At 59.5% G+C, this 56,751-nt stretch carries 51 protein-coding genes and 1 pseudogene (1 of these 52 running past the window's edge); 22 read left to right on the top strand and 30 right to left on the bottom strand.

Annotation, left to right across the window (positions count from 1 at the left end; genetic code table 11):
* Positions 1–174: 174 nt before the first annotated feature.
* The 3 genes from AAE029_RS11895 (at position 175) to AAE029_RS11885 (ending at position 2,881) form a co-directional block, all read left to right on the top strand.
* Positions 175–1,068: a LysR family transcriptional regulator gene (locus tag AAE029_RS11895; RefSeq protein ID WP_371073047.1), complete on the top strand. Its 894-nt coding sequence runs from the start codon at positions 175–177 to the stop codon at positions 1,066–1,068.
* A gap of 92 nt (positions 1,069–1,160) precedes the next feature.
* On the top strand, positions 1,161–1,802 hold the full coding sequence (locus AAE029_RS11890; protein WP_371073046.1) for a DUF1007 family protein: 642 nt from the start codon (positions 1,161–1,163) through the stop codon (positions 1,800–1,802).
* A complete protein-coding gene (locus AAE029_RS11885) occupies positions 1,796–2,881 on the top strand; it encodes a nickel/cobalt transporter (protein WP_371073045.1) in 1,086 nt (361 codons plus the stop codon). Before AAE029_RS11890 ends, AAE029_RS11885 begins: the two co-directional genes overlap by 7 nt.
* Positions 2,882–2,893: 12 nt before the next feature.
* On the opposite strand, the gene AAE029_RS11880 is transcribed toward AAE029_RS11885, so the two are convergent.
* From AAE029_RS11880 to AAE029_RS11865, 4 genes are all read right to left on the bottom strand, one after another.
* Entirely contained in the window at positions 2,894–3,109 is a 216-nt protein-coding gene (locus AAE029_RS11880; RefSeq protein ID WP_371073044.1) for a hypothetical protein, read from the bottom strand.
* Positions 3,106–3,798 carry a GNAT family N-acetyltransferase gene (locus AAE029_RS11875; protein ID WP_371073043.1) on the bottom strand — a complete coding sequence of 231 codons (693 nt, stop codon included), beginning with the start codon at positions 3,796–3,798 and terminating at the stop codon, positions 3,106–3,108. Before AAE029_RS11875 ends, AAE029_RS11880 begins: the two co-directional genes overlap by 4 nt.
* A gap of 77 nt (positions 3,799–3,875) precedes the next feature.
* Positions 3,876–4,580, bottom strand: a complete 705-nt coding sequence (locus AAE029_RS11870) for a tellurite resistance TerB family protein (RefSeq protein ID WP_371073173.1) — start codon at positions 4,578–4,580, stop codon at positions 3,876–3,878.
* 90 nt (positions 4,581–4,670) lie between these two features.
* Positions 4,671–5,309 carry a 2-dehydro-3-deoxy-phosphogluconate aldolase gene (locus tag AAE029_RS11865; protein ID WP_371073042.1) on the bottom strand — a complete coding sequence of 213 codons (639 nt, stop codon included), beginning with the start codon at positions 5,307–5,309 and terminating at the stop codon, positions 4,671–4,673.
* A gap of 156 nt (positions 5,310–5,465) precedes the next feature.
* Between AAE029_RS11865 and AAE029_RS11860 the strand changes: the two genes are divergently transcribed.
* The 3 genes from AAE029_RS11860 to AAE029_RS11850 all read left to right on the top strand — a co-directional run bounded on the left by AAE029_RS11860 (position 5,466) and on the right by AAE029_RS11850 (position 8,013).
* Complete coding sequence (locus AAE029_RS11860) at positions 5,466–5,954, top strand: CYTH domain-containing protein (RefSeq protein ID WP_371073041.1); 489 nt, start codon at positions 5,466–5,468, stop codon at positions 5,952–5,954.
* Entirely contained in the window at positions 5,932–6,840 is a 909-nt protein-coding gene (locus AAE029_RS11855; protein ID WP_371073040.1) for a CHAD domain-containing protein, read from the top strand. The genes AAE029_RS11860 and AAE029_RS11855 overlap by 23 nt, the downstream gene beginning before the upstream one ends.
* 228 nt (positions 6,841–7,068) lie before the next feature.
* Entirely contained in the window at positions 7,069–8,013 is a 945-nt protein-coding gene (locus tag AAE029_RS11850) for a rhodanese-related sulfurtransferase (protein WP_371073039.1), read from the top strand.
* A gap of 260 nt (positions 8,014–8,273) precedes the next feature.
* Here AAE029_RS11850 and AAE029_RS11845 read toward each other — a convergent pair whose 3' ends face one another.
* From AAE029_RS11845 to AAE029_RS11815, 7 genes are all read right to left on the bottom strand, one after another.
* On the bottom strand, positions 8,274–10,487 hold the full coding sequence (locus tag AAE029_RS11845) for an EAL domain-containing protein (protein WP_371073038.1): 2,214 nt from the start codon (positions 10,485–10,487) through the stop codon (positions 8,274–8,276).
* A 207-nt stretch (positions 10,488–10,694) separates the two neighbouring features.
* Positions 10,695–12,068, bottom strand: a complete 1,374-nt coding sequence (locus AAE029_RS11840; RefSeq protein WP_371073037.1) for a GH1 family beta-glucosidase — start codon at positions 12,066–12,068, stop codon at positions 10,695–10,697.
* A 152-nt stretch (positions 12,069–12,220) separates the two neighbouring features.
* Positions 12,221–13,408 (bottom strand): Gfo/Idh/MocA family protein, encoded by a 1,188-nt coding sequence (locus tag AAE029_RS11835; RefSeq protein ID WP_371073036.1) that lies wholly within the window; start codon positions 13,406–13,408, stop codon positions 12,221–12,223.
* A gap of 175 nt (positions 13,409–13,583) precedes the next feature.
* Positions 13,584–14,636 (bottom strand): sugar phosphate isomerase/epimerase family protein, encoded by a 1,053-nt coding sequence (locus AAE029_RS11830; RefSeq protein ID WP_371073035.1) that lies wholly within the window; start codon positions 14,634–14,636, stop codon positions 13,584–13,586.
* A 252-nt stretch (positions 14,637–14,888) separates the two neighbouring features.
* Complete coding sequence (locus tag AAE029_RS11825; RefSeq protein WP_371073034.1) at positions 14,889–15,836, bottom strand: substrate-binding domain-containing protein; 948 nt, start codon at positions 15,834–15,836, stop codon at positions 14,889–14,891.
* Between the two features lie 197 nt (positions 15,837–16,033).
* Complete coding sequence (locus AAE029_RS11820; RefSeq protein WP_371073033.1) at positions 16,034–17,044, bottom strand: ABC transporter permease; 1,011 nt, start codon at positions 17,042–17,044, stop codon at positions 16,034–16,036.
* A gap of 73 nt (positions 17,045–17,117) precedes the next feature.
* A complete protein-coding gene (locus AAE029_RS11815) occupies positions 17,118–18,641 on the bottom strand; it encodes a sugar ABC transporter ATP-binding protein (protein ID WP_371073032.1) in 1,524 nt (507 codons plus the stop codon).
* A 167-nt stretch (positions 18,642–18,808) separates the two neighbouring features.
* On the opposite strand from AAE029_RS11815, the gene AAE029_RS11810 reads away from it, so the two are divergent.
* Entirely contained in the window at positions 18,809–19,840 is a 1,032-nt protein-coding gene (locus AAE029_RS11810) for a LacI family DNA-binding transcriptional regulator (RefSeq protein WP_371073172.1), read from the top strand.
* A 170-nt stretch (positions 19,841–20,010) separates the two neighbouring features.
* Here the strand turns inward: AAE029_RS11810 and xylA are convergent, their stop codons facing one another.
* From xylA to AAE029_RS11795, 3 genes are all read right to left on the bottom strand, one after another.
* Positions 20,011–21,321, bottom strand: coding sequence for a xylose isomerase (gene xylA, locus AAE029_RS11805; protein ID WP_371073031.1), 1,311 nt, complete (start codon positions 21,319–21,321; stop codon positions 20,011–20,013).
* A 132-nt stretch (positions 21,322–21,453) separates the two neighbouring features.
* A complete protein-coding gene (xylB, locus tag AAE029_RS11800) occupies positions 21,454–22,911 on the bottom strand; it encodes a xylulokinase (RefSeq protein ID WP_371073030.1) in 1,458 nt (485 codons plus the stop codon).
* Positions 22,912–22,929: 18 nt separating this feature from the next.
* On the bottom strand, positions 22,930–23,955 hold the full coding sequence (locus tag AAE029_RS11795; RefSeq protein ID WP_371073029.1) for a LacI family DNA-binding transcriptional regulator: 1,026 nt from the start codon (positions 23,953–23,955) through the stop codon (positions 22,930–22,932).
* 220 nt (positions 23,956–24,175) lie between these two features.
* Here AAE029_RS11795 and AAE029_RS11790 point away from each other — a divergent pair, with 220 nt between their 5' ends.
* A complete protein-coding gene (locus AAE029_RS11790) occupies positions 24,176–24,574 on the top strand; it encodes a VOC family protein (RefSeq protein WP_371073028.1) in 399 nt (132 codons plus the stop codon).
* Between the two features lie 59 nt (positions 24,575–24,633).
* Positions 24,634–25,137: an AAA family ATPase gene (locus AAE029_RS11785; RefSeq protein ID WP_371073027.1), complete on the top strand. Its 504-nt coding sequence runs from the start codon at positions 24,634–24,636 to the stop codon at positions 25,135–25,137.
* 83 nt (positions 25,138–25,220) lie between these two features.
* On the opposite strand, the gene AAE029_RS11780 is transcribed toward AAE029_RS11785, so the two are convergent.
* The 3 genes from AAE029_RS11780 to AAE029_RS11770 all read right to left on the bottom strand — a co-directional run bounded on the left by AAE029_RS11780 (position 25,221) and on the right by AAE029_RS11770 (position 30,317).
* Positions 25,221–27,059, bottom strand: coding sequence for an ABC transporter ATP-binding protein (locus AAE029_RS11780; RefSeq protein ID WP_371073026.1), 1,839 nt, complete (start codon positions 27,057–27,059; stop codon positions 25,221–25,223).
* A gap of 424 nt (positions 27,060–27,483) precedes the next feature.
* Positions 27,484–29,073, bottom strand: coding sequence for a DHA2 family efflux MFS transporter permease subunit (locus AAE029_RS11775; protein WP_371073025.1), 1,590 nt, complete (start codon positions 29,071–29,073; stop codon positions 27,484–27,486).
* Between the two features lie 20 nt (positions 29,074–29,093).
* A complete protein-coding gene (locus tag AAE029_RS11770) occupies positions 29,094–30,317 on the bottom strand; it encodes an HlyD family secretion protein (protein ID WP_371073024.1) in 1,224 nt (407 codons plus the stop codon).
* Positions 30,318–30,480: 163 nt separating this feature from the next.
* Here AAE029_RS11770 and AAE029_RS11765 point away from each other — a divergent pair, with 163 nt between their 5' ends.
* From AAE029_RS11765 to lysS, 6 genes are all read left to right on the top strand, one after another.
* Entirely contained in the window at positions 30,481–31,164 is a 684-nt protein-coding gene (locus tag AAE029_RS11765) for a TetR/AcrR family transcriptional regulator (RefSeq protein WP_371073023.1), read from the top strand.
* Positions 31,165–31,296: 132 nt separating this feature from the next.
* A complete protein-coding gene (locus tag AAE029_RS11760; RefSeq protein ID WP_371073022.1) occupies positions 31,297–32,136 on the top strand; it encodes a GyrI-like domain-containing protein in 840 nt (279 codons plus the stop codon).
* A 107-nt stretch (positions 32,137–32,243) separates the two neighbouring features.
* The gene (locus tag AAE029_RS11755; RefSeq protein ID WP_371073021.1) at positions 32,244–33,002 is read left to right on the top strand and encodes a TerC family protein; all 759 of its coding nucleotides are present in this window, start codon (positions 32,244–32,246) and stop codon (positions 33,000–33,002) included.
* 167 nt (positions 33,003–33,169) lie between these two features.
* Positions 33,170–34,939 (top strand): SLC13 family permease, encoded by a 1,770-nt coding sequence (locus tag AAE029_RS11750; RefSeq protein ID WP_371073020.1) that lies wholly within the window; start codon positions 33,170–33,172, stop codon positions 34,937–34,939.
* 188 nt (positions 34,940–35,127) lie between these two features.
* Positions 35,128–36,585, top strand: coding sequence for a glutamate--tRNA ligase (gltX, locus tag AAE029_RS11745; RefSeq protein ID WP_371073019.1), 1,458 nt, complete (start codon positions 35,128–35,130; stop codon positions 36,583–36,585).
* Between the two features lie 14 nt (positions 36,586–36,599).
* Positions 36,600–38,096, top strand: a complete 1,497-nt coding sequence (gene lysS / locus AAE029_RS11740; protein WP_371073018.1) for a lysine--tRNA ligase — start codon at positions 36,600–36,602, stop codon at positions 38,094–38,096.
* 389 nt (positions 38,097–38,485) lie between these two features.
* Here lysS and AAE029_RS11735 read toward each other — a convergent pair.
* Positions 38,486–39,205 (bottom strand): annotated as a pseudogene (locus AAE029_RS11735) (hypothetical protein); the annotation flags it as partial.
* A gap of 491 nt (positions 39,206–39,696) precedes the next feature.
* Here AAE029_RS11735 and AAE029_RS11730 point away from each other — a divergent pair.
* Entirely contained in the window at positions 39,697–40,803 is a 1,107-nt protein-coding gene (locus AAE029_RS11730; protein WP_371073017.1) for a response regulator transcription factor, read from the top strand.
* A gap of 140 nt (positions 40,804–40,943) precedes the next feature.
* A complete protein-coding gene (locus tag AAE029_RS11725) occupies positions 40,944–41,117 on the top strand; it encodes a DUF1328 domain-containing protein (protein ID WP_371073016.1) in 174 nt (57 codons plus the stop codon).
* Between the two features lie 8 nt (positions 41,118–41,125).
* On the opposite strand, the gene AAE029_RS11720 is transcribed toward AAE029_RS11725, so the two are convergent.
* The 3 genes from AAE029_RS11720 to AAE029_RS11710 all read right to left on the bottom strand — a co-directional run bounded on the left by AAE029_RS11720 (position 41,126) and on the right by AAE029_RS11710 (position 43,258).
* Positions 41,126–41,623 carry a DUF1772 domain-containing protein gene (locus tag AAE029_RS11720; RefSeq protein ID WP_371073015.1) on the bottom strand — a complete coding sequence of 166 codons (498 nt, stop codon included), beginning with the start codon at positions 41,621–41,623 and terminating at the stop codon, positions 41,126–41,128.
* Between the two features lie 66 nt (positions 41,624–41,689).
* Entirely contained in the window at positions 41,690–42,367 is a 678-nt protein-coding gene (locus AAE029_RS11715) for a DUF1345 domain-containing protein (RefSeq protein ID WP_371073014.1), read from the bottom strand.
* Between the two features lie 159 nt (positions 42,368–42,526).
* The gene (locus tag AAE029_RS11710; RefSeq protein WP_371073013.1) at positions 42,527–43,258 is read right to left on the bottom strand and encodes an SDR family oxidoreductase; all 732 of its coding nucleotides are present in this window, start codon (positions 43,256–43,258) and stop codon (positions 42,527–42,529) included.
* Between the two features lie 272 nt (positions 43,259–43,530).
* Here AAE029_RS11710 and AAE029_RS11705 point away from each other — a divergent pair, with 272 nt between their 5' ends.
* Positions 43,531–44,367 carry an amidohydrolase gene (locus AAE029_RS11705; RefSeq protein WP_371073012.1) on the top strand — a complete coding sequence of 279 codons (837 nt, stop codon included), beginning with the start codon at positions 43,531–43,533 and terminating at the stop codon, positions 44,365–44,367.
* 53 nt (positions 44,368–44,420) lie between these two features.
* Here the strand turns inward: AAE029_RS11705 and tal are convergent, their stop codons facing one another.
* Complete coding sequence (tal, locus tag AAE029_RS11700; protein ID WP_371073011.1) at positions 44,421–45,386, bottom strand: transaldolase; 966 nt, start codon at positions 45,384–45,386, stop codon at positions 44,421–44,423.
* Positions 45,387–45,821: 435 nt separating this feature from the next.
* Here tal and AAE029_RS11695 point away from each other — a divergent pair, with 435 nt between their 5' ends.
* The gene (locus AAE029_RS11695; RefSeq protein ID WP_371073010.1) at positions 45,822–46,805 is read left to right on the top strand and encodes a sugar-binding transcriptional regulator; all 984 of its coding nucleotides are present in this window, start codon (positions 45,822–45,824) and stop codon (positions 46,803–46,805) included.
* Between the two features lie 25 nt (positions 46,806–46,830).
* On the opposite strand, the gene AAE029_RS11690 is transcribed toward AAE029_RS11695, so the two are convergent.
* Complete coding sequence (locus tag AAE029_RS11690; RefSeq protein ID WP_371073009.1) at positions 46,831–47,703, bottom strand: methylated-DNA--[protein]-cysteine S-methyltransferase; 873 nt, start codon at positions 47,701–47,703, stop codon at positions 46,831–46,833.
* A gap of 66 nt (positions 47,704–47,769) precedes the next feature.
* The gene (locus AAE029_RS11685; RefSeq protein WP_371073171.1) at positions 47,770–48,267 is read right to left on the bottom strand and encodes a DUF2244 domain-containing protein; all 498 of its coding nucleotides are present in this window, start codon (positions 48,265–48,267) and stop codon (positions 47,770–47,772) included.
* Here AAE029_RS11685 and nth point away from each other — a divergent pair.
* Entirely contained in the window at positions 48,266–49,069 is an 804-nt protein-coding gene (nth, locus tag AAE029_RS11680) for an endonuclease III (protein ID WP_371073008.1), read from the top strand. The two genes, AAE029_RS11685 and nth, sit on opposite strands and share 2 nt — an antisense overlap.
* A 1-nt stretch (position 49,070) precedes the next feature.
* Here the strand turns inward: nth and AAE029_RS11675 are convergent, their stop codons facing one another.
* Positions 49,071–49,646 carry a TetR family transcriptional regulator gene (locus tag AAE029_RS11675; protein WP_371073007.1) on the bottom strand — a complete coding sequence of 192 codons (576 nt, stop codon included), beginning with the start codon at positions 49,644–49,646 and terminating at the stop codon, positions 49,071–49,073.
* A gap of 82 nt (positions 49,647–49,728) precedes the next feature.
* On the opposite strand from AAE029_RS11675, the gene AAE029_RS11670 reads away from it, so the two are divergent.
* The gene (locus AAE029_RS11670; RefSeq protein ID WP_371073006.1) at positions 49,729–50,151 is read left to right on the top strand and encodes a VOC family protein; all 423 of its coding nucleotides are present in this window, start codon (positions 49,729–49,731) and stop codon (positions 50,149–50,151) included.
* 138 nt (positions 50,152–50,289) lie between these two features.
* On the opposite strand, the gene AAE029_RS11665 is transcribed toward AAE029_RS11670, so the two are convergent.
* Positions 50,290–51,003 carry a sulfate transporter family protein gene (locus AAE029_RS11665; protein WP_371073005.1) on the bottom strand — a complete coding sequence of 238 codons (714 nt, stop codon included), beginning with the start codon at positions 51,001–51,003 and terminating at the stop codon, positions 50,290–50,292.
* Between the two features lie 242 nt (positions 51,004–51,245).
* Here AAE029_RS11665 and AAE029_RS11660 point away from each other — a divergent pair, with 242 nt between their 5' ends.
* Positions 51,246–52,097, top strand: a complete 852-nt coding sequence (locus AAE029_RS11660; protein WP_371073004.1) for a MurR/RpiR family transcriptional regulator — start codon at positions 51,246–51,248, stop codon at positions 52,095–52,097.
* A 171-nt stretch (positions 52,098–52,268) separates the two neighbouring features.
* On the opposite strand, the gene AAE029_RS11655 is transcribed toward AAE029_RS11660, so the two are convergent.
* The 4 genes from AAE029_RS11655 to AAE029_RS11640 all read right to left on the bottom strand — a co-directional run.
* The gene (locus AAE029_RS11655; RefSeq protein WP_371073003.1) at positions 52,269–53,852 is read right to left on the bottom strand and encodes an FGGY-family carbohydrate kinase; all 1,584 of its coding nucleotides are present in this window, start codon (positions 53,850–53,852) and stop codon (positions 52,269–52,271) included.
* 34 nt (positions 53,853–53,886) lie between these two features.
* The gene (locus AAE029_RS11650) at positions 53,887–54,555 is read right to left on the bottom strand and encodes an HAD family hydrolase (protein ID WP_371073002.1); all 669 of its coding nucleotides are present in this window, start codon (positions 54,553–54,555) and stop codon (positions 53,887–53,889) included.
* 37 nt (positions 54,556–54,592) lie between these two features.
* Positions 54,593–56,074 carry a mannitol dehydrogenase family protein gene (locus AAE029_RS11645; RefSeq protein WP_371073001.1) on the bottom strand — a complete coding sequence of 494 codons (1,482 nt, stop codon included), beginning with the start codon at positions 56,072–56,074 and terminating at the stop codon, positions 54,593–54,595.
* A 99-nt stretch (positions 56,075–56,173) separates the two neighbouring features.
* On the bottom strand, positions 56,174–56,751 hold the 3' portion of the coding sequence (locus tag AAE029_RS11640; protein ID WP_371073000.1) for an ABC transporter ATP-binding protein. The gene runs 421 nt beyond the window's last position; 578 of the gene's 999 nt are visible here — the last part of the coding sequence; its start codon lies off the right edge, out of view; it ends in the stop codon at positions 56,174–56,176.

Below are 56,751 nucleotides of genomic sequence, written 5' to 3'. Positions count from 1 at the left end.
CTCACCAAATCGAGGGTCGGCGGACACCCACAGGCACGTGCGACTTTGGGCAACCGAGGAAATAAGAATATTCGCCTTCATAATCAAGAACTTTTTTGCCCCTGCGCCAAAAAATAAATTGAACAAATAGTTCAATCTGTTCAATGCTCCGCAACACGTTCGGAAGGAACCGCCATGGATACATTGACCCGCATACGCGCCTTCATCGATGTCGTCGAAGCCGAGGGCTTCTCAGCGGCGGCGCGTCGCACCGGTCGCTCCAAGGCGCTTCTATCCAAATATGTCCGCGAGCTGGAAGACGAGCTTGGAGCGCTGCTCCTGAACCGCACGACGCGGCAGTTTTCCATGACCGAGGCCGGACACACCTACTACCGCACGGCTGCCGACATCCTGAAGGAGATCGACAATCTCGCGGACCTCGTGCGCGAGAACAATCGCCAGCTCAAGGGACGGCTGCGCATTTCCGTGCCGCGCACCTTTGTCGATGCCGAGGTCGGGCAGTCGCTGATCGATTTCGCCAAGGAAAATCCCGACGTCGCGCTGGAGATCGCCGCCGACGATCGTTTCGTCGACCTGATCGAAGAGGGCTTCGACGTGGCGATTCGCGTGACCAAGCTCGAGGATTCCGGCCTGATTGCCCGCAAGATCTCCGATTTCCGCGTCCATGTCTGCGCCTCGCCGGACTTCCTCGAGCGCTATCCGGCACTGGACCATCCATCCGATCTTTCGAAGGTGCCCTTCATCATCGACACCAATGCGCGCTCCCAGGCGAGCATTCGCTTCTATAATCCGGACAGCACCTCCTTTTCGGTCGCAATCTCCGGACCTGTCGAGGTCAATAGCCCGCATGCGACCCTGAGGGGCGCAATATCCGGTCTCGGCATTGCAGTGATTCCGGATTTCATTGCCAGGAAGCCGATTGAAAGCGGACAACTGGTGACGCTCTTCAACAATTATCTGCCGACCGATCGCGGCATCTATGCGGTCTATCCGCATCGGCGCTACCTTCCGGCGAAGGTGCGCATCTTCGTCGATTACCTGCACAACTGGTTCCGCAAGAACGGCTGATTCACTTTGCCGCCTTTACGGCGGTCCCAATTCCGTCCCATTCTCTTAAGAGAAATCGGACAGATAGATCAGATTCGCGGTAACCGGGACCCATGAGAAAACCCACTTTCCTGCTGGCCGGGCTGGCGTTGCTTGTGCCCGAATTTGCCCAAGCTCATCCGCATATCTTCGTGGAGGCGCGGCTCGAGGTCGTGGCGGGGCCGGATGGCAACGTTCAGGAATTTCGCAACGTCTGGCGATTTGACGAGGTCTTCTCTTCCTCCGTGGTGATGGATTTCGACAAGAACACGGATCTGAAGCTTGAGCCCGGCGAACTGGCCGATGTCGGCAATACGGTACGCGATTCGCTGGTCGACTACGGCTATTACATGAATCTCGCAGTGAACGGCAAAATTGTCAGTGTCCAGAAACCAGACGTGATCCATGTCGATTACAAGGACGGACAGCTTCTGATGTTTTTCGCGGTCAAGCCGGCAGAAGCGATACCGCTGAAGGGCAGGCTCGATTTCGGAGTCTACGATCCGACGCTCTATACCTCCATCGATTTCCCGACCGATGGCGACCTTGCCATGATCGGCGACGGCTTCAAGGCCTGCAAGCACAAGGTCGTACGACCGGATCCCGATGAGGTCATCGCTGAAAACCGCACCTCGCTGACGGACGCCTTCTTCAACGATCCGACCGGCACCAACATGACCAAGCTGTTCGCCACGAAGCTGGAGCTGACATGCTGAGGCGTCCTTCCTTCAGCATCTTCTGCGCGGCCGCCCTCACGCTGCTCGCCCTCATGAGCGTGGCCCATGCGCAGTCGCCTCTCGGGATAGGATCGGCAGAACCGAGCTTTCAGCCGACCGGCGGCCCGCTTGCTCCTCTCTTTCTCTATGTGAACTATGAACAACAGGCTTTCTACCGCGCTCTGACAGGCGCACTCAGGGCGATGCGCGAGGATCCTTGGCAGCTCTCCTCGCTGATCGGCCTCTCCTTCGCCTATGGCGTCTTCCATGCCGCCGGCCCCGGTCACGGCAAGGCGGTGATTTCCTCCTACATGGTCGCCAACGAGATCGAGCTCAAACGGGGCGCTATCATCTCCTTCATCTCCGCCTTCGTTCAGGGGGTTGCCGCCGTGGCGCTGGTCGGTGGGGCCTGGCTGGTGCTGCGCGGCACCGGCATTACGCTCACGGCAGCGACGAATGCGATGGAGATCGCAAGCTTCGTCATGGTCATCCTCTTCGGCTGCTGGCTGCTTTTTCGCAAGCTGCGCTCGATGCTCCTAACAGAATTGCCGCGCCGTCATGTGCTGGCGACGCCGGCTGGTTCTGTCAGCATGATGCTCGACTGGACGGAAAACGAAACGCGCCGGCAGAGCTCCGCCTTCGCTTTCAACGGCAGGGCTCATGCGGTCGAGGTTGGCCATAGCTTCGTTCCGGGCATGGTCTGCGAAACTTGCGGCAACACGCATATGCCGGATCCCTCGTTGCTCGGCGCCGACAAGTTCAGCATCCGCGAGGCCTGGTCGGCGATCATCGCCGTCGGGCTGCGCCCCTGTTCCGGTGCACTGCTGGTGATGACCTTCTCACTGTTGAACGGCCTTTATCTGGGCGGCATTCTTTCGGTGATCGCCATGTCGCTTGGAACGGCTATCACGGTCACGATTCTCGCAACGCTTGCCGTCACCGCCAAGGGTGCTGCGATGCGCTTTGCCGGCCGGGGATCGACGGTCTCCGTCTGGGTCGGTAATGCTATCGAACTTCTCGGGGCCTTGCTGGTGATCTGTGTCGGCGGATTGCTGCTCGGTGCTGCACTGCAGGGGTGAAGGAGCAGTCAGCTATTTTCCTCTGTGTCGCTGAAAGCGTGCCCTGAGCCAGAATACGGCGAAGAACGTAAGTATCAGGCAAATGCCGACTGCAATGGCGAGCGCCGGCGAGAACTTGCCGATCCACAGCACGATTGTCGGCAGGAAATAGATGGTAAGGCCTGCGCCAAGAAGAATGATGGCGGCGGCGATCGCTTGCGAACGGCTTTCGGATTTCGGGCCGTTCATACCAGCCTTTCCTTTTCAAGATCGGCCCGCAGCTCCTGCAGGCGACGGATCTGCCTGCCTTCGGCATCGAAATTCTCAGGGGAGAGCCAGGCCTCGAACGCTTCTTTCAGCACCGGCCATTCGGCATCGATCATGGAAAACCAGGCCGTGTCACGGTTCTTGTGCTTCGAGATCATATGCTGGCGAAAGACACCTTCGAATGTGAAGCCGTAACGAAGGGCAGTCGTCTTGCTCGCTTCGTTCTTATTGTCGCATTTCCATTCGTAGCGGCGATAACCGAGATCGTCGAAGACGTGTTTGGCCATCAGATAATGCGCTTCGGTGGAGAGAGGCGAGCGCTTCATATCCGCGCCGTGGGCAACACCTCCGACTTCGACGACGCCATTGGCCGGATCGGCCCTCATGTAGTTCGCCATGCCGACGATCTTGCCGGTCCCGTTGTCATGGAAGACATGGGTAATCCAGCCTCCTTTGGCGGCATTTGCCAACCAACGGCCGAAGTCCTCGATCCCGGCGAAATCGTCCTGGCTGAAATAAAGCAGCAACGGATTGATGCCCATGCCGCCGAGCCCCTCCCAGAGCGCTTCGAGGTGTTTGTCCCTCTCATACGGCTCGACAGTGACAAAACGGCCCTTCAACGTGACCGGCTTTGGCGCCGGGCAGCCCTTGAAATTCGACAGATCGCGCATGCATTTCTCCTGATGCAGGAGAAATGGCTTAGGCCAGCCGCCTGCGAAAGGCAACCGGCCAACGCGTCACCGTGACATCAAACCTTGGCGGCCGAAACCGTCGCCTCGATATGGTCGACCAGCGCGTCGGCAAGTCCGAGACGGCCGGCGAGCAGATCGAGATAGCCGCGCTCGGCCCGTGAATCCGGCTCGATTGCAAGCCGGGAAGCCGTGTAAAGCTCAACGCGCTGCTCCTCTGTCCTTGCGGCAGCGACCAAAGCATCGATATCGGTGGGTGAAGCCAGTTCTTTTTCTATAAAAGCTTCTGCCTCGCTGCCAATGCCGGACGCTGTGATCTTGTCCATGATATGAGCGCGTTCCGTGCCGTCGACGTGGCCATCGGCCTTGGCGGCGGCGATCATCGCGCGGACGAGCGCCAGCGCGAAATCATTGCTGGTCGTCTCGGGGCTTGTGCTGAAACCCGAATCCGAAGGCGCAGGCAGGAGAACGGGATTGGAGGATGGCGCATTCGACGGGGATGCGGGCGTCTGGCCGGCCTGATAGTTCTTGTAGGCCTGATAGCCGAGACCGGCGATGGCGGCAAGACCGCCGAGCGTCAGCGCGTTGCCCGCCAGGCCGCGCCCTGTCTTGGTTCCCAACAGGACGGCGGCAATTGCACCGGTGGCCAACGGATTGCTTTTCGCCATCTGCACGGCGTCGCCCGCCCTGTCGCGGACCGAGCCGCCCACGCCCGGCACCTGTGAACCCAGGAACTGATCCAGAAGTTTCCTCGCATCGATCATCATCTTCTCCCTGTTTTGAGATCGGAGAAGAACATAGGAACGCGACAGTGCGAATACAAACCAGGCGGAACTGCGCCGCGGCGGGGACGATCAAGCCTCGAGCGCTGCCGCTTCCGATGCAAGCCTGGTGATTTCGGCCCAATTGCCTGCGGAAACCAGCTCCTTCGGCGCGACCCATGAACCACCGACGCAGATGACGTTCGGCAACGAGAGATAGTCATGGGCGTTCTTCAGCGAAATGCCGCCGGTCGGGCAGAACATCGTGCCGGCGAGCGGCGAGGAAAGTGCTTTCAGATAAGCGGCCCCGCCGGCCAGTTCGGCTGGGAAGAATTTCAATACGCTGTAGCCCTCCTCGCGCAGCGCCATGACCTCGCTTGCGGTGGCTGCACCCGGAAGCAGCGGCACGGACGAGGACTTGGCCGCATCAAGCAGTTCCTGCGTCGTGCCGGGGCTGACGATGAATCTGGAGCCCGCCTCGACGGCGGCATCGAACTGGGCGGCGTTAAGAATCGTACCGGCGCCGACTTCAGCCCCTTCGACCTCCTGTGCCACCGCCCGCACGGCATCGAGAGCCGCGGCGGTGCGCAGCGTGATCTCGATAGCCTTCAGGCCGCCGGCCACGAGCGCTCGGGCAAGGGGCACGGCCGACTTGGCATCGTCCACGATAAGGACGGGCACCACCGGCTGCAGTTTCAGGATGGAAAGAAGCTTTTCGGTTTTCTCGCCCATAATCGGCTCCGCTGAAACGATTGAAATCTGCGCTTCGAATAGCGTTCATCGTCGTACTTGTCGAGACAAAACCAAGCCGCGAAAAACGCGGGTACCCAATCCGTTTGAGTTACGCTAGTCTGGCTAGGACAATCAAAAAAGGTATGTTCGAAGTCCATGGCAAAAGAGATCGAACGAAAATTCCTTGTCAAAAACGACGGTTGGCGCCAATTCGCGACAGGGAAATCGACCCTGCGCCAAGCCTATCTGGCCTCCCTGGATGACCGGTCCGTCCGCATTCGTCTCGTCGACGGGACCAAGGCCAAGCTGACGATCAAGATCGGCAAGAGTGCGATCACCCGGGACGAATTCGAATACGAGATTCCCTACGCGGATGCCGAGGAACTGCTCGCCAGCGCAATGGGAATTGTTATCGAAAAAACACGCTACCATGTTCCCTATAAGGGCTTCCTCTGGGAGGTCGACGTCTTTGCCGGACATCACCGCGGTCTCGTTATTGCCGAGGTGGAAATGCAGGACGAGACCGACAATCCCGAACTCCCGGGATGGTTGGGTCGCGAAGTCACGGGAGATTTCCGCTATTCCAATCAGGCGCTGGCAACCCAATTTGAGCATGATCGGCATGGCGTATCGCATACGGCCTGACAAAGATTTCACCAGTGAATTCCGTAACGCCGCCGAAGGGGAATTGCGCGAAGCGATCGACTTGCTCGAGCAGACGCCAAAGGGCATTCACGAGGCCATCCATGATGCACGCAAGAACATCAAGAGGCTGCGTGCCCTTTATCGCCTGATTGCAAACGCCGAGCCGGCGTTCCGCAAACGGGAGAATGCGCGGCTTCGCGATTCGGCAAGGTCTCTGTCGACCGTACGTGATGCCGAAGCATTGGTGGAGACCTGCCGGTATCTTGGTGAGAATGCACGCTCCGAGGAGGAAAAAAGCGCGCTTCAAAGAGTAATGGACATCATGGTCGCCCGCCGCAATTGGCTTGAAGAGACGGAGCGGGAATTGCCGGAACAGATGAAGATCGTCGTCGGCGCCCTCCTTGGAGCCATCGATGCTCTTCAAGCAGTCTCCTTCGATCAACGCCGCCGACATAATGCGCGCATGCTTGAAAAGGCCTGGCGAAAGACCGGTCGGAATCTCTCTGCAACACTGGCGAAATGTCACGGTGAAGCGTCAGAGGAAACCTTTCACGAATTGCGCAAGCGCATGCAGGACTACCGCCACTATCACTCGCTGCTGCGCGACATATGGCCGAGCGCCATGCGCGCGCGCCGAAGCACCGCCAAGGAACTTGCCGAGATCCTCGGCCACATCCATGATTTTTCCGTCCTGTCGGCACTCGTCAACAGCGAGCCGCAACTCTTCACGCGCAACGACGACCTCGCCTTCCTGCTGGACGCGCTCATCTTCCATGAGCAGAAGAGGCGCAAAGAGGCTCTGGCCGTGGCGGAAGAATTCCTGGCCGAAGATTCCGACCGGGAAGCCGCCCGCATCGGGCTTCTCTGGCTTGATGCCGCAAATTGAAAATCGGGCTTTGCGGCCATCTTCCTACTGCCTGTTTCCTTAAATCGGAACCGATTTAAGGATAAAACATGCAGCAATTGAAAGTGCTACAGCGATCTTAGTGCGTCTGAAAAGACGCACGGCGCTGTAGTGCGCGATTTCGTGACTTGTCAGCATCATCAGGCGTTCTGAATATATCAAGTCATGACGCCGATTGCGCAGAAGGCCGCGAGATTGTATTTGCAGCCCATGACAGACGCACCCTACCAACCACGCTCCGAAGCGACCGGCCCGTTTCTTGTGGCCGCGCTCTACCAGTTCGTGGCCTTTCCGCGTTTTCGGGAATTCCGGGATCCCCTTCAGGCGATATGCGACGCCAATGGCGTGAAGGGGACGTTGCTGCTGGCGCATGAAGGCGTTAACGGCACGATTGCGGGCCCTGCGCAGGGCATTGCCACCGTACTCGCCTATCTTCGCGCGCAGCCGGAATTTTCCGGGCTCGAGCACAAGGAAAGCCACGCGTCGAATATGCCCTTCCTGCGCATGAAGGTGAAACTCAAGAAGGAAATCGTCACCATGGGGGTCGAGAATATCGACCCGACCAAGGTCGTCGGCACCTATGTAGCACCCAGGGACTGGAATGCGCTGATCTCCGATCCCGACACGATCGTGATTGATACCCGCAATGACTACGAGACGGCGATCGGCGTCTTCAAGGGAGCCGTCGATCCCAAGACCAAAACCTTTCGCGAATTCCCCGAATGGGTGAAGCAGAACGCGGGCCTGCACAACAAGCCGAAGATCGCGATGTATTGCACCGGCGGCATTCGCTGCGAAAAGGCGACCGCCTTCATGAAGGAGCAAGGCTTCGACGAGGTTTACCATCTCAAGGGTGGCATCCTGAAATATCTCGAAGAGGTCCCGCCGGAAGAGAGCCTTTGGGAAGGCGCCTGCTTCGTCTTCGATGAGCGCGTTTCCGTCGAGCACGGATTGAAGGAAGGCAACCACCGGCTCTGCCACGCTTGCCGCAATCCGATAACCGTGGAAGAGGTGACATCCCCCTATTACGAGGCCGGTGTTTCCTGCAGCAATTGCTACCACAGTCGCAGCGAAGAAGACCGCCGGCGTTATCGCGAGCGCCAGCACCAGATCGCGCTTGCCAGGAAACGTGGACAACAGCACATCGGAAGTTAAGGTACGCCTCTCTCCGCCCTCATCCCTGTGCTCGTCACAGGGATCCAGCAGCGCCGTGTCCACGGCGCGAGAGACTTGCTTTTTGCGATGCCGACGGATGAGTGGAGGCCTCCTTGCCCGGCCCCCACAACAACCTATTGCGAAAAGTCGATCGACTGACATGAGTCTTTTCGCCGTGCAGACGCTCGGCGGCTGGATTCCTGTGACAGGCACAGGAATGTGTAGGGGAGCGCCCCCCCGCCAGACAACTGCCGTTGACATCAGGCGGCGCTGAAGTGGCCTGAGTTCCGCTTTTCGGCCGTTGCGCGCTGGATGTCGAGGCGCCGTGTGATCTCTTCGGCGGACATCGGCTTGCCGAAGAAATAGCCTTGGAGTTCGTCGCAGCCAAACAGGCGCACGACCATGCCCTGTTCTTCGGTTTCGATGCCTTCGGCCGTAACTGGAATGTCGAGAGAGCGCGCGAGCGCGACGGTCGCCTGCAACATATCGCGGGCGCGCTTGCCATCGAGAACATCGATGATCAGCGATCGGTCGATCTTGATGCGGTCGAAACCGAATTGGCGCAGGTAGCCGATTGACGAGAAACCCGAACCGAAATCATCGAGCGCGATCTTGACCCCGAGCGCCTTCAACCGCTCGATCGATTGCCTGGTCCGCACCGGGTTCTGAATGATGTAGCCCTCGGTGATTTCGAGCGTGACCCGTTCAGCCCCGATTTCGGTCTGCTTCAGCACGGAGCGAACGTAATCCGCAAAGGCCGGATTGCGGAATTGTCCCGGCGATACATTGACGGCTATCCTGAGTTCCGGCCAATCCCGCGCGGTCTCGCATGCCTTTCTGAGTACGAAGAGGCCAAGCGCCTCGATCAATCCGCTCGTCTCGGCGATCGGAATGAAGACCTCCGGCGAAACAGGGCCGTAACCCGGTCGGTTCCACCGGACGAGCGCTTCCACACCGATGATCTCATGGCTCGCAGCGTCCACCAACGGCTGATAGGCAAGCGTCAGGCCGCCGTTTTCGATCGAATTGCGCAGATCGAGTTCGAGCGCGTTGCGATCCTCGCGATTGGCATCCATCGACGTGTCGTAGACGGACATGCGCGCTCGACCGGCTTCCTTTGCCTTGTACATGGCGAGGTCGGCACGGCGCACCAGTTCCTCGCGCGGAACCATGCCGCCGAGCGAGGTGGCGATGCCGATGCTCGCTCCGACAACGACGATGCGGCGCCCGATCTCGATCGGTTCAGCGAGAAAATCCAGGATCTGCTCGGCCAGATGCAGGGCGGCAGCATTGGTTTCCTTCGAACAGAAGGCGATGGCGAATTCGTCACCGCCTATGCGGGCAAGGATCGCATCCTCGGGGATCAGCACCTTCAGACCGGCGGCGACCCCTCGGATCAGCTGATCGCCGGTGCCGTGCCCATAGGAATCGTTGACCTCCTTGAAACCATCGAGATCGAGATAGAGCAGCAGCACATTGCCTCTATTGATCCGAGCGGCATTGACGAGATTGTCGAGGCCTATGCCGAGGCCTTCACGATTCATGAGGCCACTGAGCCGGTCGCGCAATGCCAGCGCCTTCGCGTTCATCTCCTCCGCCTTGAGGCGCCGCCCGGCGAGCCAGCCGATGATAAACAGCACGACGAAGAGAAGCCCGACAAGGCCGATGGCCTGGATGACCAGCGGACGCACCTGGTCGTAACCGACATCCCCGGGTAGCCGCGAGTTCCAGACCAGTTTGCCGATAGTCTTGAAGGAGGGATCGGCGATGGAGACGGAATAAGTGCTCTCGAAATTCGGCGGCACCAGCCTCAGCCCGGTGATCACATAGGTCGCGGCGAGTTCAGCCACTTTGTCATCGAGGTGCCGGGCGAAGATGAGGTAGCGGCGCTGCCCGGCCGGAACGGAAAACGGGACCGATTTTTGCCGCACGAGCGCCGCGCCGACGGCCGCTATACCGGCCTTTGTCGTCATGAAACTCGTCGCCTCGGGCATTTCGCCTGCGCCGGCGGCCTTGACCCGGTCCAGCAGTGTCCAGAGCGCCGGGGAGAAGAAATCCGAAATCGGATCCTCCATCGGCTTGCCGTCGCGATAGGCAATCACTGTTCTGTTCTCGTCGTCGACGACAATTGCCATGTCGAACAGCGAACTGTTGACGGACGCCTCGCCATAGTTGCTGATGGTCCATTCCATGCCGTCTGCAGCATAGACGTAATTGGCGGCGTCGTCCCACGCGGCGTAGTCATTGAGCGTTGCGGCGAGCTGCTGCTCGAAGGTTTTCAGGGCGCCGGCGGTCGTTTCGCGCGAACGCTCGTCATCGAGCTTGTTCGAGTAATCCGCAACCCGGCCGACCGCAGTCAGCACCATGATCGTCACCACCGCCACGACCAGCGCAAAGGAAATCAGGACGCCCGTCACGGTAGTGTGGCGACCTAGCCCTGCTCCTTGCTGAAATAACTTTGCAACCGCTGGCATCCACCACTCCCGCATCGTCCGATTGTGGCAGAAAAGGGTTCAAAAAACGGTTAAGGACGGCAAAAAATAGCGATTTATCGATATTTCATTACGGGGGCACAGGACAAAACAGAATTGCATCTTCCCGCAATGCGGGAAGTAGCTGATTTTCCGAGAGTATCCAGACTATATGGCCTATGGGTCGCCGACTTCCGGCCACCTGAAGTTTCAGCCGCTCTTGTGGTTTCCTTTCGGGAATTGACAAGCCAATTCCCGATACCATTTGCCGCTCTTCTTGATCGTCCGGACCTGCGTGTCGTAGTCGACGTGCACGAGACCGAAGCGCATGCGATAGCCTTCGGCCCATTCGAAATTATCCATCAGGCTCCAGGCGAAATAGCCACGCATCGGATAGCCGTCCTCGATGAGATCGGCGACGACGGAGAGGTGGTCGCTGTAATAGTCGAGGCGCGGCTGGTCATCGATCTCGCCGTTTTCGATACCCATGTTGTAACAGGCGCCGTTCTCAGTGATATAGCAATCCGGAAGCCGGTAGCGCTTGTAGAGATCCTCCACGAGGAGCTTCAGGCCCGGCGCATAGACTTCCCAGCCGATATCCGTCTTCACGTCGCTAGCCGGCGGTGCCTCCACGGTCCAGGGGAAATCGCCTTTCTTTTCCGGATCGTCGTGAACACGGTCAGGTTTGTAATAATTAAGGCCCCACCAGTCGAGTTTCTGGCTGATGAGCTTGAGATCGCCATCCTCTATCTTCGGCATGCGACCGCCAAGAGCGGCGACAAACTCTTTCGGATACTCGCCTTTGAAGACCGGATCGAAAAAGGCTCCGTTGTGGAACTGGTGAGCACGTTCGCCGGCTGCCATGTCGGCAGCGCTCTCAGAGCCCGGGATGATCGAAGACGCATTTAAAACGAGCCCGACTGGCACGTTGGGCGCCTCTGCGCGGATCGCCTCGACGCCGAGGCCGTGGGCGAGATTGAGATGGTGCATGGCATGGAGCGCTGCTTCCATGTTGCGCTCGCCTGGGGCATGAATGCCATAAAGGTGGCTCAGCCAGACGATGCACCAGGGCTCATTGAAGGTGGCGACGGAATCGAGGCGATCACTAAGCCGGTTCATCACGACCTTGACGTAGCGCTGATAGGCATGGGCCGTCGAACGCGCCGTCCAGCCACCGTCGCCCATCAGCGTCAACGGCAGATCCCAATGGTAGAGCGTCGCAAAGGTCTTGATTCCGCGCGCCTTGCACCCGTCGATGAGGCGATCGTAGAAATCGAGCCCGGCTTCGTTCACCGGTCCCGTGCCATCAGGAATGATGCGCGGCCAGGCGATGGAGAATCGATAGGCTTCGACGCCCATCTCCTTGATCAGATCGAGATCCTGCTCCAGCCGATTGTAGTGATCGCAGGCGACGTCACCGTTGTGACGATGGTAGACGCGGCCGGGCATGTTGCAGAAGGCATCCCAGATGGACGGCTTGCGACCGTCAACCCTGGTAGCGCCCTCGATCTGGAAGGCGGCGGTCGCCAAGCCGAAGGTGAAGTCACCCGGAAAGCGGGCTGCAAGTATCTTCGGATCGATCATGATTTCCCCCGTCTCTGATTGAAGGCCGCTTTGATTGGCGGCGGTTTAAACCGAGAGAAATACCGTTGTACAGAGCAGAGATGTCAAAACTGCAACGTTGCAGCTTTAATTCGGACAAAGGCGGCGAATGTCCGCCGCCCTTGTCCGACGGATTACAGCTTCACCCAGGCTCCGTTCTTCTTCGACGAAGCAACACAGGCTTCGACAAAGGCCACGCCCTTCACGCCGTCGTCGACGGTCGGGTAGACCACGCTCTTGTCGGCTTCCTTGCCCTTCTTGCGCGCGTTGATGGCATGTGCAGCCTCAGTATAGATCGTCGCAAAGGCTTCGAGATAGCCCTCCGGATGGCCGGATGGAACGCGGGAAACGCGGGCGGCCGCTGCCCCTGCCCCGGCGCCGTTGCGGGTGATCAGACGCTTCGGCTGGCCGAACGGCGTATACCAGAGATAATTCGGGTCGGCCTGAACCCATTCGAGACCGCCCTTGGTACCATAGACACGGACCTTGAGACCGTTCTCATGGCCGGGCGCCACCTGGCTGCACCACAGCATTCCTTTAGCCGGCTTCTCTTTGCCCTTCGCCTTGAAACGCAGCATGACATGCGCGTTGTCGTCTAGCCGGCGGCCTTCGACGAAACTGTCGAGATCGGCGGCAAGGCTGTCGAGCTCGAGGCCGGTGATGAAGGAGGCGAGATTATAGGCATGCGTGCCGATATCGCCGGTCGAACCGCCGACACCGGACTGCGCCGGATCGGTACGCCAGGCGGCCTGCTTCTGACCGGTCTGCTCGATCGCCTCGGTCAGCCAGTCCTGCGGATACTCGGCCTGAACAATGCGGATATCGCCGAGTTCGCCATTGGCGACCATCTCGCGCGCCTGGCGTACCATCGGATAGCCGGTGTAGTTGTGCGTCAGGATGAAGAGCGCACCGCTCTCGTCGGCAACCTTCTTCAGCTTCCTGGCATCGGCCAGGTTCGAGGTCAGCGGCTTGTCGCAGATGACATGAATGCCGCGGCGCAGGAATTCCTTGGCCGCGTCGTAGTGCACGTGGTTCGGCGTGACGATCGACACCGCCTCGATGCCGTTCTTCAACTTGGCTTCACGGATCGCCATCTCGCGATAGCTGGAATAGGTGCGCGAGGAATCGAGACCGAGATCGCGGCCCGACGCGATCGCCTTTTCCGGCGAAGCCGAAAGCGCTCCTGCGACAAGCTCGTACTGGTCATCGAGACGGGCGGCCATGCGATGCACCGCACCGATAAAAGCGCCGGCGCCGCCGCCGACCATGCCGAGCCGGATACGCGGCTCGCGGGTCTGTTCCGATGATGCTTCGATTGCCATGAAAGTCTCCCGAATTATTGAATTTGGTGCGGAATGTGGCCCTCACCCGGCCATTCAGCATTCGCTATGCTCACCGCTTCACGTCCACCTCTCCCCGTTCCACGGGGCAAAGGGTCAGGCACGACCGTCCCCTCTCCCGCCTGCGGCAAATCTCTGAACAAGTGAGGGGCAAATATCAGAGTCCCAGCATCCTGCGGTTCGCGGCCTGATCCGTGCCGCCGGCGGCGAAATCGTCGAACGCCTTTTCCGTCACGCGGATGATATGCGCCTTGACGAATTCGGCACCTTCGCGCGCACCGTCCTCCGGGTGCTTGAGCGCGCATTCCCATTCGACCACGGCCCAGCCGTCGAAATCATTCGCGGTCATCTTCGAAAAGACCGCGCCGAAATCCACCTGACCGTCGCCCAGCGAACGGAAGCGGCCGGCACGGTTCACCCAGCCATGGTAGCCGCCATAGACGCCCTGGCGTCCGGTCGGATTGAACTCCGCATCCTTGACGTGGAACATCTTGATGCGGTCCTTGTAGATGTCGATGTTGTCGAGATAGTCGAGGCACTGCAGCACATAGTGCGATGGATCGTAGAGCATGTTGGCGCGGGGGTGATTGCCGACGCGTTCGAGGAACATCTCATAGGTGACGCCGTCATGCAGATCTTCGCCCGGATGGATCTCGTAGCAGACGTCGACGCCTTGAGCGTCGGCATGGTCGAGGATCGGCTTCCAGCGACGTGCGAGTTCGTCGAAGGCGGTTTCGACGAGACCAGCCGGCCGCTGCGGCCAGGGATAGATGAAGGGCCAGGCGAGCGCGCCGGAGAAAGTCGCATGCGCCTTGATGCCGAGATGCTTCGAAGCCGTCAGTGCCATTTTGACCTGATCGACCGCCCATTCCTGCCGCGCCTTCGGATTGCCGCGCACTTCAGGAGCGGCAAATCCGTCGAAGGCTTCGTCATAGGCCGGATGAACGGCAACGAGCTGGCCCTGCAGATGGGTGGAAAGCTCGGTGACCTCCACGCCGTTTTCACGCGCCTTGCCGGCGAATTCATCGCAATAATCCTTGGAGGTCGCCGCTTTCTTCAGGTCGATGAGCTGGCTTGCCCAGGTCGGAACCTGCACGCCCTTGTAGCCGATGTCGGCTGCCCATTTGGTGATCGCATCCCATGAGTTGAAAGGCGCGGTATCGCCTGCGAACTGGCCGAGGAACAGGCCCGGTCCTTTGATCGTCTTCATGTCAGAAATCCTCCCTGATTAGCGACCGTAAACGTTTATGGTAATCTTTAACACGCATTTCGGTGGGAGCAGCGGGCCTCCACTTACTTGCGGCAAATGTGGCTGAAAAGCCGGAAGTCAAACCGTGAGCGAACTAAACATGCCTCACCGGCAGCTTCAAGAGGTACGTGCCGCATTTTCGCCCGCACGCAACCTCGAGACATGAAAAATGCGCCCATCCTTTTCGGAATGGGCGCAATCGCGATCAAATGATCAGAACGGAGAATCCGGGAAGTAGAAGTCCTTGGCATTATCCTTGGTTATGAGAGTCGCATCGAGGATGTAGTTGCCGCGGACCGGAACCTGGTCATAGAGACCGGCGGCCGTCAGTTCCATTGCCGTACCCACCATTGCCGGCGGATAGAGAACGTCGACCGGGATCAGCTTGTCGCCGTCCATGACCTTCTTGACCATGTCCTTGGAGCCTGCGCCAGCAACGACATACTGGATGTCGGTACGCTTGGCCTGCTCGATAGCCTGCAGCACGCCGACAGCCATGTCGTCGTCCTGGCACCAGACGACGTCGATCTTCGGGTACTTCGTCAGGTAGTCCTGCATGACCTTGAAGGCGTCGTCGCGGTTCCAGTTGCCGTACTGGCGGTCGAGAACCTTGACGTTCGAACCGGCGATGCCCTTGTCGAAGCCGTCCTGGCGCTGCTGGTCGATCGGGATCGGCAGGCCGCGGATGACGACGACCTGCGCGTCCGGCGTCTGTTTGGCAATGTACTTGCCGGCGACTTCGCCGAGTGCCGGATTGTTGCCGGCTACGTAGAGGTCACGCACCGAGTCGTCGTTGGTCGACGGCGCGCGGTCGACGAGTGCGACGAACTTGCCTTTGTCCTTGATTTCCTTGATCGCGTTAACGAGCGGATCCGGATCCGACGGCAGGATGACAAGCGCGTCGATTCCCTGCGTATCAAGGTCCTGCACGGCATTTGCCTGCGTTGCGGCATCAGGCGAGGTCTTGACGATGACGTTCAGGCCCGGATGCTCTTCCATCAGCTTCTTGGCCACGCGTTCGGCATGGAACACGACACCTGCGGTCCAGCCGTGATCGGCAGCCGGAATGGATACGCCGATGGTGAACTTCTGGTCCTGCGCGTATGCGGTGCCCGCAAGGGTGACTGCCGCAACCGCAAGACCCAACATGAGTTTGCGCATGCTATTTCCTCCCAACAAAACTTCAGGGACTTTCCTACCCGTGAACCGGACGCCCTGTGAACCCGGCCAATCCTGGAGCCGGATGATTTCAGGTCGAATCGACCTGAAATCTGAATCCGCCTCTAATTCAAAAGTCAGTAGCGGGATGTCGCCCGAAAACCGCGCACACTTTCGGCATCCCGCTCTAAACCGGTCCGTTACGATTTGCGGACCAGCGAGCGCTGCACCAGCATGGCGATGATGATGATCGCACCCTGGATCGCACCGATGAGATATTCGCTGATGAAATTCGAAAGCAGCATGATGTTGCCCACGAGCTCAAGAATGAAGGCGCCGCAGATTGTGCCCCAGACGCGGCCGGCGCCACCCTTGAGCGCCGTGCCGCCGACGACGACGGCCGTGATCGCCTGCAGTTCCCACAGAATGCCTGTTGTCGCCGAGGTCGAACCGAGGCGCGGCACGTAAAGCAGCACGGCGATCGCCACACAGAGGCCCTGGATGACGAAGGCGATGGTACGCACGCGGTTGACGGCAATGCCGGAATAACGGGCGACATCACTGTTCGAGCCGACCGCCACGACATGGCGACCATAGCGCGTGCGGTAAAGAATGAAGGCAGCGACGGCAGTGACCAGCAGGATTACGACGATCGGAACCGGCACGCCGAGAATATTGCCGAAATAGGCCGGACGATAAAGCGTCTGGATTTCCGGCGAGCGGAGCGTGATGGCACCACCCTGCGAAAGCCAGGTCGTCAGGCCGCGATAGATGCCCATCGTGCCGAGCGTCGCGATGAAGGGCTCTATCTTGCCGACCGTGGTGATAAGCCCGTTTGCCAGACCACAGAGCGCCCCGGCAATGATCGTGAAGACGACCGCCACGACGAGCATCATTGCCGGATCGGTAATGATGGCGGAATTGATCAAGAGAATCATCAGGCTCGCCACGAAGGCGACCATCGAGCCAACGGAAAGATCGAGGTCGCCCGCCGAAATGACGAAGGTCGCGCCGACGGCGATGATAGCGATGAAGGCGCAGCGGGTTGCGACATTGGCGAGGTTGGTGATGCCGATGAAATTCGGATTAACCAGCGCCCCGACGATCAAGAGCAGGATCAGTGCCGCAAAGGGAGCCACAGCGCGCAGGTCGATATCCCGCCAGGAACGGCGCCGGATCTCGCGGGTCTCCTTGTTCAAACTCGTATCCAAAACAACCTCCCCGACCCCATTCTTCTGGGGCGTCTCGTTGAACCACGTGCCGAAGGACGCCTGCCTGATTGCCTCAGGCCGCCCTCTTCTTCAGCCCCGCGGCATATCGCATGATTTCCTGTTCGGAGATCTCCTCACCCTCCAGGATGCCGACGATGCGCCCTTCGCGCATGACCGCCACCCGGGTGCAGAGGCCGATGACTTCAGGCATTTCCGACGAGACGACGATGATCGACCGCCCGTCGCGCGCAAGCGCGGAAATGAAATGATAGATCTGTTGTTTGGTGCCAACATCGATGCCGCGCGTCGGCTCATCGATGATGATGATCTGCGGCTCGGTTTCCATCACTTTCGCCAGCAGCAGCTTCTGCTGGTTGCCGCCCGACATTCGCCCGGCGATGATATTGGCGTCGCGGACGCGGATATCGAAACGCCGCTTCGCCTTGGCAAGTGCTTCGGCCTCGCTGTTCGGGCTGAGGTAACCGTAGCTGACATGCTGGCCGAGTGACTGCAGCGTGAGGTTCGTCACCATGTTCGAGCGCAGCAGCAGGCCTTTCGACTTGCGGTCCTTCGTCATGTAGGCAAGCCCGGCGCGATTGGCGGCATGTACGTCGCCCGAGCCAACCGTTTCGCCCTTGATGACGACCTCGCCGGAAAGCCGCGACCGCAGGCCTGCAATCGCCTCCATCAGTTCCGTACGGCCGGAGCCGATCAGGCCCGAGAAGCCTATGACTTCGCCCTTGCGGACCTCGAAGCTCGCATCCTGCACATAGCCGGTCGAAACGGAGTTGACGCGCAGCACCACTTCCTCGTCGACATCGGGCTCAACCTTCGTCGGGTACAGGCTGGAAAGCTCCCGCCCGACCATAAGCTGAGCGATGGATTCGCCATCGAGCATGGACGTCGGCGCCGTCTTCACCCATTGGCCGTCACGCAGGACGGTGACACGGTCCGTGAGTTCCATCACTTCGTCCAGCTTGTGCGAGACGAAGACGAAACTTGTACCCTTGTCACGCAACCTGCGGACCTGTTCGAAGAGGATGTTGGTCTCCTCGCGCGACAGCACCGCCGTCGGCTCGTCCATGAAGACGATCCGCGCATCGCGGCTGATCGCCTTGGCGATTTCGACCATCTGCTTGTCGGCGATCGATAGCGTGCTGATGAGAGCGTCTTCGTCGACATGCGAGCCAAGCATGTCGAGCACGCGACGCGTTTCCTTGCGCATGTATCCCCGGTCGAGCACGCCAAAATGCGTGACCTCGCGGCCAAGGAAGAGGCTTTCGGTGACCGTCAGATGGTCGGCGAGGTTGAATTCCTGATGGATGATGACGATGCCGAGCGCTTCCGCTCCACCATTCGGCGGCAGGATGATCGGCTCGCCATCAAGGAGGATTTCTCCGGAAGTCGGCTGTTCGAAGCCGGAAAGGACTTTGACGAGGGTGGATTTGCCTGCGCCATTCTCGCCCGTCAGGGCATGAACTTCGCCGGCACGCAGATCGAAATTGACGCTGAAGAGGACCTGAACGCCGCTGAAGGATTTGCAAATTCGCTTCGCGGACAGCACCACCGGCGCAGTCTCTGCGGTATCCAGAGTCATTATTCCCTCCCTGCGGCCCCCGACCGCTGACCTCCTATGTAAACCTTTACATACCCTATGTAAAGGTTTACATAATGGAAATGCACAGGTCTGTCGCAAGCCCGGCTTTGACGGATCGGCGAGTCTGTGTAGTGTCGCGGCGAAGACAGCCCATGGCAGAGCCCCCAGTGTCGAATTCCACGCCCGCAACGATCGAAGACGTCGCCCGGCTCGCCGAGGTTTCCATCGCCACTGTATCGCGCGCGATCCACACGCCGGAGAAAGTCGCCAACTCCACGCGGCTCAAGGTCAACCAGGCAATTGCCATCACCGGCTATACGACGAACGCCATGGCGCGCAGCCTGCGCCTCGGCCGGTCGAACATGATTCTCGTCGTCGCACCCGATATCGGTGATCCGAATTTCTCCAATATTCTCGTGGGCTTGGAGAATGAGGCGCGCGCGCATGGCTATGGCGTCCTGATCGGCCATACGCAGAACGATGCCCAGCGCGGCCTCGAATACCTGAAGTTTTTCAATTCGAACCAGGCCGCTGGCCTCATTCTCTTTACCGGCATCCTGCCTTTCGGCCACCAGACGATGACGGCAAGGCTCCCGCCAAGCGTCGGCGTGTTCGAGCCGGTCTTCAATGGCGGCATTCCCTATGTCGGGGTCGACGATACGGAGGGGGCGCGCAAGGCCGTGGACCTTCTGATCGCCGAGGGCCATCGCAAGATCGCCTTCATCGGTGATTCGCGTACGCGTCTTGCCTATACGCGGCGCCGCCAGGGCTATGACGCCGGGCTCGATGCCGCGGGCGTAGCCAAGGATACGCGGATCGTGCTCGAAGGCGACGGCACCATCGAAAGCGGTCGCCATGCCGTCGAGCAACTCTTCATGCGCGATACGCTTCCGACAGCCTTCATGTGCGTGAACGATCAGACAGCGATCGGCGTGATGATCGGCCTCAGTGCCCGCGGCTACGACATTCCCCGCGATTTCTCGGTCACCGGCTTCGACGATGTCCCGCAGGCCGTCTTCATCAGCCCGTCGCTGACGACCATCCGGCAACCGCGCACCGCAATCGGCAAGCAGGCCATGGCCCTGCTTCTGGAACTGCTGTCAGACGGTCAGCCGGCCGAGACCGAAATCCTGCTGCGGCCGGATCTCGTCGTGCGCAATTCGGTCTCGGCTCCGCCGCGCAACTGGCAGAATCGCTAAAGCCTGTTGCGTGAAGATGGGCTCACGCGACAGGCTTTAGTTTGTTGTTTTCATGCATGTCGTTGCCGCAAAACCGCCGCACACTTTTGCGCGACATGCATTAAATTCCCCATGCAAAAAAGAGCCGGGAAGCTTTCGCTCCCCGGCCCTCTTCAGAAATCACAGCCACATCAAACGTAGCGGTTGACGATATTTTCAAGCAGTTCCTGCTTGCCGGACTTCGGCTGCGGATTGACATCCTTGCTCTCGACCCAGTTGGTGATCTCTTCCAGCGAATACTCGCCGCGGAAGAGCTTTTGTCCTTCGGCCGAATCCCAGCCGGCATAGCGGTCTGCGAGCGGCTTGGAGAGAGCCTTGTCCTCCATCATCCTGGCGGCAGCCTTCAGACCGCGGGCGCAGCAATCCATGCCACCGATATGGCCGATCAGCAGGTCTTCCGGATCGAGCGATTGGCGACGCAGCTTGGCGTCAAAGTTGGTGCCGCCGGTCTTGAAGCCGCCACCTGCCAGAACGTGATAGTAGGCGAGCGCCATTTCCGGAACATTGTTCGGGAACTGGTCCGTATCCCAGCCGGACTGGTAGTCGTTGCGGTTCATATCGATCGAGCCGAAAATGCCGAGAGCATTGGCAAGTGCGAGCTCGTGCTCGAAGGAATGGCCGGCAAGGATCGCATGGCCCTGCTCGATATTGAGCTTCACTTCGTTTTCGAGTCCATGCTTCCTAAGGAAGCCGTAAACCGTGGCGACGTCGTAATCATACTGGTGCTTGGTCGGCTCCTGCGGCTTCGGCTCGATCAGGATCGTACCCTTGAAGCCGATCTTATGCTTGTATTCGACGACGAGATTGAGGAAACGACCGAGCTGGTCGAGCTCGCGCTTCATGTCGGTGTTGAGCAGCGTTTCGTAGCCTTCGCGGCCGCCCCACAGGACATAGTTCTCGCCGCCGAGCTTCTGGGTCGCGTCGATGCAGGTCTTGACCGTCGCCGCCGCGAAAGCAAAGACCTCCGGATCCGGATTGGTCGCAGCACCCGACATGTAGCGGCGGTTCGAGAAGAGGTTTGCCGTACCCCAGAGGAGCTTGACGCCGGTGTCGGCCTGCTTCTTGGCGAAGTAGTCGACAATCTCGTTGAGGTTCTTCGTGTTCTCGGCAAAGTTCTTGCCTTCCGGGCGCACGTCGGCGTCATGGAAGCAATAGAACGGCGTGCCGAGCAGCTGGAAGAATTCGAATGCGACGTCAGCCTTCAGCTTGGCGGCCTCCATCGTTTCGTTGAACCAGGGACGCAGGAAGGTCTGGCCACCGAAGGGATCGCCGCCCGGCCAAGTGAAGGTGTGCCAATAGGCGACCGCGAAGCGCAGATGGTCTTCCATGCGCTTGCCGAGGACGATCTCGTCGGGCTGATAATGGCGGAAGGCCAGCGGATTGGTGCTCTCCGGCCCTTCATATTTCACTTTCTGGATGTCGCCGAAAAATCCGGTGCTCATCTGATGTCCTCCTTTGAGGGTTGATATTCGTGTTTGTATTCCGTCCCAGCGGACGAAGAAGCGCCGCGCCAACCGCACGGCCGTCCCCTCTCCCCGCCCGCGGGGAGAGGCTAGGGTGAGGGGCAAGCCCCGTTAATGCACCGCCAGCGACTTGATCGCCGGATAGAGCGCGCGGTAGCGCCTGTAAGCCTCTTCGTAGGCCGCCGTGAGCGAGGCCACCGGCTCGATCGTGCTGGCCGTCTTAGGCGGCGTGCAGACCGCAACTGGATCGGCGCCCGTCGCCGCGATCAGGCCGAGGCGAGCAGCGCCGAAGGCCGCGCCGAAATCTCCGTCGGCGGGCAGGTCGACTGGAAGGCCGAGCGCGGTTGCAATTGAAGCCAGCCAGTAGCGCGAGCGCGACCCGCCGCCGATCGCTGTAACGCGCGCGATGTCGGTGCCAGCTGAACGCAGTGCTTCGAGATTGTCGCGGATTGCGAAGGCAACTCCTTCGAGAACGGCCTGCGTCAACACGGGCCGATCGCTTTCATGGCCGAGGCCGATGAAGGCGCCGCGAATGGTGGCGTCGTTATGCGGGGTGCGCTCACCGGAAAGATAGGGCAGGAAGGTGACGCCGGTCGGTGCCTTGAGCGTCTCTCCAAGTTCTCCCGTGAGGTCGGCGGCGGATTTGCCTGTTGCATGCGAATGCCAGTTCAAGGCGTCCGTTGCCGACAGGATGACCCCCATCTGGTGCCAGGTGTTCGGAAGCGCGTGGCAGAAAGCGTGAACGGCGCTTTCCGGCTTCGGCAGATAGGAACCGTTGGCGGCGAAGAGCACGCCCGAGGTGCCGAGCGAAACGAAGGCCGCGCCATCGCTGACCGTGCCCATGCCGCAGGCGGAGGCCGCATTATCCCCTGCTCCACCGGCAACGACGGCCTCTCCCGCAATGCCCCATTTGGATGCGAGTTCGGAGCGCAACCTGCCGGCCTGCTCCGTGCCTTCGACCAGCTTGGGCATCTGCTTCTCGTCGAGACCGGTTGCGGCCAAAAGCTCGGACGACCAGTGGCGCTTGCCGGTATCGAGCCAGGAGGTGCCGGCCGAATCCGACATTTCCGAGATGTGCTCCCCGGTCAGCCACAGGCGCAGGTAATCCTTCGGCAACAGAACCCAGCGAACCCTAGCGAAGATTTCCGGCTCATATTTCGTGACCCAGGCGAGCTTCGGCGCGGTGAAGCCGGGAAAGACGATGTTGCCCGTTATCGCGCGGAAGCGCGGATCGGCATCGAGAGCCGCGGCCTCGACATGGCTGCGCGTGTCGTTCCAGAGGATGCAGGGCCGCAGAACCTTGTCCTCGGCATCGAGAAGGGTGGCGCCATGCATCTGGCCGGACAGGCCGATGCCACGGACAGCGGCAAGTTCCTTCGGATGGGCGGCCTTCAGGCCGGCCACGGCTTCTTCGGTTGCTCGAATCCAGTGCGCCGGATCCTGTTCCGACCAGCCTGAATGCGGGCGGGAGACCTCGAGCGCGCCGTTTGCGGAACCGATGATCCGCTGATCGCCGTCGATCAGCATGGCTTTGACGCCGGACGTTCCGAGATCAAGACCCAGATACATGTGCATTCTCCCTTTGCCTTACGGCAGATTGTCTTTCAGGAATATGTCGAGGCGGATGCGTTCCTGCGCCGGGATGAAGCTCAATCCGTCGGCGACGGCCTTCATAACGCGGATCGCGCTACGTACCTCATGACCGGCATCCTGATTGAGAACCGCATCAATCGTACCGTCCATGAGGGCGGCGCGCGTGTGCTCGGTCAATTCATGGGCGACAACCGTCAGTTCTCGGCTCTTTCCCTTTTCGCTCAGAGCTTTGATCAGGCCGCGATTGCCGGCGCCGAGGCTGTATATGCCGCAGATACCGTCATGTTTCGAAAGCACGTCGGCAATCAGCATCTGAGCCGTGTCGGGATCGTCCCGCCCCTCGAGAACAGGCAGGATCGTGAACCGCGGAAATTCCTCGGTCATGACGGCGGAAAAACCCTCGAGGCGTTCGCGATGGTCGCGCACCAGCATCGAGCCGGCAAGCACGGCGATCTCACCCTCCTTGCCGCCGAGGAAGCGGCCGAGCAATCGGCCCGCCGTGCGGCCGGCCGCGATATTGTCGACGCCGGCATAATGATGGCGCCGCGACCCCGTCAGGTCCGAGACGAGCGTCACGACTGAAACACGCTCGGAGACAAGCTTGTCCACGGCCGCGCGGACCTCCGGCGCATCGGTTGCCACGAGAGCAACGCCCGCCGGCTTGTCGGCCGAGAGATCTTCGAGCGCCTTGACCAGAGCGGCAACATCGAAAGCCGGCACCTCCAGGATGCGGATATTCGTGCGCTCGACAGCGCCCTGGGCAATCGCGTGGCGCACCTCGGCGTGAAGGCCGTGCATGAAGGAATTGTCATTGGTCGGAAGGATGAAAGTCAGCGGATAGACGCGTCCTTTGGCCAGGTTGGCGGCAGCGACATCGCGCACATAGCCGATATCGCGAATGGCAGCCTCGACCCTTTCGCGCGTGATGTGCCGGACTCCCGGGCGCTGATTCAGCACCCGGTCGACGGTCGCGAGGCTGACGCCCGCGGCGGCGGCAATATCGTGTACGGTCGGCCTCATTGCTCCTCCTCCAAAATCCTTAGCTCGATTTTTGATGTACGTAAATCAAAAACTCTAAGTCCAATTATTTTTGAGGCAGAGACAAAACGGAAAAGGCTTCTGCGCAAGTGGGCCGCTAACCACAAATGTAGAATACTTCTTCCGCAAGCTCCGTTGCAAATCAGACTTTTGCATGTGAGTTTGCGGCTGAGGATTTGCGACAGAAGGGGGAAGCATTCAGATGATCGGCTATACGATGGTCGGCACCAATGATCTGCCGCGCTCCGTGCGCTTCTACCATCCCATATTTTCCGAAATGGGCTTGGATCAGTGCTGGCGGGATGATCAATCCGCTTCCTGGGGCAGGAAGTCCGATGAGAATTTTCCACGCTTCTCCACGGGCTACCCCTTCAATGGGAAAGAAGCCAATGTTGGCAATGGCACAATGACGGCGTTCCTGTTTGACAATGTGGATGTTATTGATCGACTTTACCAAATCGCCATGCGGGAAGGAGGAGCAAGCGAAGGCGAGCCGGGATTTCGACCCCAATATGGGGACGGCTTCTACGGCGCCTATGTGCGCGACCCCGACGGCAATAAGATAGCTTTCGTCTGCTATCGAGCGAAGAAGTCGGCGTAGAACTTGTGGTCACGTCACAGCAACCCGTCGATCCTGAAATAAATCGAAGGTCAGTATCCATGCTCATTATTCTCGGCGGCTTGCCAGGCTCGGGGAAAACCACCATTGCTCGCGCTCTGGCGAAGCGAATCAAGGCCGTGCATGTCCGCGTTGATACAATCGAGCAAAATATACGAGCTTCGGGCGGATCCAATTCAGACGTTGGTCCGGCTGGATACATGGCCGCCTACGGGATCGCTGGAGACAACCTCACGCTCGGCAACATTGTGATCGCAGATTCGGTAAACTGCCTGGGAATAACGAGAGCCGCTTGGCTTTCTGTCGCAGACCGATCGGCGGTGCCAGCCGTTGAGATAGAGGTTATCTGCTCAGACAAAACTGAACATCGTCGGCGGGCAGAAACCCGGGCAACCGATGTTCCGGGGCTGAGAAAGCCAACATGGAACGAGATCACCGACAGGGTCTATGAAGATTGGGGGCAGCGTCCCACCGTCATCGATACCGCGACGAGGGGTGTCGATGAACTCGTTGCCGATCTGGTTTTGAGGCTTGGGCTCGGCTGATCGGCCGAGTCTTGACACATTCCAAGGAATCTCGCGCGCTGCCTTTTGTATCCTGGCCCGCCAAATTGCGGCGGGCCAGATGGTCAGATGCTTGCCTGCACGCTGTGCAGGCCGGCGTAGACGCCATTTTGCGCCATGAGGTCGTCATGAGTTCCCTGTTCCACGATGCCGTCGCCTGTGAGAACCAGGATACGATCGGCATGGCGCACGGTGGACAGACGATGGGCGATGACCAGGGTGGTGCGGCCGCTCGCCAGGTTCAACAGCGCCTGATGCACTGCCCGCTCGCTCTCATTGTCGAGTGCGCTCGTTGCCTCGTCGAAGATCAGGATCGCCGGATTCTTGAGGAAGGCGCGGGCTATTGTGAGGCGCTGCCGCTGACCGCCCGAGAGCTTGACACCGCGTTGACCGATATCGGTGTCATAACCCTGAGGCAGAGCCATGATGAAGTCGTGAGCATTGGCGGCGCGGGCTGCGGCCTCTATCTCCACATCGGTTGCCTCCGGCCGACCGTAACGGAGGTTTTCCGCCACGGTCCCCGCAAAAAGGTAGACGTCCTGCTGCACCACCCCGATATTGCGCCGGAGCGAAGCAAGCGTCACATCGCGAATGTCCGTGCCGTCAATTCGGATCGTCCCGGCCTGCACATCGTAGAAGCGCGGTATGAGCGCGCAAAGCGTGCTCTTGCCCACCCCCGAGGGGCCGACCAGGGCCACGAATTCTCCCGGCGCAATGGTGAGCGAGAGCCGCTCGAGCACCCTTGGTCCATCGCCGTCATAGCCGAATGCGACGTCGGAGAAATTGATCTCGCCTTTTGGCATAGGCATGGAACGCGCGGTCGGCCGGTCGGTGATATCAGGGGCGACCTCCAATATCTCCATTGAGCGAACGAACCCGGTGTAGCCCTCCTGCCAGAGGCGTGCGAAATTGCCGAGCCGCTGCACCGGATCGACCAGCACCGCCACGCATAGGAGGAATGTCAGGAGGTCGGCGACGGTCAGCTCGGCCGTCAGGATGCGCAGGCTCCCAACGGTGATCACCAGTATGATGATAAGCTGGGCGAAGGTCTCCGTGCCGGCCGAAAACCAGGCCTCGCTGCGGTAACCGTCGGCGCGGCTTTGCAGGAACCGTCTGTTCTGCTCAGCGAAACGTTCTTTCTCCAGCGCCTCGTTGGCGAAGGACTGGACGACGCGGACGCCGCCAAGGGCATCCTCGACCCGCTCGTTGACGGCGGCGATCTGCCGTTTGCTCGCTTCGAGCGCGCGGTTCATACGCCGATTGAAATGCAGCGCATAGGCGACCGCCGCTGGGGTGAGCAGGAGAATAAGACCGGCGAGCGGCGGATCGATGTAGAACAGGACCAGCATGGCCCCGCCATATTTGAGCACGGCAATGGCGAGATCTTCCGGGCCGTGATGAAAGAGCTCGCCCAGCCACAGGGAATCGTTGGTGATGCGGCTCATGAGCTGCCCGGTGCGTTGCCTGTCGTAGAAACTGAACGAGAGCTTCTGGCAATGTTCGAAGAGCTCCTGCCGGACCGTGGCCTCGATACGGGCGCCCATCACGTGGCCCTGATAATCGACGAAGAAGATCGCGACCGTCTGGACCGCCAGAACGGCAAGCATGATACCGCCCACTGCAAGAACCTGTGCGTAGGCCGGTGGCGTGTCGGTCAGAGCCGGAAGACGGCTCGTCACGAAGTTGGCGCAGAGCGGCAAGGCCACCGCCGTACCGGCGACGAGGATGGCACAAATGAGGTCCGCAAGCAGCAGAGGCAGGTGCGGACGGTAATAGGAGAGAAATTTGCGTATGCGCCACCGGCGCCTCTCGAGGTCGGCGGTGTCGGAATCGTCGCGGGAGAATTTCGGGAAGGGCTTATAGCGCGGAGTGCTCTTCCTCGCGCGTGGGAACAGAATATTCATGAAGCAGAATGTCCTTGTGGGTAATCTTTCCTTTCTGGTTGGACAGGGTCGCTTTCATGTCAGTCTCCCAAGCTCGGAGGAATTGAGGTTTCAGCATTGCAGACAACCGCCGCGATCGCAATGCCGCCGCGGAGAAAGGATGAGGATGTCGCTCGAAGGCAACAGCGGGCCGACCAAAGCGGCTCGGCTTTGCCAGCAACGGCCTGACGAAGCACTGAATCGGTTCTCAAAGCGGTATGCCGAAAAGTATGCGCGGTTTTCCCGCTAACCTTTTGATCGAGAGACGGGTTCAGATCAATTCCACCTGAACTCATCCTCTCTAATGCATGTCGCACAAAAGTGTGCAGCGGTTTTGCGGCAACGACATGCATGAAAAACAATCCGCTAAAGCGCATCGCGTGAATCTCTTTTCACGCGACAGGCTTTAGTGACCGCCGCCGCCTGCGCTGGCCGGAGGCGGTTTCGGCTTGCTGATCATCAGGACGCCGAGGATCATTGCCAGGAAGAGCACGGTCAGCATCAGGAAAATATCACTGAACGACAGGATTATCGCCTGCCGCTCGGCCATGTTCACGAGCTGTTTGACGGCGGCCATCGATCCGTCCATGCCGTAGGAATTATAGTTTGCGGTCATATTGTTGATCCGCTCGACAGCGGCAGGATTGCCCCAATGCACGTGCTCGCGCAGATGCATGTAGTGCACGTCCTGTCGGCTTGTCAGAACCGTGTTGATGATAGCGAGCCCGACTGCGCCGCCGAGATTTCGCGTCAGGTTGAAGAGACCGGACGCGTTGCGGATGCGGGCCGGCGGCAAGGTTCCGAGTGCGATATTATTGATTGGCACCATGCAGAGCATCAAGCCCACGCCGCGCAGGATCTGCGGGATCAGCAACTCCCAAAAATCCCAGTCAGTGGTCAGATGCGTCATGATCCACGTGCCGGAGGCGAAGCTGGTGAAGCCGATCGTCATGATGACGCGCGGGTCGAGCTTGCCCGAAAGGAAGCCCGCGACCGGGGCGGTGAAGAACATGGCGAGACCGGAGACGAACATGGTCTCGCCGATCATCAGCGAATCGTAGCCGCGGATACGGCCGAGATAGACCGGATAGATATAGGTGAGGCCGTAGAGGCCGATGCCCATCACGAAGGAGAACATCGAGCCGAACGCGAAGTTCTTGTTGGAGAAGGCTCTGAGATCGACGACCGGGAATTCCACCGAGAAGGCGCGATAAAAGAAGACGACGCCACCGATGACCGACGCGATCGCTCCCACGACGATGAGCTCGTCATTGAACCAGTCGTTCGAATTTCCCTCCTCCAGCACATATTCGAGCGCGCCCAGGAAGACCGCCATCGACAGGAGGCCCCACCAGTCGAACTTCTTCATCAGAGACAGCTCCGACTTGTCGAAGTCGATGAAGTTCCAGGTGATGAGCGTCACGAAGATGCCGGGGATGATGTTGACGAGGAACAGCCAGTGCCAGGAAAAGGCATGGCTCAGATAGCCGCCGACGGTCGGGCCGATGGTCGGCGCCAACGTGGCGATGAGGCCGATGATAGGTGAAACGACGTTGCGCTTCGATGGCGGGAAAATCGTAAAGGCGGCCGCGAAGACCGAAGGGATCATGCCGCCGCCGATGAAGCCCTGGATCGCGCGGTAGACGATCATCTGGTCGATATTCGTCGCGGTCGCGGCGAGAGCGCTCGACAGCGTGAAGCCAGCGGCCGAGATCGCAAAGAGATAGCGCGTCGAAATGATGCGCGCCAGCGTTCCCGACAGCGGGATCATGATGACTTCGGCGATGAGATAGGCCGTCTGCACCCAGCCGATCTCGTCCGAGCCGGCACTCAGGCCGGCCTGGATTTCCGCAAGCGAAGCGGAGACGATCTGGATGTCGAGGATCGACATGAACATGCCGAGCACCATCGCGAAGAACGCGATGAGCCTTTTCGGATCCATATGGTCTGCCGCAGGTGCGGAAACCGGGACCGATCCTGCCGTGGTGGCGGCCATCTCTCGCCTCCCGAAGACGGTTACTTGACTTCAGCGGTCTCAGTCGGCGCCGTGCGGGTATCGACATCGACCACGACGCTGAGGCCGGCACGCAGTCTGCCCGTGTCCAGCGCTTCCTGCGGCAGCGCGATGCGAACCGGGACGCGCTGGATCACCTTGGTGAAATTGCCGGTGGCGTTTTCCGGGGGCAGCAGCGAGAAGACCGAGCCGGACGCCGGCGAGATCGATTCGACGGTACCGACGATCGGCTTGTCGTCATAGGCGTCCACATGCACGTTGACCCGCGAACCGGGAACGAGATGCTGGATCTGCGTTTCCTTGAAGTTGGCGTCGATATAGAGCTGGCGCGTGGGAACGAGGGCCATCAGCCGTTGGCCGGGCGAGACGAGATCGCCTTCCTGAACCGAGCGATTGCCGACAACGCCGTCATAAGGCGCCTTCAGCACGGTGAAGGAAAGGTCGCGAGCCGCCTTGTCGCGCTGGATTTCCAGCGTCCGGACGGAACCTTCAGCTTCCTTGCGCTGTGCCTGCAGCAGCGCCACATTGGCCTCGGCAACCTTGATATTGGCATCGCCGGCGACGAGGTTGGCCTTGGCCTGATCGAGTGCGGTATTTGCGGTATCCAGATCCGCCGCAGTGCCGACGGATTTTGCCCGGAGTTCGCTCGCGCGCCGCTGGTTGATCTCGGCGCCGCGGACTGCCGCCTCGAGCGCAACCTTCTGTGCCTGCGCCTGGGACACGCTTGCCTTTGCGCCTTCAATCTGTGAATCGATGCGCTGCAGGGACAACTGCTCGGTCGCAATTTGCGCTTCCGCCTGCTCAAGAGCGTTGCGATAGTCGCCGTCATCAAGGGTCGCCAGGACGTCGCCGGCCTTCACCTGCTGGTTGGCGACGACGTTCACCTTGGCGACGTAGCCCGTCACCTTCGGGGAAATTGTCGCGATATCCCCTCCGATATAGGCGTCATCGGTGGAAACCATGAACCGGCCGTTGATCCACCAGTTATAGCCATACCATCCGCCGCCCGCCAGAAGTGCGAGAACGACGATTGGCAATACAACCCCCCGTCGCTTTTTCTTGGGCGGAGCGGGCGGTGCTTCGACCTGAGCGACGGGGGGCGGGGGATTGCCTCGCGCATCCGCAGTGGGGATATCCGCGGATGCGCCAGCGTCCTGCTTCGCCGCGTCGGCTTCAGCGGGATCGTTAACGATGCGTGCTACATTGCTTTTTTGCGTGGGCGTCATGGGGGCTAACACCGGTAAAGGAACAAAGTAATCGAACCGAACCGTTCGGTTCAGTTTCCATGTTGACATAAAGCCTTTCTCACCTCATATCAAGGGGTATCGAACCGATCAGTTCGATTTGGTTAAAGATTCTTCGGAAATGGTGATCACGGCACAGGAGAAAATGGCTCACGAACCCGACAATGCTGCCGCCGTCCACAGCCCGCCCGCAGCCGGTGGCCGCTGGGCAGCCGGCGAAGATCCGGTCAAACGGCAACAAATTCTCGACGGCGCACGCCGGGTCTTCATGAAGATGGGCTTCGATGCCGCGAGCATGAATGACGTGACCCGCGAGGCCGGGGTCTCCAAGGGCACTCTCTATGTATATTTCGCCAATAAGGAAGAACTCTTCACCGCGATGATCGATATCGAGCGGACGAATTTCGTGGCGGCGGTGAGAACGGCCCTGAGCGAAAACGCCGATGTCGCGTCCGCACTCTATGAGTTCGGAATGACCTTTGTTGCACACATGACCGCCGATAAGGTCATCAATGCGATGCGCACCGTGCTCGGTGTTCGGGAGCGCATGCCGAATCTCTGTCAACAATTCTTCACCGGCCCAGAAAACTTGCGCACTGTCATGATCGATTACCTCAGCCGACAGATTACGGAAGGCCGGCTGAAAATCGATGACATCGACCTGGCAGCCCGCCAGTTCCTCGAATTGTGCAGCGGCAGCTTCTTCAAGTTTCGGCTTTTCGGCGCCATGGAAACCCCACCTTCGCGTGACGAGATGAATAGGGTTATCTGCGGCGCGGTCCGCGTTTTCCTGGCGGCCTACGAAGTCCGCGAGGAAAAGTCCGTTTAAGGCAAAAGTGCGAAGCGGTTTGGCGCCTGGATTCCATGCGCCGATTCCGGCCCGCTGCTATAATCCAGCAATTGCGATCAAACCTGCGGAGCGGCAAAGCCCTATAAGCGGCTCGCTACCAAGGGAGTGACTATGGGCGCCATCGGACGGGCGATCTGGTTCATAGAAAGCCATTTCGCAAATGATATTTCGCTGGAGGAGATCGCGGCGGCAGCCGGGATCTCGCGCTATCATCTGTCGCGCGTCTTCGGGCTTGCGACCGGCCATTCAATCAGCGGCTACATCCGTGGGCGCCGTTTGAGCAAGGCCGCTTGCGCGCTAACCGATGGCACATCCAACATTCTCGAGGTCGCGCTTGATGCGGGCTACGGCTCGCATGAGGCTTTCACCCGTGCCTTCCGCGACCAATTCGGTGTCACACCGGAAACGATTCGCAGACAGCGGCACGCCGACAATCTCACTTTGCTGGAGCCGATCAGAATGGACGACACAAATCTTCCCAAACTCGAAGCACCGCGCTTCGTGAACCAACCATCACTGCTGCTTGCAGGACTCGCCGAAAATTATACCTATGACCGCACCGAAGGTATTCCGTCGCTTTGGCAGCGTTTCAATGCCCACTTCGGCCATATTCCCGGCCAGGTCGGCAACGTCGCCTATGGCGTCTGCACGAGTGGTGAGGACCAGGCGGAGGGCTTCCGCTACATGGCGGCTGCCGAAGTCACTGACGCAAGCGGACTGCCGGAGGGATTCTCGACCTTGAAGCTCCCAGCCCAACGCTATGCCGTCTTCACCCATCGCGGCCACATCTCCGAGATCAAGTCGACCTGTCGCCAGATCTTCGGTACCTGGCTACCGGCCTCCGGTTATGAACATGGCAGCTTTCCCGACATGTTCGAGCGCTATGATGATCGCTTCGATCCCTATACCGGCACAGGGGTCACGGAAATCTGGCTGCCTCTGAAGGAATAAAATCGTCTTCCGTTTCGTATACCCCCTTACGGCAGTTGCTAAGCAATTGCGTATCCTTACATTGCGAGCGTCATCAATCATTTGGCGCAAAGGGGGTATACACGCCGATGCAGGACATCATGATGCTCATTCAGGATCCGACCGCCTGGGTGGCACTCATCACCCTGGTCACCCTGGAAGTCGTCCTCGGGATCGACAACCTGATCTTCATTTCCATTCTAACGAACAAGCTCCCGCCCGAGCATCGCGAAAAATCTCGCAGAATCGGCATCGGCCTCGCCCTCCTCATGCGCCTTGGACTGCTCGGCACGATCGCATGGATCGTTCAGCTTACCGATCCGCTCTTCGAGCTATTCGGTCACGGTTTCTCCTGGAAGGATCTGATCCTGATTGCGGGCGGTCTCTTCCTCGTCTGGAAAGCGACCAAGGAAATCCATCACAACGTCGATCCCGCTGACCATGAGGAGGATTTCATCGCAAGTTCCGCGACGGCCGGATTTACGGCCGCGATCGGCCAGATCCTGCTGCTCGATCTCGTCTTCTCCATAGACAGCATCATCACCGCCGTCGGCATGACGCCGCATCTGCCGATCATGGTGGTCGCCGTCGTCGTGGCCGTTACCGTCATGCTGGTTGCCGCGACGCCGCTTGCCAACTTCATCGAGAAGAACCCGACGATCGTCATGCTGGCGCTTGCTTTCCTCCTGATGATCGGCATGACGCTGATCGCGGAGGGGATGGGCGTCCATGTGCCGAAGGGCTATGTCTACGTCGCGATGGCCTTCTCTGCGTTGGTCGAGGTGCTGAACATGCTGGCGCGGAACGCTCGGCGCAGGAAAAAGGCCGGCGCAGCACTGGAGGATTGATCATCGTCCATCCGGCCACTCTCTCCGCCCGCCGGAGAGAGACAAGCGGGTGAATATCCATGGCGCATATGGGAACTTTGCGGTACTACCTGCATTGAATCGCTGCATCGGAATCATGGTTTCGATGCAGGCTTGCGTATTTTCGCTTCTCAATTTCCTGGAGCAGCATGACAACGCAGCAAGCTCTCGCCTTCGGCGTCATCGGCCTGATGATGGCAGTCTTCATCTGGGACCGCTTCCGCTATGACGTTGTTGCTTGTTGCGCCCTGGTCCTGTCGATAGCGCTCGGGCTTGTGCCCTATGAGAAGGCTTTTTCAGGCTTCAGCGATGATATCGTTATCATCGTCGGCAGCGCGTTGATGGTCAGCGCCGGCGTGGCGCGCTCCGGGATCGTCGATAGCGCTATCAAGCGTTTCTTTCCGAACCTGAATTCGCTGCATACGCAACTGGCGCTGCTCCTGATCGTCGTCACGGTGCTTTCCGCCTTCATCAAGAATATCGGTGCGCTGGCGATCATGATGCCGGTCGCCTTCCAGTTTTCCCGCAAGATCGGCGTTTCGCCATCGCGCTATTTGATGCCGATGAGCTTTGCCGCACTGATCGGCGGGTTGATGACGCAGATCGGCACTTCGCCAAACATCGTGGTGTCGCGGCTGCGCCAGGAGATTACCGGCACCTCCTTCAGTATGTTCGATTTCACCCCGGTCGGTGCCACGCTGGCGCTGGTGGGCGTCGTGTTCCTGATCTTTTTTAATCGGCTCGTACCGGAGCGTCAGAAAGAAAATAAGACGTTGGACGAAGCACTCGAGGTGAAAACCTATTTTTCCGAGGCAACTGTCATGGAGGAATCCAGTGTGGCGGGCAAGCACCTGGGGGACGTGATAAAGCTTGGTGATGGCGATGTTATCGCGACCGCGATCCTGCGGGGCCACTCGCGCATGTCTCCCTTTCCGGACGTCGTTTTACAGGCCGGGGACACGATCCTCCTCGAAGGAAGCCCGAACGCGCTCGACCGCGTGGTATCGCACGCAAAGTTGAAGCTCGCCGGCAAGCCGATCGCGGCTGCCCGCGAGCAAAGCAACATAACTTCGATCGAGGCGGTCATTACCCCGGAATCGCTCCTGATCGGCCTCTCTGCCCGGCGGCTTTCGCTCTATAACCGGCGGGGCATCAATCTGCTTGCCGTCAGCCGCCACGGGCATCGCCTGACCGAACGGCTCGGGGAACTAACGCTGCAGCCCGGCGACGTCGTCGTTCTCCAAGGCAACCGCAGAAGCCTTCCCGGCTTTCTGCAGGAGTTTGGCTGTCTGCCGCTCGCCCACCGCGAGATCCTTCTCGGTGCGCCGCGCCGGGCCTATATACCGTTGCTGATTCTGGCCGCCGCCATGGGCGCGACAGCGATCGGTCTCGCACCGGTTTCGGTCGCCTTTTTTATCGCGGCGCTGGCGATGGTCGTCTTTCGCGTCATACCATCGGCCGATATCTACAAATCCATCGACGGACCTATCCTCATCATGCTCGCGGCGCTGATTCCGGTCTCGGACTCCTTGAGAACGACCGGCGGCAGCGAGTTGATTGCTGGCTGGCTCGGGCATTTCGCCTCTCAGATGCCGCCCTATGGCGCACTGGCGCTGATCCTGATCACAGCGATGGCGATAACGCCCTTTCTCAACAATGCTGCGACCGTGCTGGTCATGGCACCGATCGCCGCGAGCTTTGCGCACGCGCTCAACTTCAAGCCCGAGGCTTTTCTGATGGCAGTCGCCATCGGTGCCGGTTGTGATTTCCTGACCCCGATCGGCCATCAGTGCAATACGCTGGTCATGGGTCCCGGCGGCTACAAGTTCAGCGACTATCCGCGGTTGGGATTACCTCTGTCCTTTATCATCATCCTCGTCAGCGTCCCGACCCTGCTCTACGTCTGGCCCGTTCGCTGACGTCCGATCAAGCAGTTTTTCTTGACGCGACCTGATGAATATGGCCTAAGGCCAGCCAAACGGAAAGTTGCCGGAATGACGAGGGCAACCGCCTTTTCCAGCCGACTTTCCGATCCTGACAGCACTTTCTTCATGGCCGGGCAATGCTTCTAACGGAAGCCGCCGGCATCTCATGACGGGCAAACAAGATGACCATTTCCGGCGTTCGCGTCCGCATTGCTCCTTCTCCGACCGGCGAACCGCATGTCGGCACCGCTTACATCGCACTCTTCAACTATCTCTTCGCCAAGAAGCATGGCGGCGAATTCATCCTGCGCATCGAGGATACCGATGCGACGCGCTCGACGCCTGAATTCGAGACGAAAGTGCTGGACGCGCTAAAATGGTGCGGGCTCAAATGGTCTGAAGGCCCCGATGTCGGCGGCCCCTATGGCCCCTATCGCCAGAGCGACCGCAAGGACATCTACAAGCCTTACGTCGAGAAGATCGTCGCGGCCGGTCACGGCTTCCATTGCTTCTGCACGCCGGAGCGTCTTGAAAAAATGCGCGAAGCGCAACGTGCAGCCGGCCTGCCGCCGAAATATGACGGACACTGTCTGAACCTTTCGGCCGAGGAAGTCTCCTCGCGCATCGCCGCCGGTGAGCCGAATGTCGTGCGCATGAAGATCCCGACGGAAGGGGCCTGCAAGTTCCATGACGGCGTTTATGGCGATGTCGAAATCCCATGGGATGCCGTCGACATGCAGGTGCTGCTCAAGGCCGACGGCATGCCGACCTACCACATGGCAAACGTGGTCGACGACCATCTGATGAAGATCACCCATGTTGCCCGTGGCGAGGAATGGCTGGCTTCGGTCCCGAAGCACATTCTGATCTATCGCTATCTCGGCCTCGAGCCGCCGGTCTTCATGCATCTCTCGCTGATGCGCAATGCCGACAAGTCGAAGCTCTCGAAGCGCAAGAATCCGACTTCGATCTCCTATTACACGGCGCTCGGCTACATCCCCGAGGCGCTGATGAACTTCCTCGGCCTGTTTTTCATTCAGATCGCGGAAGGCGAAGAGCTTTTGACCATGGACGAGCTTGCCGAGAAGTTCGATCCCGAGAACCTCTCCAAGGCCGGCGCCATCTTCGATATCCAGAAACTCGACTGGCTGAACGGCCGCTGGATCCGCGAGAAATTGTCGGAGGACGAATTCCGGCATCGCGTTCTCATCTGGGCGATGGAGAACGATCGGCTGAAGGAAGGCCTGAAGCTGTCGCAGTCGCGTATTTCCAAGCTCGGCGAGCTGCCGGATCTGATGGGCTTCCTCTTCAAGTCCGACCTCAATCTTGATCCGCAGGCCTTCGCCCGCATCAAATCGTCACCGGAGGAAATCCTCGAGATCCTCAATACCGTACAGCCGGATCTGGAAAAGATCCTGGAATGGAACGTGGAATCGATCGAAGCGGAACTGCGCGCCATTGCAGACCGCATGGGCAAGAAGCTAAAGGTGGTCGTGGCACCGCTCTTCGTGGCGGTATCAGGCTCTTCGCGTTCGCTGCCGCTTTTTGATTCCATGGCGACCCTCGGTCGCGCTGTCGTGCGCCAGCGCCTGAAGCTCGCCTCGCAGGCCGTCGCCTCCCTCGTAGGCCCGAAGAACTGAACGGGACGTAGACTATGAACCAAAAGACCGAAACCGCCGCCCTTTCCTCCGACGCAACGGAAGTGCGCGCGCAGAAGCTGAAGCTGCTGCGTGAGCAGATCGGCGATGTCTATCCGGCACATTTCCATCGCACGATCACCAATGCCGAGCTGGCAGCGAAATATGAGGATCTGGAGCCTGACACCGAGACGCAGGATGTCGTCACTGTCGCGGGCCGCGTCTATTCCTCGCGCAATTCCGGCATGTTCATGGATATCCATGATGCCTCGGGCAAGATCCAGATCTTTTCCCACAAGGATGTGACGGGCGAAGAGGCCCGCGCCCTGCTGCCGATGATCGATCTCGGCGATATTGTCGGTGTCACCGGCCTCGTGCGACGCACGAAGCGCGGCGAACTCACCATCAATGCGCAGCAGATTACCATGCTGACGAAGTCGCTGTTGCCGATGCCGGAGAAGTATCATGGTCTTTCTGACATCGAGTTGCGCTACCGCAAGCGCCATCTCGACATCCTGACGAACGAGGACTCTAAGCTCCGCTTTCAGCAGCGTAGCAAGATTGTTTCCAGCATCCGCCGTTTCATGGAAAATGACGGATTCATGGAAGTCGAGACGCCGATGCTGCATTCGGTCTATGGCGGCGCCACGGCCGAGCCCTTCAAGACGCATCACAACACGCTGAAGCTCGACATGTATCTCCGCATCGCGCCGGAGCTCTATCTGAAGCGGACGCTGGTTTCCGGGCTCACCGACAAGGTTTTCGAGATCAACCGCAACTTCCGCAACGAAGGCGTCTCCACCCGGCACAATCCCGAGTTCACGATGATGGAGTGCTACTGGGCCTATGCCGATTACGAGGACATCATGGACCTCGTCGAACGGCTGTTTGCGACGGTGGCGATCAGCATCCACGGTAAGACGGAATTCACCTTTGGTGACAAGGAAATTTCCTTCAAAGGCCCCTTCCGCCGCGTCCCCATGCCGGATGCCGTCAAGGAAGCGACCGGCATCGATTTCCTTGCGATCAAGACTGACGCGGAAGCCCGGGAAACGGTGAAGAAGGCTGGCTTCGAGATCGACAAGGACGCCACCTGGGGCGAATGCCTCGCCCACGTCTTCGAGGAGACGGTCGAAGGCACTTTGATCCAGCCCGCCCATGTCACGCATTTCCCGAAGGATATTTCACCTTTCGCCAAGGAAGTGCCAGGCGAGCCGCGCCTTGTCGAGCGCTTCGAAACCTACTGCAATGGTTGGGAACTCGGCAATGCCTTCTCGGAGCTGAACGACCCGGAAGAGCAGCGCGCCCGCATGGTCGAGCAGCTCGAGCAGGCCCATGCCCGCGGCGAAATGCAGAAGGAACTGGACGAGGACTTCCTCGACGCGATGGATCAGGGCATGCCGCCGGCCGGCGGTCTCGGCATCGGCGTCGACCGTCTGATCATGCTGCTGACGGATTCGCCTTCCATCCGCGACATCATCCTCTTCCCGGCACGCCGCAGCAAGGCCGACTGACCGCAGCCGCGCCGAAGGATTCCTCGAGCCGGATACAGCGCCGTGCATCTTATAAGACGCACAAAGGTCGCTCTCACACTTTAAATGGATCGGAGGTTCCGTCAGAGCAATTCCAGGAAAAGTGCGAAGCGGTTTTCCGTCCGGAATCGCGTGAAAACAAAAGGTTACAGCGGTGCGTCGATTCCATGAAAAGCCGAACCGCTCTAGTTCGCGGCCCGGGCGGACATGGCGTCCGGTCGGCTGGCCGTGCCCATCGATGCCTCCCCGGTTCCCGGCGCACCTCCCTCCGTCCGGTTTTGCGAAGTGACTGATCCGGTGCTTTCCTGATCGGTACCCGGCGCCTTTTCCGGCTGGGTCTCATGCTTCTGGGCGGGCTGCTCGCCTTCCTCATCGGGGGGAGGCCCTTCTGCCGGCGCCTCCTCGCCCGCTGGTGCGCCATGACCGCCCCCTTCCGCTCCACTGCTTTCCTTGCTTTCGGTGGCCTTTCCAACGCCCGACGCGCCATGCCCTCCGGAAGCTCCTGGGCTGGCAGCGGCCACCATCGGATCTTCACAATCGCTATGATCCTTCAGGGCCGAGCTCAGATGTTCGATGTCCTGCAACGGCATCTCTATGCGTTCGCCGAAGAAGAGGCCCTCGTCGCTCGCCTCGCCATTATAGTATTTGGCCGTATACGGCTGCGGATTGACGCCTTCGATCATCTTTCCCGGATGTGGAATGAAGACCACGTCGGCGCCGATCGCCCGACCACGAATGTCGGAGCGCAGGCTCGGCCCGTTCCGGTCGAGGACGACGACCTGCACGAGATCTGGCTTCTGGGCATCATAGATCGCCTTTGCTACGCGCAGCGCCGTTTTCACACGCGTCTCACCGTCTGTCGGCTCGGTCTTGATGTATTTCCGGATCCAGAACCGGTCCTGCTTGCGGATCGTCACGAGATTGACATCGGTACACTTCAGCCCGTTGTTTGCTTCCAGGACTTCGCCGAGCAATCTGTCTTTGCCAATAAAGAGCGCGGTCGTGCCGGACGCGCCCGCAAGGAGCGCGATCCCGCCGACAATGATAAATAGCTTCCGGGAGGGCCGGAAAATGCGCAGTAGGGCCTTCACGCCAACTGCTCCGTCATTGACGCACTCCAACGCGATACAGATGTTGCTTCGACGCTAGAGAAATGTCGTTTCTGAATGCTTAAGCGAATAAGGAAACTCTTGAGTATATTTGGGAATACCGAAAAAGGTCCGAGCGCTGCTGCACGCTAGTCACAGTTCACGACAGCGTGATTTCGCCAGTTATTGGAATTAATTTAAGACAACTTCAATATTCCGCAGCATGAACAAAGAAGAAAGAGCGCTCGGGAACAGCTAAAAAACTGCGTTCTGCAAATGCAGGGCGCCCATTATCTTTCCTGTTATCGGCTTCGTCTCAGCCGATAGATGATCCAAATCATGGACGACGAGCGACAAATACCGCAGGCGGCCTCCCGCCGGCGCCAGTTCTGAGGCCGGAGAGCTCCGTCGTTTGCGGTTGTCCTGTCTTTCCGTCATAGTTTCGTAGGTTTGCCTCCGGTGGGGGCAAAGAATTTGAGGCAGGTGCATTTTCCATGACTGCACGCGTCGACATCTCGGAGCTCGACCGAGCAATGACTGGGTTGCTGGAATCCGCCCTGATGCCGGAATGCTGGCCGCAGACCCTGGAAGCGATTTCCCGCGCAACGGGCTCCGTGGGCGCCCATATCTTGCCTGCTCGTGGCAGATTCTCGCCCGGCTTCCTGACGACGCCGAATCTTCTGGACGCATTCCAGGTCTATTTCGACGAAGGCTGGCACCTTCGCGATTTTCGCGACCGCAGCCTGGCGACTGTCCTAGCGAAGGGATCAGCCATCGAGCACGACATCGCCTCGGAAAACGAATTCAGACATTCCGAATATTACAACGAGTTTCTCATGAGGTTCGGCCTTCGCTATTCCGCGATCATTGGCTTTACCTCAGGTGACACGCTGTTGACCCTTAATCTGCAGCGCACCACAAAGGATCGTCCGTTCGATCATGAGGAGGAACGGGCTCTGCTCCGGATGCAGTCGCAACTGACGGCATCCGCCGAGCTCATCCGCACCCTGCAATTGGCAAAAATCGAAGGCATGAGCGAGGCCTTCGAAATGGCAGCCGTCGCCTGCATCTTTTTCGACAGGTGGGGCCGGGTGACGCGTCTGAACAACCGCGCCGAAAAGCTTCTCGGTCAGGAGATCAGGATCAAGAACAGGGAACTGACCGCCGGACGCAGCGAAGAGACCGGCATGTTTCGGCGGCATTTGCGGGCCGTTCTCTCAAACGCATCCTTTGTCGACACCGCGGTTTCGACGCCGGTGCTCTTCACAAGACGCGGGAGGCAGTCGCTCGTCATCCGCGCCCAATACCTGCATGGCCTGCCGGCAGAGATCTTCTCACATTCCGTCGCTGTGGCCACCATCACCGATCTGTCGGAACGCGTCATCCCGAATATGGGCCTGCTGCGGCGAATATTTTCATTGACGCAGCAGGAAGCGACCGTCACCCGCCTCCTGGTGGAGGGGCTTTCGGCGCGAGAGATAGCCGAGACCTGCGGCCTGCAATACGAGACCGCAAGAGGCGATGTGAAGAGGGTATTGGCGAAGACCGGCACTCAACGCCAGGCCCAGTTGATCTCGCTGCTTGCCACCCTCAAGCTTTAGCTCCGGAAGCCTTGGCCGAAAATTCACTGACTTCATTCCCGCAGCATTCCTTCTGACGGCATGCTCCGATTCCGGGTATCCAGGGAACATTTTTCTCTTTTCGGCGTCATTCAATGAATGAAAAACAAGAGGAGGCACCCATGCTCAAGTGGGCCCTTATATTCTTCGTAATTTCTTTGGTCGCTGGTTTCTTTGGCTTTTCAGGACTTTCAGCGGCGACTGCGACCATAGCGCGGGTATTGTTCTTCATCGCGCTCATTATTTTCCTGATCTTCCTGGTTCTTGCTCTTCTCGCCGGCCAGGCGGTCGTTTGATCGCACGGCTATTTCTGCGTGGAAGCTCGAGCCGAGCCAGTTTCCACCAGGACCGACAGGAGCAAGAAGGTCATGCCGACGAATTTCATCATCGCGATGATGGCATGACTGTATTCCCACTGATTGCGGACCGAGGCGAAATTCTCCGGTATCGGGCCGGGTGACCAGGTGGCCATGATTGCGTTCATCGGCGCGACAAAGGCGAACCAGATTGCCAGACCTGCCGCCATGAAGGCTGAGCCGGCAATTGTTAGCTGGAACGATGGACGCCGGTTACGAACGAGGAAGGCGAGCAGGGCCGATGCGATGATCGCCAAGACGTCGATCGCCGCACCGGCTGTTCCAAAGATAAGGTAGAGGCCACCAAAATTGGTCACCATCATCCAGAGTGCCGGCTGCCAGCCGAGCCGAACAGGCATTTCCATGAGATGGCAGAAGGAAAGGGCCAGGCTAAGGGCGGCGAGGAGAAGCGTCAGCAGCCTGAAAAGCAGGATCCGTCGTGTCATGGGGATATCCGCCGCTTTTCTTCCGAAAAACCGAGGCCGGCATCATTTGTTCCTGAACAGGCATCCTCACAACAGGCTCGCGCCGACATTGATGGCCAGCGCCAGGATGGTCGCGTTGAACAGAAACGATAGCACCGCGTGGAGCAGGACCAGCTTGCGGATGTATCGCGACGAGATCGCCACGTCAGCTGTCTGCGCGGCAACGCCGATCGTGAAGGAGAAATAGAGGAAATCCCAATAGATGGGTTCGCCGACCGGCTCCGGGAATTTCAGGCCGGAGCCGTTGCCGGAGCCGGCATAGTAACGATGGGCATAGTGGATCGTGAAGATCGTATGCAGGAAAACCCAGGAGATGAGGATCGTCAGCACCGCCGCGCCGGCCCGGCCAAGTGCTACCTCCGAACTGGCATTCTTGAGACCGTGGAGCTCGATCGCAATGCCTGCGATACTGGCAAGCGCCGCCGCAATCGAGAGAAACAGCAGCAGGACATCGGAAAAATCGAGATCGGCCGACCGTTTCTTGATCCGGTGAATATCGGACGTCAACATCCTTCGCCAGCTGATGCTGGTGAAGACGAGCGCCGCCACGTTCCATCCCACCAGGACATTTCGCGCGTTGAGCTCGCGCGACGTCAGCAGGACGAAGACGGCAAGCCCGACCAGCACCGCAACGACGAAACTCGACTGCTTGCGGATGAGGCCGACGAGCGATGATCCCTGCTGACTGTCTTTGTCTGGCTCCATGAGGTGCTCCCGCCCGGCTCCTCTTTAGTATCAGCTCGATAGCGGCAGGAGCAAGTATACTGCATGTTTCGTTGGATCGGGCTCGATTTAAGAAACATGCAGCAATTCAAAGCTCTACAGCGACCTTGTGCGTCTGAAAAGGTGCTCGGCGCTGTAGCCTCAGCCAGTCCAGCCGCCATCGATGATGTGGATCTGACCGGTGGTGAAGCCTGCTTCGTCGCCGGCAAGATAGGTGACCAGGGCAGCGATTTCCCTGGCGTCGGCAATGCGGCCCATGGGCTGGCGCGCGATGAAATCATTCAACGCCTTTTCGTAATCGCCGGTCGCGCGCAGCCGCTCGTGCAGCGAGGGGCTGTCAACCGTGCCGGGACAGACGGCGTTGCAGCGGATGCCACGCGAAACGAAATCGGCGGCGATCGATTTGGTAAGCCCGATGACGGCCGCCTTCGACGCGCTATAAGCGAAGCGGTTGGCCACACCCTTGATGCTGGAGGCGACCGAGGACATGTTGACGATCGAGCCTTTGCCCTTGTCCAGCATGCCGGGAAGAAAGGTCCGGCAGGTCCTGTACATTGCCTTGGCATTGAGATTGAAGGAAAAATCCCAGTCCTTCTCGTCACAGTCGAGGATCGTCCCGGCGTGGACGAAACCGGCGCAGTTGAAGAGGACGTCGATCGCGCCGATCTTTTCCGCAAACGCCTCGACAGCGGCGCCGTCAAGAACATCGAGCACGTGCTTTTCTGCGCCTTCGACCGTGGCGAGCGTCTTCTCGTTGATGTCAGTGGCGACGACGCGCGCGCCGAGCGAAACAAAACGTTCCGCCGTCGCCCGGCCGATGCCCTGCCCCGCCGCCGTGATCAGAACGGTCTTGCCCTCCAGCCCGTGGCCCATGCCTGCTCTCCCTTTGATGCACGATCCGGCTCGGACCGATAATTTATATGCACGATATATTCACGGGACCGTCAAGCGACTGCCGCGGCCTATGCAAAGGAAACTCATTCATAATTGTCGCAGGCATGACGGAGGAATCCGAGACATAAAGCGCCCGCGCGTCAAATGCGGTGCGCATAGAGCGCGCTAGAACTTTGAATCTGCTGCATGATTTTGACCTTGAATCGATTTCGATTTAAGGGATTATGCATTAGCATGGATGGGAGAGAGACATGCTTTTCGACACGCATCTGCACGTCATCGACCGCAAAAGGCTGAATTACCCCTGGCTAGCCGGTGCGGCCGCGCTTGATCGTGATAGCCTCTATGAGGACTACGCCCGCGATGCCCTCAGATGCGGCATATCCGATGTTTTCCACATGGAAGTGGATGTCGCGGAAACCGACATCCAGACAGAGACGGACTACGTCAAGGAACTAAGCGCGAAGCCCCCGAATCTGATCCGCGGCGCCATCGCCTCCTGTCGGCCGGAAGAGCTGGGCTTCGGGCCTTATCTCGAGCACGCTCTTGCCGATCCTTTCATCAAGGGCTTTCGCCGCGTGCTGCATGTCGTCGCGGATGACGTCTCCGAGCGACCGCTGTTTCGCGAGAACATCAGGCGCCTTTCCGGTACACGGCTGACCTTCGACCTCTGCGTCTTCCCGCATCAGTTCGACCGCATCCGAAGGCTGATAGACCTCAACCCGGATGTCCGTTTCATTCTCGATCATTGCGGTAATCCCCCGATCAAGGAGGGGATGAGTGATATCTGGCACAAGGGCATCACAGAATTTGCGCTGAGGTCGAATGTCGTTGCCAAAATCTCAGGCGTCATCGCCTATGGCGACCTGGAAAACTGGACCGTGGAGAGCCTCAGACCCTATGTAGAGCACGTGATCGAGGCCTTCGGCTGGGATCGGGTCATCTGGGGCAGCGACTGGCCTGTCTGCAGTTTGGGCGGTGGCCTGACGCCTTGGGTGGCGGCAACCCACGCGCTCACCGCCGGCTGCAGTGCGGCGGAACGCGACAAGCTCTACCAGGCGAATGCCAGACGGATCTGGGCGATATAAGAAAGGCGCGGTGCTATAGCTGCCGCGCCTTATTTCGTTACGAACGATCGCTTTTACGCGGCAGCGAGCTGCAATTCCTTGGCGACCATGCTGCGCAGGGCGACCAGGTCCTTGGCGAAGGCGCGAATGCCTTCGGCAAGCTTTTCGGTCGCCATCGCATCTTCGTTCAGCATCCAGCGGAAGGTCCTTTCGTCGACGGTGACCTTCGGTTCAGACTTCATCTTGTCCGGCGAAAGCTTGCGCTCCAGCTTGCCTTCATCCTTGGACAGCTCGTCCAGCAGTGCCGGGCTGATCGTCAAACGGTCGCAGCCGGCAAGTGCTTCGATCTCGCCGACATTGCGGAAGGAGGCGCCCATGACAATCGTCTTGATGTCATTCGCCTTGTAGTAGTTGTAAATATCGCGAACCGACAGCACGCCCGGATCTTCCTCGGCAGTGTAATCCTTGCCGGTTGACTTCTTGTACCAGTCGAGGATGCGGCCGACGAAGGGCGAGATCAGGAAGACCTTGGCATCGGCGCAGGCAATCGCCTGGGCCTTGCTGAAGAGCAGCGTCAGATTGCAATCGATGCCGTCCTTCTGCAGGACTTCTGCGGCGCGAATGCCCTCCCAGGTCGAGGCGAGCTTGATGAGAATGCGGTCGCGCTCAATGCCGCGTTCCTTGTAGGCGGCGATGATGCTGCGCGCCTTGGCGATCGAAGCTTCCGTGTCGAAGGAGAGATCGGCGTCGACCTCGGTCGAGACACGACCGGGCACGAGCTTCACCAGGGCGCTGCCGACGGAGATGGCCAGACGATCCGCGACGGCTGCGGCGACGGCATCGGGATTGCCCGACTGCTTCTTGCCCCAGGCGATGGCTTCCTTGACCGTGTCGGCAAACATCGGCGTTCCGAGTGCCTTCAGGACGATCGTGGGATTGGTCGTGCAGTCGACCGGCTTGAGCCGGGCGACAGCTTCGATATCACCCGTATCGGCGACAACCGTGGTCATGTCGCGAAGTTGGTCAAGCTTTGAAGTCATGATCTAATCCTTTTTCAACTTGAGCTGTTCGACCGGCACGATCATACGCCCGGTAATAAGTTCATTTCGGTCACGTGTCTTGCATGCTGTGGGCGACTTCGCGCCTCTTCATCGCGGATAGAGTTAATATAGGATATTTCGCCAAGGTTCCCATCCATTGGCACGACGGCCAAGCGGAAAATATCTCATCCTTCTGTGCAAGTTCTGTCCTCGCGCCAGTCGCCAGCAAAATGCGGCGAATTGCTCCGCAATTCCGCGTTCCCCCCGAACGGTCAGGACCGACTGATGAGCACTATCGCCAATCCCGTCATCAAAAGTCAAGGGACATTTGTCCAATCCATTTGACATAAGTTTCATATAAAAGAATATCAACAATGAGATGCAGCTGACGCCGGTTTGGCTTAAAACAGGCAAAAATTTCGCATTGGAGGACACGTGGTCAAGCTCAGACGTGGCACGCACACCACCTATTCGGAAGCAGCATCGCTGAGGCTGCGGGCCGCCTGGCTCTACTATAACCAGGGTCTCACACAGAAAGATGTCGCCGAGCAGCTCGGCATCAGCCGCTCGACTGTCATTCGCCTGCTTGATGAGGCAATGAAGCGCAGCGAAGTGCAGATCTGGATCAATGACAGCATCGACGACTGCGTGGAAATGGCTGTCCGACTGGAGCGCGCCTATCAGCTGGATGAAGCGATCGTCGTTCCCGCGCCGCCTGGCGAAGATGTTAATGCCTATGCGAAGAGTGTCGGTCTCGCGCTCGGCCAGTTCCTGTCCGAGGCCATACCGGATAACTACACGATCGGGGTAGGCTGGGGCCGCACCATGACGGCCTCGCTTTCGAGTTTTCGCCCGCCCCGGCGCGACAACTGCAAGGTCGTGTCTCTTCTGGGCGGCATCGTCGCCGTCCATCAGACCAATCCGATCGACTACACCTGGCGGCTGGCGAGCCAGCTCGGTGCAGAGTGCTACATGTTCCTGGCACCGCTGCTGGTCGATTCGATCGAAACGAAGCGCAATCTCATCGAGAAGTGCGGTCTCGACACGATCTATGGTCTCGCTGAAAACCTGGATCTCGCGATTGTCAGTTGCGGTGATATCGGACCGAATTCGACATCTCTTTCGGAGGGATTCATTTCAAAGGCGGAGCTGAACCAGCTGATCGCGGCAGGCTGCGTCTGTGACACGATGTTCACCTTCCTCGACAGGGACGGGAATTCGATCGACCATCCGATCAACCGACGCGTCATGTCTGTCGATCTCGACACGCTGAAGAAGGCGAAACATATCGTCATCTCCTCCGGCGGCGCACATCGCGCCGTTGCGATCCGCGCCACCATAAGGAGGATCGGCTGCAACACGCTCATCACGGACGAGAGCGCCGCCAGGGCACTGCTCGAACTGGAAGCGACGGCTTAGAGCGCGGCGCGTTCTAACTTTTCGATTAGGCCTGACCGGCTTCCCAGCCGAGCATCGCCCGCTTGCGGGTGAGACCCCAATGATAGCCCGTCAGGTCGCCATTCTTGCCGAGGGCGCGGTGGCAGGGCACGACGAAGGAAACCGGGTTCCGGCCGACGGCCGCGCCGACAGCGCGCACGGCCTTCGGCTGGCCTATATCATTGGCGATGTCGGAATAGGTGACGGCGCGACCGAATGGTATCTTCAGAAGGCTTTCCCAGACGCGGACCTGGAAGTCGGTGCCGATCAGAACCACCCGCAACGGCTGCTCGCTCAACCATTTCGACGGTTGGAAAATCCGTTCCGCATAGGGAGCAGTTGCCTGCAGGTCCTCCACATATTCGGCATTCGGCCAGCGGCAGGTCATATCCTCCAGACAGGCCTTCTCATCGCCGGAATCGCTGAAGGCAAGGCCGGCCAGGCCGCGATCGGTGACCATGATCAGCGCAAGGCCGAAGGGCGAGATATGGAATCCATAGCGGATGACGAGCCCACCGCCCTTCGCCTTCCATTCTCCGGGCGACATGGCCTCGTGCGTGACGAAGAGATCGTGCAGCCGTCCCGGACCGGAGAGCCCGACTTCGAGCGAGGTTTCAAGCAACGGCATATTTTCCGTGCGCAGCAGCCGCTTGGCGTGATCGAGGGTGACGGCCTGCAGGAACGCCTTTGGCGACAGCCCCGCCCAGCGCGTGAATGTCTTCTGCAATTGCGTCGGCGACTGGTCGAGCCGCGCCGCAATCGTCTCCAGCGAGGGCTGGTCGCGATAGTCCTCGGTAATAAGTTCGATGACCTTCCGAACGGTCTCGTAATCGGGACCCTCGGGCGTGATGTCTTTCTTGAGGTTTGCTATCATATTCATCGTACTTCTCCTTGTGGCGATAACACCACGAAGGAGGCGCACAAACCACCCGTTTCTTGCCTGATCCTATATACGCCGCTTTACCGTCGCCAGTGCACCTTTGAAGGCCTTGGCAAAACTCTCCCTGTCTTCCGGATTAAGGAAGGAACCGACATCGGTGCGCCGGCCCTCGCCAAAAATGTGCATGGACAGAATACCTATCTCTTGGTGTCGGCGCACGAAGAAGCGAGCCCAGAAGGGATTGAACCGGTGCTCCACCATGCGGCCGGAAGGAGAGAATTTGCGCACCGAGACGCTCGTGTGCGAAACCGTCACCTCTTCACGCGCCTTCCCGGATCGGTAGTTCAGCCAAAAGGCGCCGTAGAGTAATACGAAATCAAAACCGAAGAAAAAGCCGATCGGCCAAGCTCCGCTGGCGATGAAAAATATCCCGTAGATCAGGCAGACAACGCCCGACAGCAGGAGGAGCACTTTGAAGCCCCTCCGTCCCAGCGACCGGTAAGGGAAGAGCTCCGCTGCAAAAACCGGCGGTTCGTTGCCGCTGTTGCCGTTGCTTTCCATCATGGCTGATGAGTATAGATTTTCCATGGCAAATCCGAAAATCAAATCCAGCACCCAAACCTTACAAAAGTCAAATGGGTCCACACGCCGGAAGGCGGCGGTGCCACGCAGCGCCTATTCCAAGGCGGAGATCGAGGAAATGTTCCGGCGCTTTTCGATCCAGCGACCGGAGCCGAAAGGTGAACTGGAGCACACCAATCCCTTCACCCTCGTCGTCGCGGTGGCGCTCTCGGCGCAGGCGACCGATGCCGGCGTCAACAGGGCGACCCGCGCCCTTTTCAAGGTTGCCGATACGCCGCGCAAGATGCTTGACCTCGGCGAGGAGCGGTTGCGCGATTACATCAGGACCATCGGCCTCTACCGCAACAAGGCGAAGAACGTGATCGCGCTCTCGCAGAAACTCGTGGACGATTTCGGCGGCGAGGTTCCGCGCACGCGCGAAGAATTGGTGACATTGCCAGGCGTTGGCCGCAAGACCGCCAACGTCGTCCTCTCCATGGCCTTCGGCCAGGCGACGCTCGCGGTCGACACGCATATTCTGCGCATCGCCAATCGCATCCGCCTCGCGCCCGGCAAGACGCCGGACGAAGTCGAAGAGCGGCTCGTGAAGGTGATCCCCAGGCACTATCTCCGTTACGCCCATCACTGGCTGATCCTGCATGGGCGCTACTGTTGCAAGGCGCGGCGCCCGGAATGCGAGCGCTGCGTCATTGCGGATCTTTGTAAATTCCCCGACAAGACCGCCGAGCTGCCGGCGCCGCTGGTTGAATTACCGCCGCAGGTGATCGGCGCCCAGAGCGGATGATCTAGGCATCTAAGCCGTCTAGCAACATCGCGATTGCCCTTTCATAATCTTCGCGGTCGCCGCCGGCCCGGATAGCAAGCGCAGCGCGATCGAAGGCGGCAGAGAGCAGCACCGTCAGCGGGTCGAGCAGATCGTCCGATTTGCCGGCCTCGGACAGAAATGCGGCAAGACCTGCGCGCAAGGTCGCTTCCGCATTCTCTCTGTCGATCGCACCGAGATCATCAGGGCCAAGCACGGCCGGACCATCCAGCAGCAGAAGACGGGTGCGCCCTTCGACCGACATCGCATCGAAATAGGCGGAAGCCCCGGCAAGCAGCCCCTCGCGGGCTGAACGCGCCGGTTCGGCCCCTTCTTCGATGGCTGCGGCAACCGCCCTGGCCTCCCGCTCGATGACGGCGCGGAAGAGCGCCTTTTTGTCTTCGAAATGATGATAGAGCGCGCCCCTTGTCATGCCTGCGGCCGCGACGATGTCGGGAGTTGCGGTCTCGGCATAGCCCTTTTCGACAAACAGCGTTCGGGCGGCTTCCACCAATGCCTGTCTTGTCGTTTCGCTTCGTTCACGATTGCTGCGGCTCAAATTGCACCTTTACATACAGACTGCATGCATGTTATTAATTCAATACATGCAGAATGTATGTTATTTCACGGTGGAGGAAAAGATGAAAACGACGAGCTATTATCCCGTCCTCATGACCGACGATGTTGCCGGCACAGCGGCCTTCTACTGCACCCATTTCCGTTTCGCGCCGCTCTTTTCGACCGGCTGGTATGTGCATCTGCAATCGGTCGAAGATCCGAACGTGGCGCTCGCCATCCTCGACGGTAGCCATGAAACCATACCGGAGAAGGCCCGCGGTAAGGCCGCCGGACTGCTTCTCAACTTTGAGGTCGAGGACCCGGATTCCATCTATGACGCCTGTCGTGCCGCCGGCCTTCCGATCCTCACCGAACTTTGTGATGAGGATTTTGGTCAGCGGCATTTCATCACCGCCGATCCGAACGGCGTGCTGATCGATGTCATCAAGCCGATCCCGCCTAACGCCGAATATGCGGCGATCTACGAGGCATCAGCCCTCCCCTAAACCGCGCACAGTTTTCGGCATCCCCAGGGAGCCGGATGATTTCAGGTCGAATCGACCTGAAATCTGAATCCGCCTCTCAATCAAAGAGTTAGAGCGGGATGTCGCCCGAAAACCGCGCACACTTTTCGGCATCCCGCTCTACCCGCGGAAAGCCGGATCCTTTTGCGAGATCAGCTTGTGCAGATGCACCATCATGCCAGCGGCAAAGAGCGGGGTCAGCAGGTTGACGATCGGGACTGCCAGGAAAGCGGCGATCGCGAGTCCTGCGAGAAAGACGGTCGGGGCATGCTTGGCGCGGAAGAGCCGCGCCTCCTGCGGCGGGCGGAAGCGCATGGCCGCGAATTCGAAGAATTCCCGCCCCAGTAGGTAGCCGTTGACAAGGAAAAAGGCGATCAGATTGACGCCGGGGACGAACAGTAGCAGCAGCGCAATGATGTTGCCGAGGATGATGACACCGAGAAACTTGATCGAGCTTAGCATCGCCATGCCGATGGGCAGGGCAGTGCCGGGCGCATCGGCTGGATAATCACGCTTCTCGACCACTTCTGCGACATCGTCGAGAAACAGGCCCGCAATGATCGCCGTCACCGGTGAAAGCAGCAGGGCAAGCGCCAGCGCGAGACCGATACCGGCCAGAATCCCAAAGATGAACGCAAGCCATCCCGCCCAGTCCGGAATATCCGGAAAGAATCCCTCCATCCATGGCAAGGCGAACGCGAAAAATAGGCTGCGCAACGCGAACCAGAGACCGACCAGCGCCAGCACGGTAAGACCGAGCACCTTCCAGAATACCGAACGCGTTTCCTGCGCGAAAAGATTGATGGCGGCGAGCCGCGCGGCTTCAAGAATCATTCTCAATCCCCTGCCTATCCGCCCGTGATGTAGGAGGCGGCAGTGCTGCAGGCAAGGGATCATCCCACAACGGGACAAATCAACGGACCGTTGTAATAAAGTAATATCTAATATATATTGAGTCGCTTTTTCTAAACAAAACGCAACCCTATGAAGCAACTTCCGGAATAACCAGTACGCGGTAATCTACCGCCGCGTTTCCTGTCCGAGTATCGCCGGAAGAAGTCTTCAGCGAGGCAGCCTTGGAAGATCTTGTACAGAAGCTCCGGCACTATTCGAAATCGGGAACGCCGGCAGAGCGGCGGATCGCAAGGTATTTTTCCGAGCATATGAACGAACTTCCTTTTGAAACTGCCGCTTCCGTTGCAGACAGGCTCAATCTCAGTCCGATGACCGTTGGCCGCTTCCTGCGCACCCTCGGCTATCAGGGGCTTGACGGCATGAAGGTTCAGATTCGGGAAACGTCTCCCCCGCTTTGGTCGCCATCTGTCTCCAATGAAAACCTACGAAAGAACGCCGCAGAAGGGAACTGGCTGGCAGGCGTCATCACCGAGCAGATCGACGCTCTGCATCAGCTCTACAATCTGACAAGCCAACCGCAATGGCCGGATGCGGCCAACACAATTCTATCTTCGAGCGAGGTTTTCGTGGCGGCTCATCCTCGCCATGCCGGCATCGCCCGCCATCTCTGCGAGAGGCTCGCGCTGGCGCGCGACCGCGTCTATCGCCTCGATGGTATGAACGGCAGCTACGCGGAGCTGCTTGCGCATCAGGGGTCGGAGGACGCCCTTCTGATCGTCATCGATTGCAATCGATTCGTGAAATCCCGCCTTCTTGCGCGCGCCGCCCGCCGCTCCGGCTGCAAAGTGCTTCTGGTGACGGGCCGATACACCACCTGGGGCCAGGAATACGCCCATATCACGCTCGCCTTGCCGCCTTTGCGCTCGGAAGCCGCCGACAGCATGGTCGCTCTGACCGCGCTTCTCCACTGTCTCGCTGAGACCGTGATTGCAACCGCGGGAACGGAAGCGGAGATCCGCGGCCGCCGCATCGGCGAACTCGAGACCCTGTTTGCCGATATGCCGCCGCGATAGCCGATTTCAATAGGTTGGAGCGGGATGCGGGCGGAAAACCGCACACAGTTTTCCTCATCCGGCTAATGCATGTCGCGCAAAAGTGTGCAGCGGTTTTGCGGCAACGACATGCATGAAAACAACAAGCTAAAGCCTGTCGCGCGAATCCCTTTTCACGCGACAGGCTTTAGCTTACTCCATCGCTTCCAGTTCTGAGCGATGACGATACATGGCAAGGAACCGGCGATAATCGCGATCGTAGGAGGCCTTTCTGGCGGGATCCGGCAGGCGCTCGTGCCCGCCGGGATACATGGCGGCACCGGCCGCGGCGAGATCCCGATGGAGACCGCAGGCAACGGCAGCGGCTACCGCCGTCCCCAAAAGCACCGCTTCGTTCATCTTTGGAACGATGACCTTGCATCCGGTGACATCCGAATAGAGCTCCATCAGGACCGGATTCTTCACATGGCCGCCAGCCACGTGCAAAGTGTCGAGCACATAGCCGTAGTCGTTCATCGTCTCCAGAATGTGCCTGATGCCGAGCGCGACGGCGACGCCGGTACGCCAGTAGAGGCGGCAGAGCCCGTCAAAGGAGGTATCGAGCGTCAGGCCGCTGATCACGCCGACCGCATGCGGATCGGCAAGCGGCGAGCGGTTGCCATGAAAATCCGGCAGAACGTGAATGCGCGAGGCGAAATCGTCACCCTCGGCCTCTCTGAGTTCCGCGATTCGTGCGACGATACGCTGATGGAGCGCCGCGGTCGGCTCGCCGCCGGCGGCATGCATGCGCACGATATGGTCGAGCAGGGCACCCGTTGCCGATTGCCCGGCCTCGACCAGCCAGGACTGCGGAAAGACCGCCTCGTAATAAGGCCCCCACATGCCGTGGCTCGGCTTGCGGTCTCGCGAAAAAGTGACGATGCAGCTTGAGGTGCCGGCGATGAGCGCAAGCTGATGCTCGCGTCCGGCCGGATCTCCCGCATAGCCGGCAAGCACACCGAGGGCGCCCGCATAGGCGTCGATCATGCCGGCCGAGACATGGCAATCGGGATGAAGGCCGAGCGCGGATGCAGCCGCCGGCGTCAGCCTGCCGACGCTCCCGCCGACCGCTGCGGTATCTTCCGGCAGGTTGCCGCGCTCCCGAAGATCATCGAGCCCCGTCTGCGCCAAAAAGTCGGCCTGCCAGCCGGGACTCTTATGGGCCAGATAATTCCACTTCGCAGTCAAAGTGCAGCGTGAGCGCGCAAGCGATCCAGTCGCCTTCCAGGTCATGAAATCGGCGAGATCGAAGAAATGGCCGGCCCGTGCCCATGTGTCGGGCAGGTTCTTCTTCAGCCACATGAGCTTTGGAATTTCCATTTCCGGTGACATGAAGTGGCCGGAATGCTCCAGCACCGGATGCTGCGTGGCTGTGCAGAAATCCGCCTCCTTCAAGGCGCGATGATCGAGCCAGACGATCGTATCGAAACGGCTCTCGCCACCGGTCGAAACACTGATCGGCATCCCGTCCCGGTCGCGCACCACCAGCGAGCAGGTTGCATCGAAGCCGATCGCGCCGATCGCAGCAGCCTCCACGCCCGCCTGTTCCCGTGCCTTCCGGACCACCACGCAGACAGCAGACCAAATGTCCTCGGAATCGTGTTCGGCGTGGTTTTCGCGCGGACGGTTCATCACGATCGGATGCTCGGCCTTTCCAAGCAGCTGCCCGCGAGCATCGAAAACGCCGGCGCGTGCACTGCCCGTACCGATATCCACCGCAACCACATGATCACGCATGAAGAATAAGCCCCGTCCCTACCGAGTTTCGCTCTCAATATTTTCGGACAAGGTGTATCAAATCCGGCATGGCGTCAAACACGACTTCGGGGGAAAGTCGATCGAGCTCGGCGCGATAGCCGTCGACATTGGCATGCGAACCACCCACAAAAGCGAAGACCGTCATACCAGCCGCTTTGGCTGCAGCGATACCGGCGGGGCTGTCCTCGACGACGACGCACTCGCCCGGAGAAACGTGCATCTCGCGCGCCGCATGGAGAAAGAGGTCAGGAGCGGGTTTGCCCCGCTTGACCATCGTCGCGCTAAAGATATTCGGCAGCTTGTCGAGTAAGCCGGTCACGGAAAGCGAAAGGCGGATACGCTCGACCTGGCTCGATGAGGCGACGCATCGCGGAATATCCAGTGCGTCGAGCGTCTGCGCTATTCCGCCGATCGGCTTCAGTTCGGTGCGGAAGCGCGCATAAAGATCGTTGCGGATGCGATCGAGAAACTCCTGTCCGGCATGGACGTTGAACTCGGTCTCCAGCGTGTCGATGACGGTTGCGAGGCTGCGGCCGAGAAAGCGCTGATAGGCTTCCTCCTCCGTCATTTCGACCCCGAAATCATTCATTGCGCCGACCAGAACCCTGACGGAAATCGGCTCACTGTCGACCAATACGCCATCGCAATCGAAGATCACCAGCCGTTTTCCCGCTTCCGCCATGAGAGACCCAATCTCGGTTCAGTTCGGATGTCGTAGATTAGACTGCCAGTTTGTTGTCGAGATAAAGCTGCAGCGTCTCGCGCGTGCCCTTTTCCCACAGGGTTTTCAGCGCATGCGCGAAGCGCTTGCGGAAGAGATCGGATTTTGCGACGTCGCCGAAGATATCGTCGAAGACCAGAAATGCTCCCGGATCGTCCTTCGCCTTGAGCGCTGCGGCATGAAGCCGGTCGGCGCTGGCGTCGTTGAAGACGATACCCTTGCCGCTGTCGGACGTGCCGGCGAAGTAGCGGCACCAGAGTGCGGAGACCAGGGAGAGACCGATGACGTCCTCGCCGCGACGGAGCCGATCCGCCGTTGACGGCAGGATGAATTTCGGCTGACGGTTCGAGCCGTCCTGGGCAAGGCGCGGAATCGTGTCGGCGATCTTCGGATTGAGGAAGCGGTGCTCGATGAGCTTGAAATAATCCTGAAGCACCGTGTTGGGCACCGGCGGCACGATCGGAATGATCTCATCGTTTTCGAGCTTGGCGAGGAAAGCGCGGATCAGCGGATTTTCCATTGCCTCATGCACGAAGTGAATATCCATGAGCGCTGACGGGTAGGCGATCGCCGCATGCCCGCCGTTGAGGATCCGGATCTTCATCAGCTCATAGGGCGCGACATCCGGAACGAAGGTGACGCCGGCCTTTTCGAGCGCGGGTCTGCCTGCGGGAAAATTATCTTCAAGCACCCACTGCTTGAACTCCTCGCAATAGACCGGCCAGCTGTCTTCGATGTCGAAGACCTCCTTCAAGAGATCGATCTCACGGCTGCCGGTCGCCGGCGTGATGCGGTCCACCATGGAATTCGGGAACGCGACATTGGCCTTGATCCAGTCGGCGAAGGCCGGGTCGGAGAGTCTGGCTGTGCCGACGACGGCCGCCGACGTGACGGCACCGTTATGCGGAATATTGTCGCAGGACATGACGGTGAAGGGTTGCAGGCCCTTGTCGCGCCGCGTCTTGAGGCCGGCGACGATCAGTCCGAAAACCGTCTTCGGTGCCGCAGGGTTCTGACCGTCGGCAACGATTGCCGGATGCGCGGGATTGAACTTGCCGGAAGCGTCGATGAAATATCCGCCCTCAGTGATCGTCATGGAGACGATGCGGATGGCGGGATCCGCAAGCCTCGCGATGATCGCTGCGGCATCGCCCGTCGGTAGGATATCGATCATTGGCGCTGTGACGCGCGCGGCGGTCCTGTTGTTGTCCTGCTCGACGACCGTCGTCAGGAAGTCCTGCGACGCAAGTTTTTCGCGCATGACCGCATCTGACGGCAGGACGCCGGCGCCGACGATCGCCCAGTCATGGTCATGCCCTGCGTTGAAAAGATCGTCGAGATAGATCGCCTGATGCGCCCGATGGAAGTTGCCGACGCCGAAATGGACGATGCCGGCCGAGAGCGACGCCCGGTCATAGGTGGGAACGGCAGCGGTCGCGGCGGCCTGTTGAAGCGTTGCCAGCGATAATTTGCACGTCATTGTCTCATTCCTCTTGAAGGTATGCGCGCCGGACGGGATACAGTCGTCCGGCTCTGTATGTCCGCCTCCCCGCGGGCCACGCGGGGAAATGCATTGGCCTCAGATCGCCAGTCCGTTTTCATTGAAACGATGGAGGCGAGCCTTGTCTGGAGTCAGGAATACGGTATCGCCGGCCTTTGCCGCGAAGTCACCGCCGCCGCGCGCCGTGATCGGACCGATGTCCTCGACATCCACATGCAGGAAAGTATCGGCGCCGAGATGTTCGGCGACCGTGACCTTGCCCTTCCATTCACCAGCCTGCATCGAAAGCGCGACATGCTCGGGCCGGACGCCGATCGTATGGGCGCCGGCGGCTTTCGCTTGTGTGCCATTGATGAAATTCATCCGCGGCGAACCGATGAAGCCGGCGACGAAGAGATTGGCGGGATTGCGGTAAAGCTCCAGTGGCGAGCCGACCTGCTCGATATTGCCGCGATTGAGGACGACGATCTTGTCGGCCATGGTCATGGCTTCCACCTGATCATGGGTGACATAAATCATCGTCGTCTTGAGCTGCTGGTGCAGTTCGCTGATCTCAAGACGCATATTGACGCGCAGCGCCGCATCGAGATTTGAAAGCGGCTCGTCGAAAAGAAAGGCCGAGGGTTGGCGCACGATGGCACGTCCGATCGCCACGC

Origin of the sequence: Sinorhizobium sp. CB7, assembly GCF_041357635.1 — a bacterium.
GTDB lineage: Bacteria > Pseudomonadota > Alphaproteobacteria > Rhizobiales > Rhizobiaceae > Rhizobium.
This window is presented reverse-complemented; position numbering and strand designations above follow the sequence as displayed.

Excerpts from the sequence above, each read along its gene's own strand:
- AAE029_RS11850 (WP_371073039.1), top strand. The coding sequence starts at position 7,069 with ATGACAGACGCACCCTACCAACCACGCTCCGAAGCGACCGGCCCGTTT.
- AAE029_RS11730 (WP_371073017.1), top strand. The coding sequence starts at position 39,697 with ATGACTGCACGCGTCGACATCTCGGAGCTCGACCGAGCAATGACTGGG.
- AAE029_RS11865 (WP_371073042.1), bottom strand. The coding sequence starts at position 5,309 with ATGGGCGAGAAAACCGAAAAGCTTCTTTCCATCCTGAAACTGCAGCCG.
- AAE029_RS11770 (WP_371073024.1), bottom strand. The coding sequence starts at position 30,317 with ATGACGCCCACGCAAAAAAGCAATGTAGCACGCATCGTTAACGATCCC.
- AAE029_RS11705 (WP_371073012.1), top strand. The coding sequence starts at position 43,531 with ATGCTTTTCGACACGCATCTGCACGTCATCGACCGCAAAAGGCTGAAT.
- AAE029_RS11890 (WP_371073046.1), top strand. The coding sequence starts at position 1,161 with ATGAGAAAACCCACTTTCCTGCTGGCCGGGCTGGCGTTGCTTGTGCCC.
- AAE029_RS11860 (WP_371073041.1), top strand. The coding sequence starts at position 5,466 with ATGGCAAAAGAGATCGAACGAAAATTCCTTGTCAAAAACGACGGTTGG.
- AAE029_RS11690 (WP_371073009.1), bottom strand. The coding sequence starts at position 47,703 with ATGAATATGATAGCAAACCTCAAGAAAGACATCACGCCCGAGGGTCCC.
- AAE029_RS11815 (WP_371073032.1), bottom strand. The coding sequence starts at position 18,641 with ATGACTCTGGATACCGCAGAGACTGCGCCGGTGGTGCTGTCCGCGAAG.
- AAE029_RS11775 (WP_371073025.1), bottom strand. The coding sequence starts at position 29,073 with ATGGCCGCCACCACGGCAGGATCGGTCCCGGTTTCCGCACCTGCGGCA.
- AAE029_RS11895 (WP_371073047.1), top strand. The coding sequence starts at position 175 with ATGGATACATTGACCCGCATACGCGCCTTCATCGATGTCGTCGAAGCC.
- AAE029_RS11870 (WP_371073173.1), bottom strand. The coding sequence starts at position 4,580 with ATGATCGATGCGAGGAAACTTCTGGATCAGTTCCTGGGTTCACAGGTG.
- gltX (WP_371073019.1), top strand. The coding sequence starts at position 35,128 with ATGACCATTTCCGGCGTTCGCGTCCGCATTGCTCCTTCTCCGACCGGC.
- AAE029_RS11795 (WP_371073029.1), bottom strand. The coding sequence starts at position 23,955 with ATGAGGCCGACCGTACACGATATTGCCGCCGCCGCGGGCGTCAGCCTC.
- AAE029_RS11840 (WP_371073037.1), bottom strand. The coding sequence starts at position 12,068 with ATGATCGATCCGAAGATACTTGCAGCCCGCTTTCCGGGTGACTTCACC.
- AAE029_RS11710 (WP_371073013.1), bottom strand. The coding sequence starts at position 43,258 with ATGGGCCACGGGCTGGAGGGCAAGACCGTTCTGATCACGGCGGCGGGG.
- AAE029_RS11750 (WP_371073020.1), top strand. The coding sequence starts at position 33,170 with ATGACAACGCAGCAAGCTCTCGCCTTCGGCGTCATCGGCCTGATGATG.
- xylA (WP_371073031.1), bottom strand. The coding sequence starts at position 21,321 with ATGAGCACCGGATTTTTCGGCGACATCCAGAAAGTGAAATATGAAGGG.
- lysS (WP_371073018.1), top strand. The coding sequence starts at position 36,600 with ATGAACCAAAAGACCGAAACCGCCGCCCTTTCCTCCGACGCAACGGAA.
- AAE029_RS11755 (WP_371073021.1), top strand. The coding sequence starts at position 32,244 with ATGCAGGACATCATGATGCTCATTCAGGATCCGACCGCCTGGGTGGCA.
- AAE029_RS11880 (WP_371073044.1), bottom strand. The coding sequence starts at position 3,109 with ATGAACGGCCCGAAATCCGAAAGCCGTTCGCAAGCGATCGCCGCCGCC.
- AAE029_RS11655 (WP_371073003.1), bottom strand. The coding sequence starts at position 53,852 with ATGCGTGATCATGTGGTTGCGGTGGATATCGGTACGGGCAGTGCACGC.
- tal (WP_371073011.1), bottom strand. The coding sequence starts at position 45,386 with ATGACTTCAAAGCTTGACCAACTTCGCGACATGACCACGGTTGTCGCC.
- AAE029_RS11885 (WP_371073045.1), top strand. The coding sequence starts at position 1,796 with ATGCTGAGGCGTCCTTCCTTCAGCATCTTCTGCGCGGCCGCCCTCACG.
- AAE029_RS11645 (WP_371073001.1), bottom strand. The coding sequence starts at position 56,074 with ATGACGTGCAAATTATCGCTGGCAACGCTTCAACAGGCCGCCGCGACC.
- AAE029_RS11790 (WP_371073028.1), top strand. The coding sequence starts at position 24,176 with ATGATCGGCTATACGATGGTCGGCACCAATGATCTGCCGCGCTCCGTG.
- AAE029_RS11825 (WP_371073034.1), bottom strand. The coding sequence starts at position 15,836 with ATGCGCAAACTCATGTTGGGTCTTGCGGTTGCGGCAGTCACCCTTGCG.
- AAE029_RS11780 (WP_371073026.1), bottom strand. The coding sequence starts at position 27,059 with ATGAATATTCTGTTCCCACGCGCGAGGAAGAGCACTCCGCGCTATAAG.
- AAE029_RS11650 (WP_371073002.1), bottom strand. The coding sequence starts at position 54,555 with ATGGCGGAAGCGGGAAAACGGCTGGTGATCTTCGATTGCGATGGCGTA.
- AAE029_RS11760 (WP_371073022.1), top strand. The coding sequence starts at position 31,297 with ATGGGCGCCATCGGACGGGCGATCTGGTTCATAGAAAGCCATTTCGCA.
- nth (WP_371073008.1), top strand. The coding sequence starts at position 48,266 with ATGGCTGATGAGTATAGATTTTCCATGGCAAATCCGAAAATCAAATCC.
- AAE029_RS11835 (WP_371073036.1), bottom strand. The coding sequence starts at position 13,408 with ATGGCAATCGAAGCATCATCGGAACAGACCCGCGAGCCGCGTATCCGG.
- AAE029_RS11765 (WP_371073023.1), top strand. The coding sequence starts at position 30,481 with ATGGCTCACGAACCCGACAATGCTGCCGCCGTCCACAGCCCGCCCGCA.
- AAE029_RS11685 (WP_371073171.1), bottom strand. The coding sequence starts at position 48,267 with ATGATGGAAAGCAACGGCAACAGCGGCAACGAACCGCCGGTTTTTGCA.
- AAE029_RS11830 (WP_371073035.1), bottom strand. The coding sequence starts at position 14,636 with ATGAAGACGATCAAAGGACCGGGCCTGTTCCTCGGCCAGTTCGCAGGC.
- AAE029_RS11670 (WP_371073006.1), top strand. The coding sequence starts at position 49,729 with ATGAAAACGACGAGCTATTATCCCGTCCTCATGACCGACGATGTTGCC.
- AAE029_RS11855 (WP_371073040.1), top strand. The coding sequence starts at position 5,932 with ATGGCGTATCGCATACGGCCTGACAAAGATTTCACCAGTGAATTCCGT.
- xylB (WP_371073030.1), bottom strand. The coding sequence starts at position 22,911 with ATGTATCTGGGTCTTGATCTCGGAACGTCCGGCGTCAAAGCCATGCTG.
- AAE029_RS11715 (WP_371073014.1), bottom strand. The coding sequence starts at position 42,367 with ATGGAGCCAGACAAAGACAGTCAGCAGGGATCATCGCTCGTCGGCCTC.
- AAE029_RS11725 (WP_371073016.1), top strand. The coding sequence starts at position 40,944 with ATGCTCAAGTGGGCCCTTATATTCTTCGTAATTTCTTTGGTCGCTGGT.
- AAE029_RS11720 (WP_371073015.1), bottom strand. The coding sequence starts at position 41,623 with ATGACACGACGGATCCTGCTTTTCAGGCTGCTGACGCTTCTCCTCGCC.
- AAE029_RS11665 (WP_371073005.1), bottom strand. The coding sequence starts at position 51,003 with ATGATTCTTGAAGCCGCGCGGCTCGCCGCCATCAATCTTTTCGCGCAG.
- AAE029_RS11875 (WP_371073043.1), bottom strand. The coding sequence starts at position 3,798 with ATGCGCGATCTGTCGAATTTCAAGGGCTGCCCGGCGCCAAAGCCGGTC.
- AAE029_RS11785 (WP_371073027.1), top strand. The coding sequence starts at position 24,634 with ATGCTCATTATTCTCGGCGGCTTGCCAGGCTCGGGGAAAACCACCATT.
- AAE029_RS11845 (WP_371073038.1), bottom strand. The coding sequence starts at position 10,487 with ATGCCAGCGGTTGCAAAGTTATTTCAGCAAGGAGCAGGGCTAGGTCGC.